This is a genomic window from Rossellomorea sp. DUT-2 (genome assembly GCF_052665285.1).
Genome location: NZ_JBQPEO010000002.1, coordinates 688,251 through 745,921 on the forward strand (window position 1 = coordinate 688,251; position 57,671 = coordinate 745,921).

Annotated in this window: 60 protein-coding genes, 1 other RNA gene and 2 other annotated features (2 of these 63 cut by a window edge); of the genes, 8 read left to right on the forward strand and 53 right to left on the reverse strand. The window is 42.4% G+C overall.

The features are described from left to right. The 6 genes in view from yqeK to ACOSV2_RS09305 are tightly spaced (at most 11 nt apart) and all read right to left on the reverse strand, a layout consistent with a single transcriptional unit that may run on beyond the window. Positions 1-57, reverse strand: the beginning of a protein-coding gene (gene yqeK / locus ACOSV2_RS09280; protein ID WP_428974853.1) for a bis(5'-nucleosyl)-tetraphosphatase (symmetrical) YqeK. 510 nt of this gene lie to the left of the window's left edge; the window shows 57 of its 567 coding nt (coding positions 1-57); it begins with the start codon at positions 55-57; the stop codon falls past the left edge of the window. Continuing rightward, positions 50-619 (reverse strand): nicotinate-nucleotide adenylyltransferase, encoded by a 570-nt coding sequence (locus tag ACOSV2_RS09285; RefSeq protein ID WP_428974854.1) that lies wholly within the window; start codon positions 617-619, stop codon positions 50-52. Before ACOSV2_RS09285 ends, yqeK begins: the two co-directional genes overlap by 8 nt. Positions 620-630: 11 nt before the next feature. After that, positions 631-924 carry a ribosome assembly RNA-binding protein YhbY gene (yhbY, locus tag ACOSV2_RS09290; RefSeq protein ID WP_113970651.1) on the reverse strand — a complete coding sequence of 98 codons (294 nt, stop codon included), beginning with the start codon at positions 922-924 and terminating at the stop codon, positions 631-633. Further along, positions 911-1,756 carry a shikimate dehydrogenase gene (aroE, locus tag ACOSV2_RS09295; protein WP_428974855.1) on the reverse strand — a complete coding sequence of 282 codons (846 nt, stop codon included), beginning with the start codon at positions 1,754-1,756 and terminating at the stop codon, positions 911-913. Before aroE ends, yhbY begins: the two co-directional genes overlap by 14 nt. Positions 1,757-1,766: 10 nt before the next feature. Then, the gene (gene yqeH / locus ACOSV2_RS09300; protein ID WP_113970652.1) at positions 1,767-2,867 is read right to left on the reverse strand and encodes a ribosome biogenesis GTPase YqeH; all 1,101 of its coding nucleotides are present in this window, start codon (positions 2,865-2,867) and stop codon (positions 1,767-1,769) included. After that, positions 2,864-3,406 (reverse strand): YqeG family HAD IIIA-type phosphatase, encoded by a 543-nt coding sequence (locus ACOSV2_RS09305; RefSeq protein WP_397540958.1) that lies wholly within the window; start codon positions 3,404-3,406, stop codon positions 2,864-2,866. The genes yqeH and ACOSV2_RS09305 overlap by 4 nt, the downstream gene beginning before the upstream one ends. Before the next feature lie 439 nt (positions 3,407-3,845). Here ACOSV2_RS09305 and ACOSV2_RS09310 point away from each other — a divergent pair, with 439 nt between their 5' ends. Further along, positions 3,846-3,986 carry a sporulation histidine kinase inhibitor Sda gene (locus tag ACOSV2_RS09310; RefSeq protein ID WP_113970654.1) on the forward strand — a complete coding sequence of 47 codons (141 nt, stop codon included), beginning with the start codon at positions 3,846-3,848 and terminating at the stop codon, positions 3,984-3,986. Between the two features lie 86 nt (positions 3,987-4,072). Here the strand turns inward: ACOSV2_RS09310 and ACOSV2_RS09315 are convergent, their stop codons facing one another. Further along, complete coding sequence (locus ACOSV2_RS09315) at positions 4,073-4,855, reverse strand: phosphatidylserine decarboxylase (RefSeq protein ID WP_428974856.1); 783 nt, start codon at positions 4,853-4,855, stop codon at positions 4,073-4,075. A gap of 227 nt (positions 4,856-5,082) precedes the next feature. Here ACOSV2_RS09315 and pssA point away from each other — a divergent pair, with 227 nt between their 5' ends. Further along, the gene (pssA, locus tag ACOSV2_RS09320) at positions 5,083-5,622 is read left to right on the forward strand and encodes a CDP-diacylglycerol--serine O-phosphatidyltransferase (protein WP_397552126.1); all 540 of its coding nucleotides are present in this window, start codon (positions 5,083-5,085) and stop codon (positions 5,620-5,622) included. A gap of 70 nt (positions 5,623-5,692) precedes the next feature. Here pssA and ACOSV2_RS09325 read toward each other — a convergent pair whose 3' ends face one another. Beyond that, positions 5,693-5,830, reverse strand: coding sequence for a hypothetical protein (locus ACOSV2_RS09325; RefSeq protein WP_172655779.1), 138 nt, complete (start codon positions 5,828-5,830; stop codon positions 5,693-5,695). Between the two features lie 199 nt (positions 5,831-6,029). Here ACOSV2_RS09325 and sigK point away from each other — a divergent pair, with 199 nt between their 5' ends. Next, positions 6,030-6,746, forward strand: a complete 717-nt coding sequence (gene sigK / locus ACOSV2_RS09330) for an RNA polymerase sporulation sigma factor SigK (protein WP_044339577.1) — start codon at positions 6,030-6,032, stop codon at positions 6,744-6,746. Between the two features lie 496 nt (positions 6,747-7,242). On the opposite strand, the gene ACOSV2_RS09335 is transcribed toward sigK, so the two are convergent. The 6 genes from ACOSV2_RS09335 to ACOSV2_RS09360 form a co-directional block, all read right to left on the reverse strand. Further along, positions 7,243-7,383 (reverse strand): YrzI family small protein, encoded by a 141-nt coding sequence (locus ACOSV2_RS09335; protein WP_181778201.1) that lies wholly within the window; start codon positions 7,381-7,383, stop codon positions 7,243-7,245. Between the two features lie 401 nt (positions 7,384-7,784). Further along, the gene (locus tag ACOSV2_RS09340) at positions 7,785-8,024 is read right to left on the reverse strand and encodes a YrhC family protein (RefSeq protein ID WP_428974857.1); all 240 of its coding nucleotides are present in this window, start codon (positions 8,022-8,024) and stop codon (positions 7,785-7,787) included. A gap of 102 nt (positions 8,025-8,126) precedes the next feature. Next, entirely contained in the window at positions 8,127-9,263 is a 1,137-nt protein-coding gene (locus ACOSV2_RS09345; protein WP_428974858.1) for a bifunctional cystathionine gamma-lyase/homocysteine desulfhydrase, read from the reverse strand. A gap of 2 nt (positions 9,264-9,265) precedes the next feature. Next, entirely contained in the window at positions 9,266-10,189 is a 924-nt protein-coding gene (locus ACOSV2_RS09350) for a PLP-dependent cysteine synthase family protein (protein WP_428974859.1), read from the reverse strand. Between the two features lie 124 nt (positions 10,190-10,313). Next, positions 10,314-11,006, reverse strand: a complete 693-nt coding sequence (gene mtnN, locus ACOSV2_RS09355; protein ID WP_397552123.1) for a 5'-methylthioadenosine/S-adenosylhomocysteine nucleosidase — start codon at positions 11,004-11,006, stop codon at positions 10,314-10,316. 15 nt (positions 11,007-11,021) lie between these two features. Beyond that, positions 11,022-11,660, reverse strand: coding sequence for a class I SAM-dependent DNA methyltransferase (locus ACOSV2_RS09360; RefSeq protein ID WP_428974860.1), 639 nt, complete (start codon positions 11,658-11,660; stop codon positions 11,022-11,024). 195 nt (positions 11,661-11,855) lie between these two features. Here ACOSV2_RS09360 and ACOSV2_RS09365 point away from each other — a divergent pair, with 195 nt between their 5' ends. Then, a complete protein-coding gene (locus ACOSV2_RS09365; RefSeq protein WP_428974861.1) occupies positions 11,856-12,062 on the forward strand; it encodes a DUF2536 family protein in 207 nt (68 codons plus the stop codon). A 52-nt stretch (positions 12,063-12,114) separates the two neighbouring features. On the opposite strand, the gene ACOSV2_RS09370 is transcribed toward ACOSV2_RS09365, so the two are convergent. From ACOSV2_RS09370 to cymR, 22 genes are all read right to left on the reverse strand, one after another. Beyond that, complete coding sequence (locus ACOSV2_RS09370) at positions 12,115-12,834, reverse strand: YrrS family protein (RefSeq protein WP_428974862.1); 720 nt, start codon at positions 12,832-12,834, stop codon at positions 12,115-12,117. A 137-nt stretch (positions 12,835-12,971) separates the two neighbouring features. Then, the gene (locus ACOSV2_RS09375; protein ID WP_428974863.1) at positions 12,972-14,729 is read right to left on the reverse strand and encodes a peptidoglycan D,D-transpeptidase FtsI family protein; all 1,758 of its coding nucleotides are present in this window, start codon (positions 14,727-14,729) and stop codon (positions 12,972-12,974) included. Positions 14,730-14,828: 99 nt separating this feature from the next. Beyond that, positions 14,829-15,305 carry a transcription elongation factor GreA gene (gene greA, locus ACOSV2_RS09380; RefSeq protein ID WP_113971300.1) on the reverse strand — a complete coding sequence of 159 codons (477 nt, stop codon included), beginning with the start codon at positions 15,303-15,305 and terminating at the stop codon, positions 14,829-14,831. A 178-nt stretch (positions 15,306-15,483) separates the two neighbouring features. Further along, positions 15,484-16,119, reverse strand: coding sequence for a uridine kinase (gene udk / locus ACOSV2_RS09385; RefSeq protein WP_044339568.1), 636 nt, complete (start codon positions 16,117-16,119; stop codon positions 15,484-15,486). Between the two features lie 5 nt (positions 16,120-16,124). Next, positions 16,125-17,402, reverse strand: coding sequence for a peptidase U32 family protein (locus ACOSV2_RS09390; protein ID WP_428975094.1), 1,278 nt, complete (start codon positions 17,400-17,402; stop codon positions 16,125-16,127). Between the two features lie 37 nt (positions 17,403-17,439). Further along, positions 17,440-18,369, reverse strand: coding sequence for a peptidase U32 family protein (locus tag ACOSV2_RS09395; RefSeq protein WP_428974864.1), 930 nt, complete (start codon positions 18,367-18,369; stop codon positions 17,440-17,442). Next, a complete protein-coding gene (locus ACOSV2_RS09400) occupies positions 18,366-19,013 on the reverse strand; it encodes an O-methyltransferase (protein ID WP_113971297.1) in 648 nt (215 codons plus the stop codon). Before ACOSV2_RS09400 ends, ACOSV2_RS09395 begins: the two co-directional genes overlap by 4 nt. A gap of 200 nt (positions 19,014-19,213) precedes the next feature. After that, positions 19,214-20,353: an endolytic transglycosylase MltG gene (gene mltG, locus ACOSV2_RS09405; protein WP_428975095.1), complete on the reverse strand. Its 1,140-nt coding sequence runs from the start codon at positions 20,351-20,353 to the stop codon at positions 19,214-19,216. Positions 20,354-20,518: 165 nt separating this feature from the next. Continuing rightward, entirely contained in the window at positions 20,519-20,812 is a 294-nt protein-coding gene (locus tag ACOSV2_RS09410; protein ID WP_428974865.1) for a DUF1292 domain-containing protein, read from the reverse strand. Positions 20,813-20,826: 14 nt separating this feature from the next. Beyond that, positions 20,827-21,243, reverse strand: coding sequence for a Holliday junction resolvase RuvX (gene ruvX / locus ACOSV2_RS09415; RefSeq protein WP_428974866.1), 417 nt, complete (start codon positions 21,241-21,243; stop codon positions 20,827-20,829). A 3-nt stretch (positions 21,244-21,246) separates the two neighbouring features. Next, the gene (locus ACOSV2_RS09420; RefSeq protein ID WP_064092452.1) at positions 21,247-21,513 is read right to left on the reverse strand and encodes an IreB family regulatory phosphoprotein; all 267 of its coding nucleotides are present in this window, start codon (positions 21,511-21,513) and stop codon (positions 21,247-21,249) included. Positions 21,514-21,596: 83 nt separating this feature from the next. Next, positions 21,597-24,230: an alanine--tRNA ligase gene (alaS, locus tag ACOSV2_RS09425; RefSeq protein WP_428974867.1), complete on the reverse strand. Its 2,634-nt coding sequence runs from the start codon at positions 24,228-24,230 to the stop codon at positions 21,597-21,599. Positions 24,231-24,296: 66 nt separating this feature from the next. Next, positions 24,297-24,526, reverse strand: a binding site (T-box leader). Between the two features lie 76 nt (positions 24,527-24,602). Beyond that, entirely contained in the window at positions 24,603-25,682 is a 1,080-nt protein-coding gene (locus ACOSV2_RS09430) for an AI-2E family transporter (protein WP_428974868.1), read from the reverse strand. Between the two features lie 104 nt (positions 25,683-25,786). Continuing rightward, the gene (locus ACOSV2_RS09435) at positions 25,787-25,918 is read right to left on the reverse strand and encodes a YrzQ family protein (protein ID WP_082051298.1); all 132 of its coding nucleotides are present in this window, start codon (positions 25,916-25,918) and stop codon (positions 25,787-25,789) included. Between the two features lie 15 nt (positions 25,919-25,933). After that, a complete protein-coding gene (locus tag ACOSV2_RS09440; RefSeq protein ID WP_034757353.1) occupies positions 25,934-26,119 on the reverse strand; it encodes a hypothetical protein in 186 nt (61 codons plus the stop codon). Between the two features lie 203 nt (positions 26,120-26,322). After that, a complete protein-coding gene (gene bioB, locus ACOSV2_RS09445) occupies positions 26,323-27,324 on the reverse strand; it encodes a biotin synthase BioB (protein ID WP_428974869.1) in 1,002 nt (333 codons plus the stop codon). 16 nt (positions 27,325-27,340) lie between these two features. After that, a complete protein-coding gene (locus tag ACOSV2_RS09450) occupies positions 27,341-27,937 on the reverse strand; it encodes a biotin transporter BioY (RefSeq protein ID WP_428974870.1) in 597 nt (198 codons plus the stop codon). A 716-nt stretch (positions 27,938-28,653) separates the two neighbouring features. Beyond that, on the reverse strand, positions 28,654-31,047 hold the full coding sequence (gene recD2, locus ACOSV2_RS09455) for an SF1B family DNA helicase RecD2 (RefSeq protein ID WP_428974871.1): 2,394 nt from the start codon (positions 31,045-31,047) through the stop codon (positions 28,654-28,656). A 17-nt stretch (positions 31,048-31,064) separates the two neighbouring features. Next, positions 31,065-31,736, reverse strand: a complete 672-nt coding sequence (locus ACOSV2_RS09460) for a tetratricopeptide repeat protein (protein WP_428974872.1) — start codon at positions 31,734-31,736, stop codon at positions 31,065-31,067. A 172-nt stretch (positions 31,737-31,908) separates the two neighbouring features. Beyond that, positions 31,909-33,024 carry a tRNA 2-thiouridine(34) synthase MnmA gene (gene mnmA / locus ACOSV2_RS09465; RefSeq protein ID WP_428974873.1) on the reverse strand — a complete coding sequence of 372 codons (1,116 nt, stop codon included), beginning with the start codon at positions 33,022-33,024 and terminating at the stop codon, positions 31,909-31,911. Positions 33,025-33,071: 47 nt separating this feature from the next. After that, positions 33,072-34,214 carry a cysteine desulfurase family protein gene (locus ACOSV2_RS09470; protein WP_428974874.1) on the reverse strand — a complete coding sequence of 381 codons (1,143 nt, stop codon included), beginning with the start codon at positions 34,212-34,214 and terminating at the stop codon, positions 33,072-33,074. Positions 34,215-34,227: 13 nt separating this feature from the next. Beyond that, positions 34,228-34,647: a cysteine metabolism transcriptional regulator CymR gene (gene cymR, locus ACOSV2_RS09475; RefSeq protein WP_044339554.1), complete on the reverse strand. Its 420-nt coding sequence runs from the start codon at positions 34,645-34,647 to the stop codon at positions 34,228-34,230. 211 nt (positions 34,648-34,858) lie between these two features. Here cymR and ACOSV2_RS09480 point away from each other — a divergent pair, with 211 nt between their 5' ends. Beyond that, positions 34,859-36,133: a replication-associated recombination protein A gene (locus ACOSV2_RS09480; protein ID WP_428974875.1), complete on the forward strand. Its 1,275-nt coding sequence runs from the start codon at positions 34,859-34,861 to the stop codon at positions 36,131-36,133. A gap of 147 nt (positions 36,134-36,280) precedes the next feature. Beyond that, positions 36,281-37,000 carry a protein-glutamine gamma-glutamyltransferase gene (locus tag ACOSV2_RS09485; protein ID WP_428974876.1) on the forward strand — a complete coding sequence of 240 codons (720 nt, stop codon included), beginning with the start codon at positions 36,281-36,283 and terminating at the stop codon, positions 36,998-37,000. 168 nt (positions 37,001-37,168) lie between these two features. Here ACOSV2_RS09485 and ACOSV2_RS09490 read toward each other — a convergent pair whose 3' ends face one another. The 10 genes from ACOSV2_RS09490 to ACOSV2_RS09535 all read right to left on the reverse strand — a co-directional run bounded on the left by ACOSV2_RS09490 (position 37,169) and on the right by ACOSV2_RS09535 (position 45,967). After that, a complete protein-coding gene (locus tag ACOSV2_RS09490; protein ID WP_428974877.1) occupies positions 37,169-38,119 on the reverse strand; it encodes an ABC transporter permease in 951 nt (316 codons plus the stop codon). Next, positions 38,112-39,038 carry an ABC transporter ATP-binding protein gene (locus ACOSV2_RS09495; protein WP_428975096.1) on the reverse strand — a complete coding sequence of 309 codons (927 nt, stop codon included), beginning with the start codon at positions 39,036-39,038 and terminating at the stop codon, positions 38,112-38,114. The genes ACOSV2_RS09490 and ACOSV2_RS09495 overlap by 8 nt, the downstream gene beginning before the upstream one ends. After that, a complete protein-coding gene (locus ACOSV2_RS09500) occupies positions 39,038-39,748 on the reverse strand; it encodes an ABC transporter ATP-binding protein (protein WP_428974878.1) in 711 nt (236 codons plus the stop codon). Before ACOSV2_RS09500 ends, ACOSV2_RS09495 begins: the two co-directional genes overlap by 1 nt. Before the next feature lie 2 nt (positions 39,749-39,750). After that, positions 39,751-40,125: a GntR family transcriptional regulator gene (locus ACOSV2_RS09505; RefSeq protein WP_428974879.1), complete on the reverse strand. Its 375-nt coding sequence runs from the start codon at positions 40,123-40,125 to the stop codon at positions 39,751-39,753. Between the two features lie 3 nt (positions 40,126-40,128). Next, the gene (locus ACOSV2_RS09510) at positions 40,129-40,908 is read right to left on the reverse strand and encodes a hypothetical protein (protein ID WP_428974880.1); all 780 of its coding nucleotides are present in this window, start codon (positions 40,906-40,908) and stop codon (positions 40,129-40,131) included. Between the two features lie 208 nt (positions 40,909-41,116). After that, positions 41,117-41,881, reverse strand: coding sequence for a tRNA threonylcarbamoyladenosine dehydratase (locus tag ACOSV2_RS09515; protein ID WP_397552102.1), 765 nt, complete (start codon positions 41,879-41,881; stop codon positions 41,117-41,119). Between the two features lie 200 nt (positions 41,882-42,081). Then, a non-coding RNA gene (ssrS, locus tag ACOSV2_RS09520) (6S RNA) lies at positions 42,082-42,271 on the reverse strand. Positions 42,272-42,341: 70 nt separating this feature from the next. Then, positions 42,342-44,108, reverse strand: coding sequence for an aspartate--tRNA ligase (gene aspS, locus ACOSV2_RS09525; protein ID WP_428975097.1), 1,767 nt, complete (start codon positions 44,106-44,108; stop codon positions 42,342-42,344). A gap of 32 nt (positions 44,109-44,140) precedes the next feature. Beyond that, positions 44,141-45,415 carry a histidine--tRNA ligase gene (gene hisS / locus ACOSV2_RS09530; protein WP_428974881.1) on the reverse strand — a complete coding sequence of 425 codons (1,275 nt, stop codon included), beginning with the start codon at positions 45,413-45,415 and terminating at the stop codon, positions 44,141-44,143. Positions 45,416-45,491: 76 nt separating this feature from the next. Further along, positions 45,492-45,720 (reverse strand) — a binding site (T-box leader). 70 nt (positions 45,721-45,790) lie between these two features. Continuing rightward, complete coding sequence (locus tag ACOSV2_RS09535; RefSeq protein ID WP_428974882.1) at positions 45,791-45,967, reverse strand: RNA polymerase subunit sigma-70; 177 nt, start codon at positions 45,965-45,967, stop codon at positions 45,791-45,793. 201 nt (positions 45,968-46,168) lie between these two features. Between ACOSV2_RS09535 and ACOSV2_RS09540 the strand changes: the two genes are divergently transcribed. Then, on the forward strand, positions 46,169-47,911 hold the full coding sequence (locus tag ACOSV2_RS09540; RefSeq protein ID WP_428974883.1) for an SH3 domain-containing protein: 1,743 nt from the start codon (positions 46,169-46,171) through the stop codon (positions 47,909-47,911). 76 nt (positions 47,912-47,987) lie between these two features. Here the strand turns inward: ACOSV2_RS09540 and dtd are convergent, their stop codons facing one another. The 4 genes from dtd to recJ all read right to left on the reverse strand — a co-directional run bounded on the left by dtd (position 47,988) and on the right by recJ (position 53,788). Beyond that, on the reverse strand, positions 47,988-48,428 hold the full coding sequence (dtd, locus tag ACOSV2_RS09545) for a D-aminoacyl-tRNA deacylase (protein WP_428974884.1): 441 nt from the start codon (positions 48,426-48,428) through the stop codon (positions 47,988-47,990). Between the two features lie 13 nt (positions 48,429-48,441). Then, positions 48,442-50,631, reverse strand: coding sequence for a RelA/SpoT family protein (locus ACOSV2_RS09550; protein WP_428974885.1), 2,190 nt, complete (start codon positions 50,629-50,631; stop codon positions 48,442-48,444). A 290-nt stretch (positions 50,632-50,921) separates the two neighbouring features. After that, positions 50,922-51,434, reverse strand: a complete 513-nt coding sequence (locus ACOSV2_RS09555) for an adenine phosphoribosyltransferase (RefSeq protein WP_113971272.1) — start codon at positions 51,432-51,434, stop codon at positions 50,922-50,924. Continuing rightward, complete coding sequence (recJ, locus tag ACOSV2_RS09560) at positions 51,425-53,788, reverse strand: single-stranded-DNA-specific exonuclease RecJ (protein WP_428974886.1); 2,364 nt, start codon at positions 53,786-53,788, stop codon at positions 51,425-51,427. Before recJ ends, ACOSV2_RS09555 begins: the two co-directional genes overlap by 10 nt. A 65-nt stretch (positions 53,789-53,853) precedes the next feature. Between recJ and ACOSV2_RS09565 the strand changes: the two genes are divergently transcribed. Continuing rightward, entirely contained in the window at positions 53,854-54,054 is a 201-nt protein-coding gene (locus tag ACOSV2_RS09565) for a hypothetical protein (protein WP_428974887.1), read from the forward strand. A gap of 103 nt (positions 54,055-54,157) precedes the next feature. Here ACOSV2_RS09565 and ACOSV2_RS09570 read toward each other — a convergent pair whose 3' ends face one another. From ACOSV2_RS09570 to secDF, 3 genes are all read right to left on the reverse strand, one after another. Beyond that, positions 54,158-54,493, reverse strand: a complete 336-nt coding sequence (locus ACOSV2_RS09570) for a LapA family protein (RefSeq protein ID WP_113971270.1) — start codon at positions 54,491-54,493, stop codon at positions 54,158-54,160. 13 nt (positions 54,494-54,506) lie between these two features. Beyond that, complete coding sequence (locus ACOSV2_RS09575; protein WP_397552206.1) at positions 54,507-55,391, reverse strand: cation diffusion facilitator family transporter; 885 nt, start codon at positions 55,389-55,391, stop codon at positions 54,507-54,509. 145 nt (positions 55,392-55,536) lie between these two features. Further along, positions 55,537-57,671: the 3' portion of a protein translocase subunit SecDF gene (gene secDF, locus ACOSV2_RS09580; protein WP_428974888.1), read on the reverse strand. Its footprint extends 130 nt past the window's final position; 2,135 of the gene's 2,265 nt are visible here — the last part of the coding sequence; its start codon lies off the right edge, out of view — the gene reads right to left on this strand; it ends in the stop codon at positions 55,537-55,539.

A 57,671-nucleotide genomic window follows, 5' to 3' on the forward strand; every position in this document is an offset into this window, starting at 1 on the left:
ATAGCGATGTTCGGTTAAATGGTCTTTCACGATTCTTAAAGCTTTTTCCCTATTCATACAATTTCTCCTCCTTTATGAATCGATACACATTGTCGGGGACTAAGTAGCGTACCGATTGCCCCAGTTTCACTGTGTTGCGAATGTAGGAAGAAGAAATATCAATGGCCGGTACTTCAATCAATTGAATATTAAACGCAGTGTCATGTGAATAGGAAGGACGATTAACGCCAATGAAGTTGACCATTTCCTGAAGTTCCTCTATCCGGTACCACTTCGGGAGATATTCGATCATATCCCCGCCAATGATAAAAGAGAACTCGGTGTCCTCTTCCCTCTCGGTTAATAGCTTGATGGTGTCGTAAGTGTATGAGGCACCCTCTCTTTCAAGTTCAATCCGTTCAATGGAAAAGTGAGGGTTACCCTTTATCGCTTTTTGCAGCATAAAGAGACGCTGTTCGACTGATACACTTTCATCAGCCTGTTTATGAGGAGGAACGTGATTCGGAAGAAATCGGATTTCATCCAAATTCGCCTTCATTAAAACTTGTTCTGCAATAACCAAGTGGCCCATATGAGGAGGATTGAATGTCCCCCCCAGGAGTCCAACCTTTTTCTTCATTTTATCAATCCTTATCGTGGTAGGATTAATTGCTTGTTTTCTTTCGATTCCTTGTATAGGACAATGGTATTTCCAATGATTTGGACAATTTCCGCGCCTACTCCTTTGGATAACTCGTCAGCAATTTCGGACTTATCCATATCACAGTTTTGAAGAATACTGATTTTCATCAATTCTCTTACTTCAATCGCTTCTCCGATTGTTTTGATCATATTTTCATTGACTCCGCCTTTACCTACTTGGAAAACCGGATTTAAATGATGTGCTTCTGAACGTAAATATCTTTTTTGTTTACCTGTTAACATGTTGACCTCCTAGTTGTTGTAAAACGATGTTTTTCATAATCGAATATGGTGGAAAGATTCCCGTCCACTTTTCAAACGAAAGGGCTCCCTGATACACAAACATATCAAGACCATTTTGAGTACGGGCGCCTTTCTGTTTCGCCTGCTTCAATAATGCTGTTTCCAAGGGATTATAGATAATGTCACTAACGATGCATCCCTCTTTCAACTCTTGGATCGTTACTGGACTGACTTCTATATGAGGAAACATTCCGATAGATGTTGTATGGATGATCACATCATATTGGTCCAATGCGTTTTCAGCAGCTTCTAGAGATAGAAACCCTGAGTTCAAATCGAAAGGGCAAGCTTCTATCATCTTTTCAGCTCTCAGTGCCGTCCGGTTGGTCACATCGATTCTCTTCACTCCAAGAGAAGCAAGGGAATAATAAATGGCTCTCGCAGCACCACCGGCACCGATGATCAGCATCGATTTATCTTCAAGTGGTTCATCTGCTATATTTTTCAAGCCTTCCACAAATCCAAGACCGTCTGTATTATAACCGATCAGCTTGCCATTTTCATTGACAATCGTATTCACTGCCCCGATTGCCTCGGCCAATGGATCGATTTCATCTAAAAGAGGCATCACATGTTCCTTATGTGGAACTGTCACATTCACTCCATGTATTCCTAGCGCTTTAATTCCATTAAGTGCCTCGGAAAGCTGCTCTTTTTTAACGTGAAATTTCACATAGGCAGAATCCACACCACATTCTTGGAACGCTGCATTATGCATCTGGGGAGACATAGAGTGAGCAATCGGATCTCCTATAACACCATAAAGAGCCACAGAATCCCTCCTAGATTAATGATTTTCTCAAGAAAACACTAACGCCTTTAGGAACATGGGCAGCAATGGTCGCCCCAGCGTCATTTACGGTAATCCATCCTAAACCGGAGAAGACGATATCCGTTTTTGCTTCTTTAATTCTGAACTCATGCCTCACAAGTGGAGGGAATGTGCCCATATCATCTTTTCTTGGCGGCTGTAATAGCTCACCTGCATGGTTCTTATAGAGATCATCGGCTTTTTCAATCTTTGTGCGATGAATGGACAGCTCATTTGAGAAATAACAGGTAAATGCCTGACGCTCACCAGCCATGAAGTCAAAGCGTGCCAGCCCACCGAAGAACAAGGTTTGTTCTGGATTCAACTGGAAGGTTCTCGGTTTGATCTCTTTCTTGGGAGTAATGATTTTCAAATCCTGCTTATCAACAAAATGTGCCATCTGATGATGATTGATAATTCCCGGCGTATCTATGAGTGACTCTTCGTCATCAAGTGGAATTTGAATCATATCAAGTGTGGTGCCAGGGAAGTGAGACGTCGTAATGACATCTTGTTCTCCTGATACATGCTTGATAATACGGTTTATGAACGTTGATTTCCCTACGTTTGTACACCCTACTACATACACGTCTTTCCCGTTTCGATAATGTTCAATCGCTTCGATCGCTTCAGTAATTCCCTGACCTTTTGCCGCACTCACTAACTGAACATCAATAGGCTTTAACCCTAATTGACTTGCCTCATGCTTCATCCAATGAATGAGCTTGGAGGGTTTCACTGACTTTGGAAGCAGATCCACTTTGTTTCCAATGAGCAGAATCGGGTTAGATCCCACGAAACGATGCAGTCCAGGCAGCCAGCTCCCATTGAAATCGAATATATCGACGATTTTGACTATCAACCCTTCTGAATCACCAAGTTCATTTAAAATTTTCAAGAAGTCATCATCCGTTAAAGGGACATCCTGGACTTCATTATAATGCTTTAATCTAAAGCAACGTTGACAAATAATCTCTTCTTTTTGAAGAGCGGAAGGAGGTGCATACCCCATCCCTTCCTTATTCTCTGTCTGGATTTCAACGCCACATCCTATACATACAACTTGACTCACTTTTTATCCTCCCACTCAAGCATGCCTTTACGCTTGAAAAACTTCATTATTCTTCGTTCTACACGACGATTGAACTTTGTGATGAACCCGTCTGATTGTGCAACGGGAACAACCAGTATCGTATGGAAGCCGTTTCGATTTCCGCCTAAAACATCCGTTAACAGCTGGTCTCCAATGACTACCGACTCTTCCTTCTTCACACCCATTTCCTGGATCGCCCTTTTAAAGGCACGTCCCATTGGCTTACGGGCCTGGAAGATAAACGGAACGCCCAAAGGTTCTGCAAATGCTCCCACCCGGTTTTGGTTATTATTGGACACAATGGTCACAAGGATTCCATGCTCCTGCATTTCTTTGAACCATTGAATTAACTTAGGGGTGGCATTGGGACGATCCCATTCCACTAACGTATTATCTAAATCCGTAATGATCGCTTTAATTCCTTTTTCTTTTAAATACTCCGGTCTGATACTGAAAATATCTTGAACCTGTTCATCGGGTAAAAATTGCTTTATCACTTGCAGCACCTCAAATTTCATTATCATTTATATACTCTAATGTTTACTTTTCTTCTTAGTCGTATAGCTCCACGTCCATTGTTTCTGCGGATACCGATTCTCTCTATAGTATCTTTTAACCTATAACAGATTAATGATAACCAATTTTCCCTGCAGATTCAAAATAAATCACATATATTCCTGGAATTCCATAAATATTCCCAAGGAGAATAAATATTTTTCGACAAATTTCCAGATACTTTCATGGTTGTGGATAACCTTATTCACATTATACAAGACATTAACATCGCTTATTTACCAGTTATATACAAGTTAGTCACAACTTATCCACCGTGAACTGTGGATAACGGAACGCTTGTTCTAAAAAAACAAATTTGGTAAAGTTTAATTACTACTTAAAAACGTACTGACATTATGTTTCGAAATACAAAAAAGATGATGATTATTGGAGGTGGCATTAATGAGGAAATTATCGGACGAACTGTTGATTGATTCTTATTTCAAAGCGTTGGAGTTGAAACTCAATACAGAATTCATTCGCCTCATCGAAATGGAAATTCACCGTCGATCTCTTACTAATAAAATAAAAGCTTCATCGTAGAATACTAACATGAAATGGGACGGATTTGTTTAAAATCCGTCCTCTTTTTTATATAAGGATGTTTTCGTAATCTTTAGAAAGCAGCGTTATTTAATGAAATCACCAATCGTTTCCCCGACCGTCACATTTCTAGGTACTTCTTTATTCTGCGCGAATTGGAACGTACCTTTCTCAAAAAGGAGAACGACGGTGGAGCCGAAGCTGAAGTAGGCGACTTCTTCGCCTTGTGTCCATTCTTTTCTCTCATGGACATAATCAACGCTGTTGACAAACATGGCCCCTACTTTTACCACAGCTACTTTTCCTTTAACATGCTTCAGCTCCGTAATAGAGCGGAAATTTTTTGAAAGGGCTTCTTTTCCGTACATCAATCCCAGCTCGTTGACCGGGTAAGAGTGTTGCCCAAGTGACCACCGGTTTAGAATCGTGCCTGACACAGGGCTGTGAATCCGGTGATAATTCGCAGGGCTTAAATAAAATACCGCGAATTCTCCCCCACTATAATCAGAAGCTTTCCCCTCACTACCAAGCATATCAAGGATGGAGTAGGGCTTTCCTTTCACTTCAATAACAAGATCATCAGAAATGCTGCCGGTTTCGGCCAATAATCCATCCACTGGACTGACCGCTTGTTTCTCGCTATATTTCACAATCCTTGCATCTTCTTTCAGGTTTCTAATAAAGAAATCATGTAGCGTTTTATAGTCAGCTACCTGACCTTCTATTTCATCCACGTTTATTTTATACGTTTTGATAAATGATGAAATAAATGGCCGACTCAAAGGAGACTGGACAAATTTCCTGATCATATAAGAGGACCATCTTTTATTTGTTAGTTCGATAAATAGTCGATAAATTGATTGTTTCATTAATATCCCTCACAAATTTTTAAAAAACGATTAACTTTAACAGTTTAATAAGTATATAATAAAATATTATTATATACTATATTTATAAGAATCTTTTTACACTGTGGAATTTAACATATATTGTTAATGCCGTTCCGCTTGTATCTGCAAACGTATGTAAAGCGCATATGTTAGCCAGAAAACATGTTCAGTAGTGAACAAACTTATTCAAAGGGAGTGAGTGATGATTGTTTCTCTCCGAAGTCGTCGATCAAACATTTAAGAAGCTTAAAAGTCAAACGGCCAACCTCATTACTTTGTCCAACTTATCATTAGGTGGATTTGCTATTATTTCCATACTTCATAACCAATTAAACCTGAGCTTGTTATTGATTTTCATCGCTGCCCTGACAGACCGCTTCGATGGGATGGTTGCAAGGAAAATGCACATTGAATCAGAGTTAGGGAAACAGCTGGATTCCATGAGTGACATCATTTCATTCGGCATTGCCCCTGCTCTCCTCCTGTATATATCCGTTCTTAATCAGTATGACTTTCCCGGGATGTTTTTCACCATATTCTATATAGGGTGTGGCGCTTTTCGGTTAGCCCGCTTCAATATTTCAGAAAACGATGGCTACTTTACGGGATTGCCGATCACCGTAGCCGGATGTTTACTGACCCTGTGCTACCTGGCTATCCCATTTGTTTCAGGGGTGCTGATTTTATGTATGACAATCACTCTGGCTGTATTAATGATAAGCCCTTTTACATTGAAGAAGATGTAAGGAGTATGACAGAGCCCTGTTCACCTTGTGAACAGGGCTCTGTCAGGTTATAAATGTTGTGCTTGTCAGGCTAACAGTTATTGTAGTACCACCATCCACCAAATAGGAAAAGTAAGATTAGTAATACAACGACTAAAGCGAAGTAGAATCCGCCACCACCATAATAACCTGGATAGACTGGTCCATAACAAGGGTATCCATACGGCATTGCAATACCTCCTCACCTACTTTTACTACTAGTATATGTTCATAGGGTAATAGCGTATAGGCAGTTTCCAACTTTATTACCCGAATCCTCCGGAAAGAAAGTTAACGATTTCTTTGATTACTTTCTGAGGGACATGCAAGGACATCCCTTTCGAAACATATGAATGAGTATAGGCTTAAGTCCTCATGGAGGTGTGAATATGTCTGGAGTTCTAACGGCACTGGGGTATTTCTTCAAAGAGTTAATTTTCCTCGTTTCTTACGTAAAGAACAATGCATTCCCTCAACCTCTATCTGCAGCGGATGAACGAAAATATTTAAGGCTGATGGCAGAAGGAGATGAGCATGCTCGAAACATGCTCATTGAACATAACCTGCGATTGGTTGCTCACATCGTCAAGAAATTTGAAAACACAGGCGAAGATCCAGAAGATCTGATTTCCATCGGGACCATCGGATTGATAAAGGCAATTGAAAGTTATTCAGAAGGCAAAGGCACGAAGCTTGCAACCTATGCGGCACGTTGTATCGAGAATGAAATCCTTATGCATCTCCGTGCTCTCAAGAAAACGAAAAAAGATGTCTCCCTTCACGATCCTATCGGTCAAGATAAAGAAGGAAACGAAATCAGCCTAATTGATATCTTAAAGTCCGAGAGTGATGATGTCATCGATACGATTCAATTAAGTATGGAGCTTGAAAAGGTAAGAAAATACATTTGTGTGTTGGACGAGAGAGAAAAAGAAGTGATTGTCGGGCGATTCGGACTAGACTTGAAAGAGGAAAAAACCCAACGGGAAATTGCCAAGGAATTAGGAATCTCAAGAAGCTATGTATCACGAATCGAGAAAAGGGCACTCATGAAGATGTTTCATGAATTTTATCGCGAGGAAAAAGAAAAACGGAATAAATCATGAAAAAAGCGATCCAGGCTCGGATCGCTTTTTTTCTATTCTACACTGACTTCAGCGGCAATAATCAGACCAATCACAGATGTTACGACCAGACCCATTATCATTGAAAACATCGTAATCTCACTCCCTCTTTAGCAGTCATGACTCCCTGCTCTTCTTACTATTAATGTATCACGAAAACCTGCATATTCCCCTCTCATTCGTGAACAACTTATTACTAAAGATTGACAGAACTGTGTCTTTCTTAGCCCTCGTAACCTCAATAAAATAAAGGAGGACACCCGGCAAAAAAGGGTATCCTCCACATTCATTCTATTTCATATCCTGCTTCTTCTTTTTACGGAAGAAAGCCGACCAAAAAACAATATTTAAAAACATCGTTCCACCCACCTTTTGTTTCGTTAGGCAGTATCCTTCTCTACCCATAGCGCATTAAGCATTTTCTCCTGTACATAAATCATATTTCATTCTCCTCTCCATCTTTTAAATATCATTGGAATTAAAACATTTGCGACATGTATTGGTTCTTGGTTTTCGTTTCTTCATAGGATTTTGAAACCGTTTCATTGTGCGTCGCTTCTTCAAACGTTTCTTGTTTCTTATTGAACGTTACCGTTATAAATAAAAGATTAAGTGTCATACGTATCACCCCTTTCAAAGTGCCTGCAAAGCTGCAAGGCATACTAAAAAGCCACAAAGAGACCGATCCTTGTGGCACAAAAAAGCCACAGGAACCTACATTCTCCCTGTGGCTATCATTTAATGGATTTAAAATTAAGCGTAAAACATCCCACAAGTGGTCGAATGATGAAAACAATATGAAGTTGTGTCTTTTTTTCCAATAAGCACGAACATGTTCTTCGACCTCCCTCTTGTGATTTTTTTCTTACATTGGTTAGTATATCCAATTTCCACAGTAAAGTAAACCACTTTCCCCATTATTTTTTCTACAAATTTCCACATAAACATCTAAGTCGGTTTTAAAGCAGTGTTGAACCAAACGAAAAAGCGGGTCCTCAATGAGAACCCGCTTTACATGATCTATTCATCTATAGATTGCATATCTTTTTTGTATTTGATCGCTTTTGTAAAAAATATAAGAGACAATCCGAGTAAAACCACGGTCCCTGTCATGAGGGTGATCGTTTTACTTGGTGTGACGGTTTCGGTTGGAATAATAACCCCTAAATACATAAAGACACTAAGTGCAAGTAACGTAAAACCAAATCGCTTGAAGTCGTTCATTTTTTGTTTAATGGTTCTCATTTTTGCGTTCTTCATGTGCATTCACCTACTTTAGAACTAGTAAACTCTCATTCTATGGTAACATATAATCTCATGCCAGCTACCATGTAATTGATACCAGTTCTGCCAATAGACGAATTACTTCGAGAGGGCATTTTCAATATCTTCAATCAGGTCCTCTACGTCTTCAAGACCGACAGAGATACGTATCAAACCATCTGTGATCCCTAGCTCATTTCGGCGATCTGCCGGAATGGATGCGTGAGTCATGCGGGCAGGTACTGAGATTAAACTTTCTACAGCACCAAGACTTTCAGCTAATGTGAAGTATTTGGTGTTCGTGAGCAGACGATCGGCATTTTCTTCACTGCCTACATCAAAGGAAACCATTCCCCCGAATCCGGATGCCTGTTTCTTTGCAATGTCATGATTCGGATGGGTTTCTAGTCCCGGATAGTAAACCTTTGATATTTTCGGGTGTGATGTAAGGTACTCGACTATTTTCTTCGTGTTTTCTTCATGTTCTTCCATTCTCAGCCCTAAGGTTTTAATGCCTCGAATCAGTAACCATGAATCCTGTGGTCCAAGAACCCCGCCTGTTGAATTCTGTACAAAGAATAACTCTTCAGCAAGCTCTTCGGAATTCACAACGACCAGTCCTGCCACAACGTCACTGTGTCCGCCGATATATTTCGTTGCACTGTGAAGAACGATGTCTGCTCCCAGGCTGATTGGATTTTGCCAATAAGGAGTGCTGAATGTATTATCCACAATCGTCAATAGATTGTGCTTCTTGGCTAAGGAAGCTGCAGCCTCGATATCGGTAATTTTCAATAATGGATTTGTAGGTGTTTCAATGTATACAGCCTTTGTATTCGGCTGAATAGCACGTTCAATATTGCCGATATCACTTGAATCAACAAAAGTGGATTCAATGCCGATACGATTTAAGACCTTGGTCATGACACGATACGTTCCGCCATACACATCATCTGTCATGACTATATGATCTCCGCTATTGAACATCATCATAACTGCCGTAATAGCTGCCATTCCAGATCCGAATGCAAAGCCTTTTTCTCCGCCTTCCAGATCTTTAATCAACTCTTCAAGTGCGTGCCTTGTCGGGTTTCCTGAACGTGAATATTCAAAGCCTTTATGCTTTCCTACTTCATCCTGCTTATACGTACTCACCTGATAGATGGGAGTGGATACAGCACCTGTTTGAGGATCTGTAGGGATACCGCCGTGAATTAGTTGTGTTTTCTTTTTCATGATTAGAGTCCTCCTTCATATATTTTCTTACTTAAATAGCGCTCACTCGAGTCCGGGAAAATCGTGACGATATGGCTTCCCGGCTCTGCTTCTTCCGCTTCCTTTAATGCAGCATGCAGCACTGCACCAGAAGAACTTCCGACCAGTAAGCCTTCCATCAGCGCAAGCTCTTTTACTCGTTTAAAAGCATTGTCGTCCGTCACGGTATGGATGCTATTAAAATAGCTTGAATCCATATAGTGAGGTAAGAATTCCATGCCGATTCCCTCTGTTTTATGAGGCCCTGATGGTCCACCGTTCAAGATGGAGCCTTCAGGTTCAACAATGACTGTTTTGATGTTCTTATTTCTTTCCTTCAGGTACTGAGCAGTCCCCATGAAGGTACCCCCTGTCCCTGCTCCTGCAACAAAAGTTTGAATGTTGCCATCCATCTGATTCCATAGTTCAGGTCCCAACGTTTTGTAATACGTCTCCGGATTGGCCGCATTCCCGAATTGCTGTGGAGAATAAGAGTTCGGAATTTCCTTTACCAGTTCATTTGCTTTTGCAATGGCCCCCTTCATTCCTTCCTCGGTTGGGGTATGAATGATTTTGGCGCCTAATGCTTTCATAAGCTCCTGCTTTTCTATGCTGAATTTTTCAGGTACGCAGAACATGACATTGTATCCCGAATTCACAGCTGCAAGAGCCAGGCCGATTCCCGTGTTCCCTGCAGTCGGTTCAATGAAAGTGCCTCCCGGTTCTATTTTACCGTTACGGATGGCATTTTCTAATAATTCCCTGCCCAGACGATCCTTCACACTACCTCCAGGATTGAAAAATTCCAGCTTAGCAAAGAGGCGGACTCCTTTTTTTAATGGGAAGTTTGTAAGCTCGACAATCGGTGTATTCCCAATCAGGTCATGTACGCTGTTATACACGTCCATGTACTCAATCCCCCTTCATAAAAAAAGCTGACTCCATCCACCTCCCCTGTCCTCAAATACATATGATTAGACCGTATGTTTTGATGAGAAAGTAGGTACCCGGGTCAGCCGTATTTTCCTTGTATTAAACAGACTTCACAATGCTCATAACCATTTTGGCAGAGTGGAGGGCCGCCTTTTCTAAATATTGTTCGAAGGAAACATCTGATTCCTTGCCGGCAATATCAGAAAGAGAGCGGATGATGACAAATGGTACGTTAAATTGATGAGCCACTTGCGCAATGGCTGCCGCTTCCATTTCCACTGCCTGTAAATCAGTGAATTTGTCACGGATCGCTTCTACACGCTTAGGATCATTCATAAATGAATCGCCCGTGGCGATCAATCCTGACACCACTTGTGCATTTCCAAGCTCCTTCACGCTATCAATGGCTGTCTGCATTAATTTCCCGTCTGCTGTAAATGCGGCCGGAAGCTGTGGTACCTGACCGTATTCATATCCAAAAGCCGTCACATCCACATCGTGATGCCTTACTTCTGTTGAGATGACAACATCCCCAACATTTAGCGAAGGATCGAATCCTCCGGCTGACCCTGTATTGATGATGCAGTCCGGTTTAAAATGCTGCAGAAGAACGGCTGTTGACATCGCTGCATTCACCTTGCCGATTCCTGAGCGAAGTAAAATCACTTCTTTGTCTTCCATCGTTCCACTTGTATATTCACACCCTGCGATTGTTTCCACTGTCGGGTTTGAAATATTTTCTCTAAGTAAGGCTACTTCTTCTTCCATTGCTCCAATGATGGCGATTTTCATTACTAAAACCTCTTTCTACTGTTTAGTCGCCTCCATAATCCACACAAAGGTATTTACTTGCTTAAAAGTGACTGAAAACCCATTCTGGTACAATAATTCCCTTAGAACATCCAAGGTTGTGTAATATTCCCGTTTTAAATCTTCAGCAAGGTTGTAATACTCTTTTTTGATTGCTTGGGATATGGCGGCTTGATAGTGCTGATCCGTTTCAAACATCGTATCGGCAAATACTATTTTACCACCATGTGCCAGTAGCTTTCCATATATGCGAAAAGCTTTTCCCTTTTCTTCATCTGTTAAGTGATGGAATGCATAGGAGCTCACGATCGAATCTGCCCCTCCTTCTAAAGAGAAGTCGAGGAAATCTCCATCCGTGAACGTTACCTCTTTTCCAAGCTTCTGCATTCCAATGGCTCTCATCTCAGGGGAAGGTTCAAAAGGAACCACTTCAAGCCCTGCATCCAGTAATTTCCTGGTCATATTCCCTGTCCCCGGGCCAAATTCAACGACTCTTCCCTTTGACCGGGAAACGACTTCGTCAAGAATGGATTCATAGTGCTCGAAAACCGCTTGATATTCAACGTCTTTCCCCGTTACTGTATCGTCATAAGAATCTGCCCAATCCTGGAACAAATCCAAAAATTCTCTACCCATGATTCAGCACCTCAGCTATATTAAGTTTATAATTCCTATAAACATACTATGGATTAAAATTAAAACTGTTATTAAATTATCATATTCTTTGAATGAATTCAACAAATATTAATTGTAAAAAACGTTTTCCGCCTCTAAAATAAGGGGGACAACCTGTCTGTAAGAAGATCATAAGTAATAGAGGAGGATAAACATATGAATATTTCATTTGACTTAATAGAAGATAAAGTAGAGTTTTTTGAAGCAGATAGCTTACGAATGTTGGAAAAGAAAGTGGATGAACAAATCCAGCATAATAAAGCGATCATGCTGAGCGTCCATCATGTAAATCATGCCGTTTCCATTGATGAGAATGGAAGAAGATTGTATAGCGCGGCGGTTCACTTTAAAGTAAAAAAATGATTCAAAAAAGGCTCTTCCTAATTAGGAAAAGCCTTTTTCATTTCATCACATATTAATCTTTATCATTTTCCACTAATTCCTGTACTTTGGTGGGCTGCCACCCTTTGCCGTCCACCCATTGCAGATACACTCTGTATGGTTTTTTTGTATCTTTGGCTGTTACGGTAGCCATGGACTTCTGAGGTCCGCCATTTCCTTCGATATACCAAACCGTCATGTTGTCTTCGGGGATGCCCGTTGCATACGAGATGGTCTTCACCTTTTCCTGCCAATCGACAGAGCCCGGTTCATATGACGAAACATGTTCACCGGTTTGCTCAGTACCAATCGGCTTCCATTTAGGATGCACCATGGTTTTCTTCACATTGGGTTCGTCACTATCTTCCACTTTTAATTCGCTTTGTTCTTCACCTTCTAATTTTACAGTGTCCTCTTCATCAGAAGCTTCGTCTTTTTGTTTTTCTTCATCGCTTTTCTTTTCTTCGTCTTTTTTATCTTCATTTTCTTTTTCCTCAGATTTCTTATCCTCATCTAAAGAAACAGATTTATCGTCTTTTTCAGCATTCTTATTGCTTTTGTCTGAATCTTTTGTTTCTGTATCTTTTGTTTCTGTATCAGCAACGTTAGATGATGCCTTCTCATCGCCGCCTCCCATCACTATTGTCGCTCCGACAACGACAATCAATAAAAGTACGACTGCGATCATTATGTTCAAAATTTTATTTGAATTCTTCTTGGATCGTTTATCTAATCGAGATTGGTATTTCGCCATTACGTTCCCTCCCTATTATCCTAAACATTTTAACATGACTAGAGGAAAAGAATAAAGCGAAACATTATCCAGATCAGCTGCTTTTAGTTACTTTCACAAGAAAGGGAAAAAGGTCGCAGGACCATTGTACATATTGGTTAATCATTCTCTAGATTATAAATGGCATCCACGCTATCTTTGAAAATCGGATAAATGCCGCCTTCATTTATTTTCACGTCCATGTTGACGGCAACGAGGGAGTATTTAGGATTTTCAAAAGGAAAATATCCTGCGAACCATTTATTGTACAATTCATTTTCCTTCGCTTGTTCTCCACGATAATTACCTGTCTGGGCCGTTCCCGTTTTACCGGCAATGGTGTAGGCAGCTGTTTGCAAGTATGGGGCTGTTCCCTCTGGGGAGTTCACCACTCCTCTTAAATACTGCTGAAGCTTCATGGCCGTATAAGGAGTGATGGTCTCACCCTCCTGCTCCTGTTTAGGGAAGGAAAACATCTTCGTTCCATTTTGATACTCGACTGCGGATACGGCACTTACCTGATATTTTCCCCCTCCCCTCGCGATGGTGGCCATCATATTGGCCATGCCAAGGGGGGTGACTCGAACTTCTTTTTGTCCGATACCTGTTAAGGAAACGAGATTCGGATCCTCTCTGTCTGTCTCTGAGGTAAAGATTCTTCCAGCGCTCACTTGAAGCTGAGGAAAACTTTCATAATGAAAGACGTTTCCATTCCAGGCTATATCCCCGAGCAGCCCGATCTTTTCAGCATATTCATCCAGGAGATGATCATCCTTTTCCGTTAGTTCATTCGCCAAATCCGCAAACGTTCGGTTACAGCTGACAGCAAGACTCGTCTTAATATTGATATTACCGTGTGGCTTTTCGGCTGGAGCCCCCCTGATGCCTTCGTCACATGCAAACAGCCTGCTTTCATCCACCATTCCTTCGTCCATGGCTGCAGCGGCAACCACGGTCTTAAACACGGATCCGGGGATCAACGCTTTCAGCATGTAATTCGTTGCCCCTCCACTAAACGGGTCACGGCTTTTCATGGAAGGTCTTGATACACTGGCAACGATTTCACTCTTTTCAATATCAAGGAGCAGTAATCCTCCCTTTTGAATGTTATACGTATCGGCGACTTCTTCCAATGCTTTCTGCATCCTGGCATCGATTGTCGTTTTCACATTAAGGGGATAGAAGGGATTGGCAGGGGCCAGATACTTCACGTCTACACCGAATAGCGGACCACCGATGGCATCCACATGATAGATCAGCTTTGCTTCTTCCTCTGCGACCAGCCACTCGTCAAAGCTTTCTTGAAGGCCGGACACGCCAATTTTCTGATTCGCTCCTTTTACTTTATCCGGATACCGCTTATGAAAGACCTCTGTATTTTCTCCTGTTACTCCGATCAGTTGTGAAGCAGGAACTTGAGTACTTTTGAACTTTTTTGTCAGCGCAAATACTCCCTGGATTTCAAGGCCATTAATGTCACTCATTTGGCTTTCCGTCAGCTGTAACGGCTCTTTCCCGCCAAAGATGATGGGTCCTTTCGCTTCCGCAAGTTTAGATAGGATGGTTTGAGGTGGCACATGGAGTATATCTGCCACTTTTTCTGCAGGCCAGTCCATTTTCTTCAGGAAAGGAAAAAGAACAAGAACATTTTTCTCCGTATACGTAAGTGGTTCCCCGTTCCGATCGAGAAACTCTCCCCGGCCTTCATCGATCACCAATTGTTGCGTTCGTTGAGAGACACTTTCTTCGAGAAGATTGATTTGATGTTTCGAATAGGATTCTGTTTGAAATAATTGCAATTGCATCAGTCTACCTGCCAGCGCAAAAAGGGCAAGTAATAAAAAGATACTGAGTAACCTGATTCGTTTTCGTTTCATTTTGTCACCTCGTCCCCATTGTTGACGAGTTTTATGTGAAATAATCTTATTCGCAGCATAAAAAAAGAAGAGACTCGATAATGAGTCTCTTCTACATGATCAGCTTACTTCTACAATCTTCACACTCATTTCTCCACCTGGAGTTTGAACGCTTACTTTCGCGCCTACTTTATGTCCCAGAAGGCTTTTCGCGATTGGTGAATCATTTGAAATTTTCCCTTCAAATGGATCCGCTTCTGCACTACCGACGATTGTGTATGTTTCTTTATCTCCGTCCGGCAGTTCAACAAACGTTACTTTTTTCCCTAATTGTACTGTATCTGAGTTCATATCATCTTCTTGAATGATTTTCGCATTGCGAATCATGTTTTCTAAAGTAGAAATACGACCTTCAACAAATGCTTGTTCATCTTTCGCTGCGTCATACTCTGAGTTCTCGGATAAATCTCCAAAGCTTCGGGCGATTTTAATACGCTCAACGACTTCTTTACGTTTAACCGTTTTCAAATTCTCCAGTTCTTTTTCTAACTTCTCTTTACCTTCTGCTGTCATCGGAAATACTTTATCTGTACTCATGACCCTCTTCACTCCTTCTTCTATCTAAGAGTTCCCCATACTCTTTATGTAAATGTTCCTTTGTTAACTATGTAAAGGTAGGGAATGGAGAGAGAATTCATTCTCTCTCCATTCCCTGCTTCTTTACAATGTGGGAAAATGTAAAATCTACCTATATGTCTTTATCTATGCTATCGTATTACAAAAATGACTTTTGTTCAAGAATAGTTTGAATTTTTGTTACCATTAAATCGATTGCCACGTGATTATGACCACCTTCAGGAATGATCACGTCAGCATATCGCTTCGTCGGTTCGATAAATTGATTATGCATAGGACGAACAACTGTAATGTATTGATCAATGACGGAATCAATGGAACGACCCCGCTCTTTAATATCGCGAAGCATTCTTCTGATGATGCGAAGATCGGCATCTGTATCTACATATAGCTTAATATCCATTAAGTTACGCAATCTTTCATCTTCTAATACTAAAATTCCTTCTAAAATAATAACATCTTTCGGTTCAACTAGAATCGTATCGTCTGAACGGGTGTGCATTTTATAATCATATACCGGCTTATTTACGGGTTGATGATCTAAAAGACCGTGAAGATGTTGAATCAATAGATCATTATCAAAGGCCAATGGATGATCATAATTCGTTTTCAGACGTTCCTCAAAAGGTAGATTCGATTGATCTTTATAATAATAATCCTGCTGCAGCATTAAAATCGAATGACCTTGAAATTGCTCATAAATGGCTTTGGTAACACTTGTTTTACCTGAGCCGGATCCTCCTGCTACACCAATCACAACGGGTTTATGCTTCATAAGTATTAGGTGTTCTCCTTTCGCATCATGTTATCAGGATATACTCTCTGATGAACCTTGAATTTCACAATTTGTAATGGGTGACGTGCAACATCAAGCTCATTTCCTTTTTCATCCCACATCTTCTCGACAACTTGCGTAAAGTTTGAGATTTCAGGACCGAAAAATTCTACTTCTTGTCCTGTTATAAAATGGTTTCTCTGTTGCAGGGTGACGATTTGCGTTTCTTCGTCGTAATCTAACACAAGTCCGACAAATTCATAATTTGTGTTTTTCTTATTATGAACACCAAACATTTGCTCCTTGAAGCCTGGAACTCCCTCAAAAAATGCTGGAGCTGTATCACGGTTCGCACATTTATCGAGTTCTTCCAGCCATTGTTGCTGAATCGTAAAATTATCGGGATCTTTACAGTATTCGTCAATCACTTTACGGTATACGCTTACGACAGTGGCTACGTAGTGAATGGACTTCATACGTCCCTCGATTTTCAGGCTGTCAATGCCCAATTCAATCATTCTCGGAATCGATTCAACCAGCTTTAAATCTTTCGGACTCATGGCAAAAGGAGCATCACCGTTTTCGTAAAGAGGATTCTCATTCCCTCCGTCCGCTTCATATAAGTCGTAATCCCAACGGCATGATTGACAGCACCCGCCACGATTTGAGTCACGGGCGGTCATATGGTTACTTAATGTGCAGCGGCCGGAGTAGGCAATGCACATTGCCCCATGGATAAAGGTCTCGATTTCAATATCTACCTTTTCTTTCATTTCACGGATTTCGTCGCCGCTTGCTTCACGTGCCAATACCACTCGATCGAGTCCTTCTTCCTTCCAGAACTGAACCGCTTTCCAGTTTGAAAGGGACTGCTGGGTACTTAAATGCACCTCCACTTTTGGTGCGACCCTCCTGCATGTTTCAATGATAAGTGGGTCAGCGACAATAATTCCCGCAACTCCCGCCTCCTGAAGTCCACGCAGGTAGTCTTCGAGACCATCCATATTCTCATTATGGGCATAGATGTTGGTAGTTACATAAATTTTGGCGCCATAACCTCTCGCAAACTCTACGCCCTCTTTCATTTGTTCGAGGGTGAAATTCCCGGCGTTTGAGCGCAGGCCGTATTCCTGTCCGCCAATATAGACTGCATCTGCACCGTAATGGACAGCGATCTTCAATTTCTCCAGATTACCGGCAGGAGCCAGTAACTCAGGTTTCTTCACAATGACACGTCTTCCATCTACTATCTTGGATATGGGTTTTTTCACAACCGTGGTCATCGTAACTCCTCCGTTCTGATCAATCTTCATTTCGTTCTTAATACACCGTTTCTTTAAAGAAAAATCCAGTATCCAATGGACGATTTTCAGGTTGCAGGCTCTTCGCTTCTTCCAAAAATCCGTCTTTTTTTTCGTCATATTGATCTTCGTCTTCTATATATAGATCAATGGCTTTACGATATAGTTTCGTTACTTCCAATATATATTCTGAAGATTTCCGGACCCCATCGATTTTGAAGGAATCAATGCCGGCTTCGATCATTTCACCCAGTTCATCGACGATGCACATATCATTCGGACTCATAATATGGGTGCCGTTCTCATCTTCATAGATTGGGTATTTATTATGACGTTCATCATCGTGCAAGAACATATTACCTTGTTCTTTACGGTTTTCAATCTCCATCGCCTTGCCTCTATACTCAAAATAATTACCTAGTAATGAGCGTTTTGATTGGAACATGCAGGTCATTCCGTGGACCTGGACCTCGATTTCAACTTCTGCATTTTCTTTCATCTCCACGATGGTATCCATGCTTAGTTCCCGGGCCAGAACAGCGCGTTTCGCCCCTTTTCTGCCCCAATAATTACATGTATACCAATTGGTGGCGGTCGTTTCCGTGTTCCAATGAAGAGGCATATCCGGTGCCACTTCACGGGCAGCCATTAACACAGCAGGGTCACCGAACACGATCGCATCCGCACCGGCGTCTTTTAGAAAGGCAATATAGTCGTCAAGTTCAGAAATTTTATCATTATGGAAAAGGGCGTTCATGGCGACATACACTTTTTTACCAAGTTTGTGGGCCGCTTTGATCGCTTCGGCTACATCTTCTCTTGAAAACTCTCCTGCAAGCCTTAAGCCATACCTTTGTTCACCAACCATAAACGCATCCGCTCCCGCCAATGCCAACGGTTCAATATCAGAAACAGAGACAGGGGTCACGAGTAATTCTGGTTTTTTCATGAGCGATCACCTCTTTTTTTACTGATGGCAATACCGTCTCCAACGGGTAAAATACTCGTATCAAATTGCCCATGATTCATGAGCCATTCATTATAATTCTTTAATTTTTTTACCATGTTCCGAATTCTTTTCTGTTCTACTTCTTCTTGGGCGACAAGTCCCTTAAACAAGACATTATCCGAGTAGACGACCCCTTCTTCTGACAGCATTTCAGAGTAGAGTTCAAAGAATTTAAGGTATTGTCCCTTGGCAGCATCGATAAATATCGCATCAAAAGGGCCGTGCTTTTCTACTTCTTCGCCGAGCTCCAAGGCATCACCGAATAAAGTTACGATCCTCTTACGGTCCTCTGAACGAGACAGAAAGCTCTGAGCTGCGTCGAACCTTTCTTCGTCCCGTTCAAGAGTGACGATTGTCGAGTGGGGAAGAGCCTCCGCCATCCTGAGAGCGGAATAGCCAATGGCAGTCCCAATTTCCAAGATGCGTTTCGGTTGTTGTATACGTAACATCCCCAGCAATGCTTCAATCCCTACCAGCTCCATAATCGGAACGTTATGAGCTTCTGCATATTGCTCCATCTCAGCAAGTAAAGGGGGACGTTCTTTCACGATTGATTCTATATAGTGAATAACCTGTTCGTTCATAAATAAGCCTCACGATCATGTTCAAAAGTGGTCTAGGGTAACGATCCATTCTTTAGACAACATGAAAAGAAGAAAGCTACAATGAGCTTTCTACTTCACACACATCTTCATAAAGATATCGCCCGTATATAAAAATAACTTGTACTATTTTATCACATAGAGAAGAGGAAAGCGAATATTTCTTTCCTCTTCTCACCAGGCTATTCTTCTTTGTTTGTAATATACTTCGCCTTTTTCTCGTTATGTTCTTCTAATGTTTCAGAATAATAAACGGAACCATTGGAAGAAGCCAGGAAATAGTAATATTCTGTATCCTCTGGTTCTAAAGCCGCTTCAATCGAAGAGACACCGGCATTCGCAATCGGTCCGGGTGGTAACCCCTTCACTTGATATGTGTTATAAGGTGAATCCACTTCCAGATCTTTGTAGACGGTTCTTTTTTTATGTTTACCTAGTGCATAAAGCACCGTAGGATCGGTTTGAAGAGGCATACCTTCTTCGATACGATTATAGAAAACACTTGAGATTTTCCCTCTGTCTGCTTTTTCTGTTGCTTCTTCTTCAATGAGGGAAGATAACGTAAGAAGCTCATGAGCCGTGTATTCCCTATCTGCCATCGCTCCCTCATATTGAGCGAGGACTTCATTCGTTTGGGCAATCATCTTCGTTAAGATGGCTTCTAAAGAAGGCTTTTTTTCATAGAAAGGGTACGTCGCAGGATAGAGGTATCCTTCCAACGGACGTTTAATACCCTCCTTTAATATTTCATCAGTTATCAATGCCGGATATTCCTTTTTTAATTGCTCGAGCCATTTCTTATCTTTTAATTTTTCTTCAATTTCGTCTTTTTTGTATGGGGACTTATCAGCAATAAGCTCAGCGATTTGGTCTAATTGCAGTCCCTCGGGTATGGTAATCTTGAATTCTGCTTTTCTCATTACCTTCCCTGTTTTTAAGCTATTCACAATTTCATTTAATGTCATGGAAGGTGTCAAGTCATAAGAACCTGCCTGAAAGCCGGATTCATTGTTGAATTTGACATAGTATTTAAAAATCGTAGAATTCTTAACGATTCCTTCTTCCTCGAGAATGTTCCCGATGGATGTCACTCCAGAGCCTATGGGTATTTCGACTTTTACTGGTTTCGTATTGTCCGGATCGACGGGTTTTAATGCTGAATTCACATAAAGGTATCCACCAATGGCCGTTCCTCCAATAATAATGACAAGACAAAGAATGACAAGTCCTACTATTTTTCTAATGACCTTTGCCTCCTCTTGTCTTTCCAGCAGTTTTTTCATAAGTGTTTCTTTTATGTTTTTCTTTTTATCCAAAGCTATATTTCCCCCTTTCGAGCAAAAAAGCGGGATATCCGTCAAACGTAATTCGACATCATCTCCACTATTATACAATATTTTGCACAAAGTGAAACAGGGACCTGCAAAAAGGTGAATTTTTTGTCCCTTTTTGCGGTCCCTGTTCTGTATGAAACTATAGCTTACTACTTATTCTCCGTCTTCTTCTTCTTCGTCTAAGAAAGTGTTTAACATTTCTTCGATCATGTCCCACTCTTCTTCCGTTTCAATCGGCTTTAATTCGCCTTCTTGTCCTTCGTCTCCCGGAAGGAAAGCAGAAGCGTGAATTTCGATTTCTTCTTCGTCGTTCTCATCTGCTCCCAGTGGATAGTATAGGACATATGATTTATTGAATTTATCTGATTCAAACGTGAAAAGAACCTCGCATAATTGTTCATTTCCTTGTTCGTCAACTACTGTAATTTGTTTTTCTCCGTGTTCCATGAACATTCACCTCATTATTTTTGGCTATCAAGATATCCTTGAAGGATCATCATCGCAGCCATTTTATCGATTACTTTCTTACGTTTCTTCCTACTTACATCGGCTTCTAAAAGGACTCGTTCCGCAGCCATCGTACTCAGTCGTTCATCCCAGTATTTAACGGGAACGGATAACTCTTGCTGAATTAAATCTCCATAAGCTTTAGATGCTTCTCCCCGGGGACCAATTGAGTTGTTCATGTTTTTAGGCAATCCGACTACAACTGTATCCACCTGGTACTCTTCGGCAAGTTCCTTTAATCTGTCGATCCGGAACACACCTTGATCTTCATCAATCTTAATCGTTTCAATTCCTTGAGCGGTCCAACCAAGCTCATCGCTAATTGCGACTCCCACTGTTTTAGAGCCGACGTCTAAACCCATTACACGCATGTATTATCCCTCTTTGTGCTGTTTCAAATACGATTTGACTAATTCTTCGATGATCTCATCACGTTCTAAACGGCGGATGATATTTCTGGCGTCTTGATGTCTGGGAATGTAAGCAGGATCTCCAGATAATAAGTACCCTACGATTTGATTGATCGGGTTGTACCCTTTTTCTTGAAGAGCATCATGAACCTGCAGGAGAACTTCCCTCACGTCATGTTCGAACGGCTCCTCTGAAAAATCAAACCGCATCGTTTTGTCAAAAGAACTCATTTTTAGCACCTCTCTTTAGGCTTGTCTTTTTGACAACCGAATTGTTAATCGTTACCTACATTGTACACCACTTTCACAAGGAGTTAAATGGATTTGACCCATTCTTCTACAATTTGCAGTGCTTCTTCAACTTTTTCCGGGTGTTTACCACCAGCTTGAGCCATGTCCGGACGGCCACCGCCTCCTCCACCACAGCGTGAAGCTACTTCTTTAACAAGTTTTCCAGCATGATATCCTTTTTCGACTAAGTCCTTCGTAACTCCTGCAATGATCGTAACTTTATCGTCCCCAGTTGTTGCCAATACAATAACCCCGGAGCCCAATTTCAGTTTAAGATCATCCATCATGGTACGCAATCCATTGCTATCTCCAGCAGCCACTTTCGCGGATAGAACATTCACCCCGTCAATGACTTTGACTTGATCCGTTAAGCTACCTGCTTCTATGTTAGACAACTTTGCGGATAATGATTCATTTTCTCTTTGAAGCTCTTTCATTTCTACTAATAAAGAGTCAACGCGGTTGACGACTTCTTTAGGATTCGCTTTAAGTTTGCCTGCTACTTCCTTCAGTTGAGAAACCTGTTCATTCAGCACTTTATAAGCATTCTCTGCTGTAACAGCTTCAATCCTTCTCGTGCCCGCTCCAATCCCGCTTTCAGACAGAATCTTAAATAACCCGATTTCAGACGTGTTCGATACATGACAACCACCACATAGCTCTAAGCTATATTCTCCAATCGATACGACGCGAACTTCTTCGCCGTATTTTTCACCGAATAAAGCCATAGCCCCCATCGCTTTAGCCTCTGATAAGGATTTAAGGGCTGTGTTCACTGAAATAGCCTTCCAAACCTTCTCATTGACGATGGTTTCGATTCGCTCAATCTCTTCCTGGGAAACAGAACCGAAATGAGAGAAGTCGAATCGCAGACGATCTGGTTCCACTAAAGAACCTGCCTGGTTTACATGATCTCCGAGAACATCTTTCAATGCCTGATGAAGGATGTGAGTAGCTGTGTGATTTTTCTCCACTCTTGTTCTGGCTTCACGGGACACTTTAGCCAGCACCTGTGCATGCTGCTCTAACGTACCCTCTTCAACGATGGCAGAGTGAAGGTTTTGCCCATTAGGCGCTTTCTTGACGTTTGTCACCAACACTTTCACACCCATGGCTTCAATGTACCCTTTATCGCCGATTTGTCCGCCGCTCTCTGCGTAGAAAGGTGTCTGGTCCAGAATGAATTGACATTCCTGTCCTTTCTCTACTTTAGGCTGACGCTCATTGTCAACCAGCAGTTCAAGAATAGTAGCAGTCGTTTCTAGAGTGTCATACCCTACGAAGCGACTTTCTACCGTGATGTCACTAAGGACTCCGCCCTGCACCTGCATGCTTCCTACATCCTGGCGAGCCGATCTCGCTCTTTCACGCTGGGCTTCCATCTCTTTTTCAAAACCTTCATGATCCACTGTTAATCCTTCTTCTTCTGCATATTCTTCCGTTAACTCAACCGGGAAGCCGTACGTATCATACAAACGGAAGACATCCTCACCTGGAACGATCTTATTACCTGCAGATTTTTGTACCTTGATGATGGAAGAAAGAATTGCAAGCCCTTCGTTCAATGTTTCGTGGAAGCGATCTTCTTCATTTTTCACTACTTTTTGGATGAATTCCGCTTTTTGTTTCACTTCCGGATAGAAATCCACCATGATTTCAGAAACAACCGGGACCAATTCATACATGAATGGACGGTTGATTTCAATTTGTTTCGCAAATCGAACCGCACGGCGAAGCAGTCTTCTTAATACATAGCCGCGGCCTTCATTGGATGGAAGAGCTCCGTCACCGATGGCAAAGGAAACCGTTCTGATATGATCGGCGATGACCTTGAACGCTACGTCGATGTCACTGTCTATTCCGTAAGACTTACCGGAAATTTCTTCTGTCGCCTTTATAATTGGAATGAATAAATCGGTATCAAAGTTTGTCGGTACTTCTTGTACGACACATGCCATACGTTCAAGTCCCATACCGGTATCGATATTCTTCTTAGGGAGCGGAGTGTACGTTCCATCAGGGTTATGATTGAATTGTGAGAACACAAGATTCCATACCTCAAGGTAACGATCATTCTCTCCACCCGGATATAATTCAGGGTCTTCAGGATTGTCCCCATATTCCGGCCCACGATCGTAGAAGATTTCTGTATTCGGGCCACTTGGACCTTCCCCGATATCCCAGAAGTTCCCTTCGATGCGAATGATTCGTTCAGCTGGTACGCCAACTTTTTTGTTCCAGATGTCAAATGCTTCGTGATCTTCGGGATGAATGGTAACAGATAGGTATTCAGGATCAAAGCCGACCCACTTTTTATCCGTTAAGAACTCCCAAGCCCATTCAATCGCTTCTACTTTAAAATATTCTCCGATCGAGAAGTTTCCAAGCATTTCGAAAAACGTGTGATGGCGTGCAGTTTTCCCTACGTTTTCAATATCATTTGTACGAATCGACTTTTGGGCATTCACGATCCTAGGATTTTGAGGGATGACACGTCCATCGAAATATTTCTTTAATGTCGCTACCCCACTATTGATCCATAAAAGGGACGGATCCTCATGTGGAACTAATGGTGCACTTGGTTCCACCCCATGTCCTTTTTCCTGAAAGAAATCTAAAAACTTCTGACGAATTTCTGCGCCTGTTAATTTGTTCACTTGAAACTTCCTCCTTTAATGAGTATGTATAGTTAAAAAAGAATACAAAAAAGCCCTCATCCCTAAAACAGGGACGAGAGCTGTTTCTCGCGGTACCACCCTGGTTATGAATAAAGGAAAGCCCTTCCGCTTTTCTTATATTCATCCCTCAAAACACCTTAACGCGGATAGACGGCAGGCTTTACCTGCACTCAGGATTAGCATTCGGTTATCCTTCATCTAGAATCCCTTACAGCCTGGGGGATTCCTCTCTGGTAGATGGACTATAACGTACTGAGGTCCTTCATAGCTTTCATTTTATTCGAATACTTGTATATGTTGGATTATAGAAATATTCACTGTATTTGTCAATGTTGATTGTTATTTTTTCAGTTAATCTTCCCCTGCTGTATGAATGAAATGGGTTCGTCCATGTAAAATCGCTACTTTTACCACAGCTAAAAAAGGTACTGCCACAATCATGCCGATCACACCCCCTACTTCACCGCCAATGATAAGGGCAGCCATAATAAACAGTGGATGCATATGGAGGCTTTTTCCGACAATGAGGGGTGATAAGATATTCCCCTCCAGAAATTGAAGAATGACGACCATGATGACGACATATATCATCATATTGACGGAAATCGTACTTGCCACGATGGCTGCTGGAACGGCTCCGATAATCGGTCCGAAATAGGGTATTACATTGGTTACCCCAATGATTAATCCGAGTATCAAGGGATACTTCATACCAATCAACCAGAGCGTCAATGCTGAAAGTCCCCCAATGATCAAACAAACTAAAAGCTGTCCCCGGATATAGCCTCCCAGCGATTCATCCACGTCCTTTGAGAATGAAACAGCGCTGTTCCTCCATTTTTTTGGAGTAAGCTGCCACAGAAATTTTTTCACTTTCGTAATATCCTTTAATAAATAAAAGGATACGAAGGGAATGATCGCAACAAGCAGCAGGCTGTTCATAAACTTCATGACAGTAGCCAGAACGACTGCAACAAGCCCCGTCAACCAGGCTTCGATCCCGTCAATTCTTTCCTCTAATTGAGATTGTATCCCATCTGGCCAAGTGGAGGTCTCACTTTGCACATAATCCAGCCACCTCTGGTATTGCTTTGTAAATAGTGGCGCATTCTCTGATAAATCTTTCAGCTGATGTATGATGATCGGAGTTCCCTTGTAGACTGAGTATCCTAATCCTCCGAAGAATAGGATGTAGATGAGCATGATGGCTATTCCTCTATGAATGCCCGCCTCATGGATTTTTTCTACTATAGGATGAAGCAAGTAGGCAATGAAGCCCCCTATCAAAAAAGGCAGGAGCGAAAAGAACAATACTTCCAGGACCGGATGCCATACAGGCTTTAATAAATAGAGAATATATAGGAATAAAGCAAGAATAAGGGCAATTGAAAGTCGGTACAACCATTTGGCATAAGGTCTCTTTTCCATCATCAACACCTCCTTCTCTTCTCTATTGTTCGAAGATAGAAGGGTGTTTTATTCATTTAGGTGTAAACATAAAAAAAGACTGACCCGAAAGTCAGCCTTTTTAGCTGTTAAAAAAGTTTCTTTACTTGTTTACGAATTCGTTTCATTTGTCTTTGGTTCATCATGTTGGATCTTTGTGAATAGATGGAAGCCGCAATTCCTGCTCCAAAACCAACGATGGATGCAAATGTTTTGTTCAAGAAAGACACCTCTTCCTAGCTTAGTCGGCGTTCTTCCTCATCAAACAAGTCGTCTAAGGAGCTCAGTGATCCATCCTCTTCCACTTGATGAGTATGAATGACTCCCTTTGACAAGGAAAGCTCTATATAGCAACCCCAACAATAATATTGGTTGATGCCGATCTTTCCGATATCTTTGCTCTGACAATTTGGACACTTCATCGGTAAGGTTCACCTCTATTACACCAAAACCTGGTGTGTATTCCCTACCATCATGACCAATCCGGGCTTGTTTTATACTTGTTCAATGAGAATATCCGGCCAAACGATGTTTAATCACCGTTCTTATATAGTGTGGGATATTTTCTTGATTTCATAAGGAGTAACCTTTTCCAAAGCACCCACCAAATTTATTTATTCACTTTTCATGATGTTGCCTGCTCCCTTACTTCCTTCACATAATCAACTTCAAACCCCAGATCTTCAAGCATTTGGTGATCGGCTGTCCCTTCCTGACCGGCTGTCGTTAAATAATCACCAATAAAGATCGAGTTGGCCGGATAAAGTCCCAGCGGCTGTAAACTGCGCAGATTCACTTCCCGTCCCCCTGATATCCGGATCTCTTTTGTCGGGTTGATGAAGCGCATTAAACAAAGGACCTTTAAACAATATCTCGGATCGAGGTCGTTTGTTCCTTCAAGAGGTGTACCATCTATTGCATGTAAAAAGTTCACTGGAATAGAGTCGGCATCCAGCACCTTTAAGCTGCGGGACATATCGACCACATCCTGTAATGTCTCTTTCATGCCGACAATGATACCGGAACAGGGAGAAATCCCCTGTGCTTTCGCTTGTTCAATGGTATTCACCCTGTCTTCATATGTATGGGAAGTGGTGATGTTTTCATGATGGTTCTCTGAAGTATTGATGTTATGGTTATAACGGTCCACCCCTGCTTCTTTTAACCGTTTCGCCTGATCGTCTTTTAGTAAGCCTAAACATGCACATACTTTTAAATTATATTGCTCTTTGATTTCCTTTACTGCTGAAACCACATGATCGACTTCCCGATTGCTCGGGCCCCTTCCACTCGCCACAATACAATATGTTCCCACATTTAGCTGATGAGCATTTTCAGCTCCTTTTAGGATTGTCTCTTTATCCACCATACGATATTTCTCGATCGGAGCATTTGAAACAATGGACTGTGAACAATAGCCGCAGTTTTCAGGGCATAACCCTGATTTCGTATTGATGATCATATTTAATTTCACTTTGTTCCCATAATAATGCTTACGAATCAGGTAAGCGCTATGCAATAATTCCAGAAGCTCGTCATCCGGACTTTGTAAAATCGATAAAGCTTCTTCATTTGTGATTTCTTCTCCCTCGATCACTCCAAGGGCCAGTTCCTTCCACGTTTTCATATGAAATTCCTCCCTTTTAAGCAGCTCTTTTTGTATTCTTAAATGTACTCTTCGATAAGACCGATTTCTCCAGGCGATGAGCCATCATTCCAGCACACACGGCTAAGATGATATCCTTCGGTAAAGGAACCACCATCCAGGCCCATGCAAGGTTATATGTAAATCCTTCAGGAGCTGCAGCCCAAAGCTTGTAAGCGGCATACATCCAGTTCGTCCCGACCACGTAATTGACCGCCATCCCGACTAGTGCCGCGAAAATGTATACCTTGACTCCTTTATGTTTTTCTACGATTTTACCTGTAATGTAAGCTGTGAAAATAAATGATACGATGAATCCGAATGTCGGACTCACAATAGAAGATAACCCTGCTCCAAATCGTGCAAATACAGGAACCCCCACGAGTCCCACCAGTGCGTACACTGTCATGGAAATCGCCCCGACCCTGCTGCCAAGGATCGCTCCTGCTAAAATGGCGAAGAACGTTTGTAACGTAATGGGAACACCGCCCACTACCATAAAAGGTACGAATGTCGTGATGTTGGCACCAATCGCCATAAGTGCAACAAACATCCCTGCCAGTGTAAGATCGATTGTCCTTAATTTTCTATTCATCTGTCTTCCCCCATCTGTCTTTTTTCTACAAGATAAGGATATCGCTTTCAATAAATATATGTCAACTTTAATTTATTTTAAGTTAACATTAATCATTATCAATAGGTTCACCTCGCAAAGATTGTTGATTTTTTTTAACAGACAATCTGCTTGGGCTCTGTCCATTAGTGTGTGCTAGATGGTGTGGGGAACTGCTCAGCTTTCCGCGGAGCAAAAAAGATTCTCTACAGAAAAGAGTGTTTTTCGAACCTGTTTTTTTGTCATTCAAGGAAAAGATCTAGCTAATCATGCAGTTAACATTTGGTATCAAATTTAGACCAAAATGAATTGTCTGACCCATTTGAAAGTTAGTTCAATGCTCTTCCTAATTATGAGTTAACACACACCTTTCGTAGATAATTTGTTTATCTATACATATAAGCAGAAACAAGGTAGTAGCACAGAGTGGATTGTAGCGGAAGGCACTTGACTCCTGCGGGAATAGCGGGACAGGTGAGACCCCGCAGGCGAAGCCGAGGAGGCTCACCGCCCGCCCCGCGGAAAGCAAGTGCCTGGAGTGAAAAGGAACGGTCTATATTTTGATTTACACTAATTCAAAAGATAAATTTACTTCTTTTGACGACTCAGCATATTTAGTGGAAAAGACCCCAAATAAGTGTATAGAAAAAGGTCAACGAATGAATGGTTTCTACATGAGAAATATTCATTCGTTGACCTTATGCTTTCATGAAATCATAGGGGCTGATGCCTTCCATTCCAATCATTGGATCCTCATTCAGCAGGATTTCTTCAATGGGTAAGCCTTCTTCAGGAGAGACTGCCGTGTTCTCTTCAGCAGCGGTTAAACCTTTCAGTTTTTCGCTTAGGGTGGTTTTGCGGAGAAAATCATCTTCTCTCTCTACTCCAAGGGTAAAAGCATCAAGCTCTCCACAAAGAATGAGGAATTGCTTGCTCCTGGTGATGGCAGTGTATAAAAGATTTCTTCTCAGCATGCGATAATAGCTTTTCACGACAGGTAAAATCACAATGGGAAACTCACTTCCTTGTGACTTATGGATCGAGCAGCAATATGCATGGGTAATTTGCATGAGATCCTGCCTCGTATAGGTGACCTCATTTCCTTCATATGACACAATGATCATATCTTGCTTCTCGGTGTTTTCCTTTGCATAAAAGATTGAGACGATTTCACCGATATCCCCGTTGAAAACATTGCTTTCAGGCTGATTGACCAGCTGAAGCACCTTATCCCCAATACGATATTTCACATCTCCAAAGGCAATTTCTTTCCGGGTACCGTCATTGCTATTGAAGATTTCCTGAAGGAGTTCATTCAATCGATCGATACCTGCAGGGCCTCGATACATGGGAGCAAGGACCTGGATATCCTTTGGGGAGTACCCTTTTTTCTTCGCGTTCTCAACAATTTTTTGAACGACTTCGGATATTTGATTGGTTCTGCACGGGAAGAAGGATCGGTCCTTCTGCTGTTTGGTCAGATCTTTAGGAACCTGTCCCCTTTTCATATAGTGAGCAAGCTCAATAATGGAAGAGCCCTCTTCCTGTCTATAAATATCCGTTAATCTGACTGTTGGCACCACTTCCGACTTCAATAGGTCCTTTAGTACCTGGCCGGGACCGACAGACGGTAATTGATCTTCATCCCCGACAAATATCACTTGAATATCCTCAGGCAGGGCCTTCAATAATTGATGCGCAAGCCATGTGTCAACCATGGACACTTCATCCACAATTAGCAACTTTCCTTCAATCGCCCGTTCTTCATCACTCTGAAATCCTTCTTGACCGTTCCAGCCTAAAAGACGGTGAATCGTCATGGCAGGGAGGCCCGTGGATTCTGTCATTCGCTTTGCCGCTCGACCAGTCGGGGCTGTCAGTAAGACAGGAAAGGGTTCATCTTTGTAATCCTTGGGATCCAAGGAGCAGCCATGAAGATCAGCAAACAGCTCGACAATCCCCTGAATGACGGTCGTCTTACCGGTACCGGGTCCTCCGGTCAACAGGAGCATGGGGGACATTAATGCTGTTTCGATGGCTTCTTTTTGGGAAGGTGCGTATTGAACCCCCAGTCGGTCCTCGAGTGCTCCAAGTGACAGAAGAAATTCGGATTGAGGGAATTGGTCTTTATATTGGGTTTGAGACATAATTTTTTCAATGTTTGTCACAATCCCTTTTTCAGAGAAGTAAAGAGAAGGAACATACACTTTTGTGCCTTCTCCAATGACTTTACCCTCTTCCTCCAACGAAACCAGTTGACTGGATATTTCAGTGTAATCGACCTTTTCGGGCTGACTTTTCTCAAGGAGCTCCTTCACCGTTACTATGAGCTCTTCTGCTTCGAGATACACATGTCCCTGCTTCACACATGTTTGCTCAAGGGTGTATAAACAGCCTGCTTTGATCCGATCAGGATGACTGCCTGTCAAACCGATCTTAGACCCGATCTCATCGGCCCGGGTAAAGCCGATTCCTTCAATATCTTCCACGAGCTTATAGGGATTACTCTGAATGATTTCAAGTGCCTGCTCTTTATAGGCTTGATAGACCTTCATGGAAATTTGGGGTCCAAACCCCAGATCATTCAGCATGATCATGACCCGCTCCAAGCCTTGATGCTCGGAAAGCGTATCATAAATACTTTTCGCCTTTTCCTTTGGAAGCTTTGGAATTTCATCCAGGAGGCTTGGATTTTCGAGTATTTTGGTGATGGCATTTTCCCCGATGTGCTCCACTATCTTCTCAGCTGTTTTCTTCCCGATTCCTTTAAATAAATCACTTGATAAATAATGGACGACACCTTGTGTGGTTTGTGGGATTTCTTTCTTGAAATGCTTCGCATGAAACTGCATGCCAAACTTTGGGTGCTCCTGAAACCTCCCGTAAAACACATAGGTCTCATCTTCATGTATCTTTGGAAAATTCCCGGTTACGACCGCTTCTTTGTCTTCATAAGAATCATTCGTTTCGTCGACCCGGATCCGGACCACGGTATAAAGATTTTCCTCATTATGAAAAATGGTGACAAGGTGCCTTCCTTTTATATAGATTTCTTCCTCACCAAACAGCTTTAAAGAATCTTGCTGGCTCAAATCAGTGAACCCCCTAACTATTCACTTTGTTCATTTTTTAGCTTTTCGATCATCTTGATGCCATAGCCCGCCAGCATATGATCTGGTTGAACTTCGATTGCTTTGTTGAAATACATCAGTGCCGTATCTGCATCATCCTTATGGCCTGCATAGGCAACCCCTAAGTTGTAGTATGCATCTGCATGAGTTGGATCTGCTTCCACTACTTGAGATAAATGCGCAATGGCTTCTTCGTATGCTTCGACCTTCGCTAAGCATAGACCTAACTGGAAGCGCGCCTCTATGTCCTCTTCATTCAGTTCGACACTTCGTTGTAAGTAAGGAAGAGAGAGTTTAGGCTGCTCTAATTGGAACAAACTGACTCCAAGCATAAAATAAACGTCGGCATTTTCCATTCCTTTCGAAACAGCTTTTTCAAATTGATCCTTTGCTTCATCAAAATTATTTTCATTAAAGTACAGGTTCCCCAGGGAATAGTATGCTGCCCCTGCATTCTCGTCGATCGAGATTGCCCGTTCGAAGAACTTCTTCGCCTTTTCGTTGTCTCCAACCGACATTAATACGTTCCCGAAATTAATATATCCGACAGGATCCTTAGGGTTTTCTTCAATGGCTTCTGTAAAAAGCTTCACAGCCTCTTCTACTTTTCCTTCTTGCAATAACTCAATTCCTTTTAAATTCTTATCCAATTCAAACACCTCTATATTGTTATGATTTATGTATGCCAGTTGAGTATTGATATTTATCGTTTCTAGTATAACATAAGGTACTCTCGATATTGATATACATCAATGATGAAAAAAGGACTGAGAGAAGAGAGGTGGTGCATCTCTTCTTCTCAGTCCTTTTTTGTGTTCAGCCTTAACCTACATACGTAAGTTTCTTTTCGTCTTTATAAATGGTATCAATCGTTCCTCCACCCAGACACTCATCCCCATTGTAGAAAACAACCGCTTGTCCTGGTGTGACAGCACGGATAGGTTCATCAAAAATGACTTTCACCTTACCATCTTCTAATGGAATAACCGTTACGTTGTTATCATCCTGACGGTAACGGAACTTTGCGGTACAGGCGAATTCAGCTGTTTTCTCTCCATTTGAGGTCCAGTGGACATCTGTAGCGAGAATGGAATCTGAATAAAGGGCAGGATGCTCAAAGCTTTGACCTACATAGAGCACATTTCTTTCAAGGTCCTTACCGATGGCAAACCAAGGATCACCGGCTCCACCTATACCCAGTCCATGACGTTGCCCGATCGTATAGTACATCAACCCATCGTGTTTCCCCATCACTTTACCGTCTAATGTTTCCATCGTTCCCGGTTGGGCAGGTAAGTAATTGCTTAAGAAATCTTTGAAGTTGCGTTCACCTATGAAGCAAATCCCCGTACTGTCTTTCTTGGTAGCAGTCGCAAGGCCCGCTTCCTTCGCAATTTCCCTCACCTTTTTCTTATCGATGCCTCCTAGGGGGAACATCACTTTTTCAAGTTGCTCCTGACCTAATTGATTGAGGAAGTACGTTTGATCCTTATTGTTGTCGACACCGCGGAGCATCTTATATTCTCCATCACGATATTCCACCTGTGCATAGTGGCCGGTTGCCAGATAATCTGCACCAAGTTTCAGTGCATGATCAAGGAATGCTTTGAACTTAATTTCTTTATTACACATCACATCCGGGTTTGGTGTTCTTCCCGCTTTATATTCATCCAGGAAATACGTAAACACTTTATCCCAGTATTGTTTTTCAAAATTCACAGCGTAGTAAGGAATACCAATTTGGTTACATACCCGAATCACATCGTTGTAATCTTCTGTTGCGGTACAAACCCCATTTTCATCGGTATCATCCCAGTTTTTCATGAAAATCCCGATGACTTCATAGCCCTGCTGTTTCAATAATAATGCGGCTACAGAAGAGTCCACTCCACCGGACATCCCAACGACCACTCTCGTATCTTTTGGTTCTTTTTTCACTAACGCCACCTCCTTATTCGTTCATTCGTCCGTTTCAGACGACTTTCTTAATTTGTTAATCGCTTCACGATTTTTACGACTTCATGGGCAGTCCAGACAATCTGCTCCTCCGTGTTCCCCTGACCAAAGCTGAAGCGGATGGAGTTCCTTGAATTCCCTGACTGTTTGCCAAACATCGCGACCAATACATGTGAAGGCTCTATAGATCCAGCCGTACAAGCAGAACCGCTTGATACAGCAATACCTGACATATCCAAATTCACCAGCATGGACTCTACATCCGTGCCAGGAAAACTTAAGTTTAGCACATGGGGCAATCCATACTCAAGAGATCCGTTCTCCTCAAATTCAATGCCGGCTCCGGCTAACGTTTCTTTCAGTAAAACCTTGAAACGGGTGTACTGTGAATTCTTCTCTTCGATGGATTTCCCGGAAATTTCCACAGCCTTCCCAAGACCCACAATGGCCGGGACGTTTTCTGTTCCTGCGCGACGCTTTCTTTCCTGTTCTCCCCCATATAATCCAGGCTGAACATCCACGTTTTTGTGTGAATAAAGAAACCCAATTCCTTTAGGACCATTTATTTTATGACCCGAAACCGAAAGCAAATCGATTCCAAGCTCCTTCACGTCAATGTGTGTTAAGCCAAACGCTTGTACAGCATCAGTATGAAAATAAGCTTGATGATTTTGTAGAAGCTTTCCGATCTCTTTAATCGGCTGGATCGTTCCTACCTCATTATTACCAAACATAATCGTAACAAGTATGGTATCCTCCCGAAGTTCCCTTTGCAGTTCCTCCACCGATATCCTGCCCGTACGGTCCACTGACAGATAAGTCACCTCAAACCCTTTGGATTCAAGAAATTTACACGCATGTAGAACAGCATGATGCTCTGTTTGTGTGGTAATGATATGATTTCCTTTTCCTTTATTCGCCTCGGCAGAACCGATAATAGCTAAATTATCCGCTTCCGTTCCACCGCTTGTAAAAATGATGTCATTGTAATCTGCATGAATACTTTGAGCGATGATGGTACGTGCACGGTCGACAAGATGACGTGATGCACGCCCAAAAGAATGAATGCTCGATGGATTACCAAAGGACTCCTTCATCACTGAAGTCATTTCTTCAATTACTTCAGGATGCATGGGAGACGTTGCAGCATGATCCAGGTACACTCTTTCCATTTTTCGTTACCTCCTAGATATAGAACATGTACGCATCGGATTCACCGTCATCTGAATGACTGGCTAAATCTTCGATCGTTGTGTTATCGAGTACTTCTTTAACGGCATCCCGAATGCGGATCCATAGCTCACGCTTTGCCGGTTCCTCGTCTTCAATTCCTTCTACAGGGCTAATGGGCCCTTCAAGGATCCGGATAATATCTCCCGCTGTAATTTCAGATGGTTCATGTCCCAACACATAACCACCGTAGGCCCCCCGGATACTTCTAACAAGACCGCCATTACGCAGCGGGGCGACCAGTTGCTCCAGATAATGTTCCGACAGCTCATGCTGCTGTGCGATCGTTTTCAGTGAAGTCGGCCCTTCACCATGGCGTTTTGCTAACTCAATCATAATCGTTAAACCGTATCGGCCTTTAGTTGATATCTTCATGTCCAGCACCTCTACTATATTTAATAACGTCACGTTCAGACGTATTTTCTTCTGTATTGACTTTTGTTATTATAGCATATCCGTCCTATCACTGTGAAAGGGGCGGCTTCATTCACTTTTCCCACCCTTTCCTAAAGCCACAATATTTCCTTATGAGAACCTCCTATGATAAAGTGAATTTAACTAGAACGTCAGTTTGGAGAGATGTTTCATGTCGATTAAACCACTTGCCTTTAAGATGAGACCGAGGACCATTGATGAGATCATCGGGCAGCAGCATTTAGTTGGAGAAGGAAAAATCATAGACAGGATGGTAAAAGCAAAGCAGCTGTCATCCATGATATTATACGGTCCACCGGGTATTGGAAAAACGTCCATCGCGAGCGCCATTGCCGGAAGTACGAAATACCGGTTTAAAACTCTGAATGCCGTAACCAATAATAAAAAAGATATTCAAATCGTAGCCGAAGAAGCCAAAATGTCCGGGAAAGTGATCCTTCTTTTAGATGAGGTGCATCGCCTGGATAAAGGAAAGCAGGATTTTCTCCTTCCTTATTTGGAGAACGGGATGATCACATTGATCGGGGCAACGACGAGCAACCCCTACCACGCCATTAACCCAGCGATCAGAAGCAGATGCCAAATTTTTGAGCTAAAGCCACTTACGATCGATGAAATGAAAATCGCCTTGCATCGAGCCATAAAGGATGAAGAGCGTGGATTAGGTGGATATTCACTCGATGTAACCTCTGATGCCATTGAACATTTTGCAAGCAGCAGCTTTGGAGATGTGAGGAGTTCGTTGAATGCATTGGAACTGGCTGTCTTGTCCACTTCACCGAATGAGGACGGTGTGATTTCTATTGATGTCAATATCGCAGAAGAGTGCCTGCAAAAGAAAAGCTTTTCTCACGATAAAGACGGTGACGCCCATTATGATGTCGTAAGTGCGTTTCAGAAATCAATCCGGGGAAGTGATGTGAATGCGGCTCTACATTATTTAGGCAGACTCGTTGAAGCCGGGGATCTACCGAGCATCGCCCGCAGACTATTGGTGATTGCCTATGAAGATATCGGCCTTGCCAACCCCCAAGCGGGACCAAGAACATTGGCAGCAGTCGAAACAGCCGAGAAAATCGGGTTCCCAGAAGCGAGAATTCCGTTAGCCAATGCGATCATCGAGCTTTGTCTCTCACCTAAATCGAACTCAGCAATCACGGCCATTGACCTGGCACTCGGTGATATCCGCAAAGGAAAAAGCGGCGAGGTTCCGGATCACCTGAAGGATGCTCATTATCAAGGAGCCAAGGAACTGGGAAGAGGAATCGAATACAAGTACCCACACAGCTACGAATCGGGATGGGTACCACAAACCTATTTACCAGATAAACTTAAGAATGCTCAATACTATACCCCTAAATCGACAGGGAAATTCGAACAGGCGATTGCTCAGGTGTATGAAAAGATTAATAAACAGATGAAATAAATGAACTGTCACAAAATACTAACCTGCCGGAAAGGGATTCTGACTTTTTGGCAGGTTTATTTTAGGGATAGGCACTTTTTTTATCTTGTCAATGCCATTTCACTCCACCCCATCATACATTAGTAAAAAGGACTGGAGGTGTATGGATTGATTATCATTGAAGACGGATTGTCTAGTATTGGGTTAACAAATCTGTCACCTGTAGAAGAAAGCATCGTTAAAGCGCTGGAAAGCAGTCCTACGGAGTATCGTTACCGTAACTTAAGTGAGCTCCGATTTGAGTTGAAGATGCGGGAACGATTCATTGTCAATGCAAGGAGCATGGATGAAGGTGACGCCAAATTCGCTGCTTTTGAACACTCTTATTTCAACTCTGCTTATTGGATCAAGACCCCATACGGATATAGACTTCGCGACTCGAAGCTTCCATCAGAGGCCATTGAAGATATTTTCACAAATAGCTCTGCCTATAGCTTCGAATGCGTCACCAGCATTGTCCTCATATACTATAAATCCATCCTTGATATGATCAGGACTTCTTATTTCAATCAGCTGTTCTCCCCCCTTTTAGTGTGGGGTCACAATTATGACGATGATATGAGCATGGTCACCTATGAAGGAGTGGACTATATTCCAGGGGATGTATACTACTTCTCTAATCCAGACTATGACGATCCTATATGGATGGGGGAAAATTCAGTGTTTTTAGAAGAGGATCAGTATTTTGGTCACGGAGTCGGAATCATGACTCATGATGAAATGATAGAAGCTTTAAATACTCTTCGAAAAAAAAATGCCACCGAACCAGCCTTTCTCCTTCAACAAGTCACACGTTTGAAGTTCGCAGATTTATACCGGTATGCATAAAAGTGACGAACTCTGATGAGTCCGTCACTTTTTGTTTTCTATTTAGTTGTCCAGCTACGGCGGCTAGGCCCTCGAGGTCATAAGTCTAACCTCCCATAAAGGCAAAGGACGCCTTTCCGGGAGGGTTGCCTTATGCTTGTCGGGCCTGACCAAGCCGCCTCCGCTTTTCTATGCCGCCACATCTCTCTTATTAAAGACGATGAATGCAAGAAGCTGGAAGATGATGAAGTAGATGATGAGCATGGTGATGGAGAAGCCCATGGTCATGCCGTCCACTAGCGGTGGTGTGAAACCTGTGTATTGAGTAAGATCTGTGTTTGCGAACAGACTGAATTTTGCCCAGTCGAATCGAAGAGCGAGCAGGCTTGTTGCATTCGCCCCCACAAACAGTAGAAACAGGGAGATCCCGATAGCCAGTGAGCTGCTTCTGAACACAGTTGAAATCATGAAGGCCATTGTAGCCATCATCACGACATCAATGGTTTTCAATAAGTAGGTTTTGATCAAGTACCCGACAATGTTCTGCTCGACTACCTTTCCATCCACATACGCCAGGTGGGTGGACTGATCTGTTCCTCCAAATAATAGAAGGCCGATCAAGAACGATACGACGAATAGTATAAGCAGCATGCTCATTCCGTATAAGATGACGGTGAAATACTTCGATAGAAGGATCTTGGTTCTTGAAATGGGACGAATGAGCAAAAGCTTGATTGTACCCCAGCTGAACTCACTTGCGACAATTCCTGCTGCCACAATGATGGCAAACAGACCGACTACAAGTACGGAAAAGGCATTCGTTTCAACAAATGTCCAAACCGTTTCTTTCACTTTCGGCTGAATGTCATTTTCAATACGATATTCATTTAATGCAATTCTTCGTTCAGTGTCCTTCTCTATGAATTTGTTCATATTTGGATTTTCAGACAACATTTGTTTATCCGCTTCCACTTGCGCTGAGAGTTCCTGCTTCCAGTTTTCCGATTCCTTTGCTTTCCCGTCATCATACTTCGTGAAAGCAGCCGTAACACCAATAATCAGAATAAGCAATCCGAGCATGACATATGTTCCGACCCGTTTAAATATTTTTGTCCATTCATTTCTAATGAGACTAAGCATGCACGACCTCTCCTTTTTCATTCGTGATTTCTAAGAACCTGTCTTCCAGTGTCTTGGCAATTGGCATGACACTAAAGATTTGAACATCCGCATCCACTAGTGCCCGAATGACATTCGGTACTTGTTCCTTCGTTAAAGCGACCTGTACTTCCGAACCCTTCGTTTCATATTTGATTCCCGGATCGAATGCCATGAGTACTGCTTTGATCTTTTCTACATCATTCACCTCAAAATGGTAGACCTGTTCGGAACCTTCAACGAAATCACGTACCTGCTGTACATCCACAAGCTTTCCGGATTGGATGATCCCGATTCGATCGCACATCATTTCCATTTCAGATAATAAGTGACTTGATACGATGACCGCCATACCCTCTTCCTGGGCAAGCTTTCTGATATACGCACGAATTTCGCGGATACCGGCAGGATCCAAACCATTTGTAGGTTCATCGAGAATGAGGAGCTTCGGTTTATGGAGCAGGCATTGCGCCAGACCCAAGCGCTGTCTCATCCCAAGGGAGTAGGTTTTCACTTTATCATTGATGCGGTCTGTTAATCCGACCAGTTCGATGACTTCCTTCATTCTTTCTTCGGTGATTCCACTTTGCATGCGGGCAAAATGCTTTAAGTTCTGATACCCGGACATGAATTTATAGAGCTCGGGGTTTTCAACGATGGCACCGACATCCTTTATGGCACCTTCGAAATCTTTTTTGATGCTTTTCCCAGAAATCAGGACGTCTCCTTTTGAAATATTCATAAGTCCTACTATCATTCGGATCGTCGTTGTTTTTCCTGCTCCATTCGGTCCAAGAAAACCGAATACTTCCCCTTCATACACGTCAAAGGATAAATTATCGATAATGGTCTTGCCTTTAATGACTTTTGAGACATCCTGTAATTGCACAACCGTCTTCATCACTTCATCTTCCCTTCTTTTTTCGTTGTTTGTTTCAACCACTGCAGGACAGACAATCCTTCTATTTCTCTAAGCTCCTCTACCTGACAGTGCCCTTTGATTTCACCATCATGGATGATATAAGCTTCATCCAGAATCCCTTCAATTTCATCGATTTCATGGGTTGCAATGATCACGGTTTGATTTCCGAAATCGATATAGGATAAAAGACCTTTTACAATGGAGTCCCTTACCATGGGATCCAATCCTGAAAATGGTTCATCCAGGAGCAGGACCTCTGTATTTCGGGACAGGGCAAGAACAAGCTTCAGTCTGCCGCGATTCCCTTTTGATAAATGCTTGATTTTTTTCTTACTGTCCAGTTCCATGAATCCCACTAGCTCATGTGCCCGCTGTATATCAAAGTCGGCGAACTGAGAGGCGTAAAACCGGATCATCCCATCCACGGTAAAAGCTTCATAAAACATATCCAGCTCTGTTAAATAAGCCACTTCACTGGCTCGTTTCCGGGTGATCGGCTTACCGTTCATGGTCACTGTACCTGCATTCGGAAGAACTAATCCCGCGATCATCTTTAAAGTGGTGGATTTCCCACTGCCATTTGGACCGAGCAGACCATAAATCTTCCCCTTTTCGAAGTGAAATGACGTATTCTTCAAGGCCAATTCATTTCCGTATTTTTTGGTCACAGCTTCAAATTTAACAACCACTCCTATTCCCCCCCTCTTTGGGCAAGATATCTCTCGACGCCTTTTAACATTTCATCTTTTGTTAACCCCAGTTCCTTCATGTTTTTAATGAACAACTCGATTACTTCCTCTTGAACCTTTTCATTCAAAACGGAAAGTACCTCTTCCTTTTCCGTGACAAATGTTCCTTGCCCTCTCCTCGTCTCCACAATGTCCATCCTCTCTAATTCGCTATACGTACGCTGAATGGTATTTGGATTCACTCCGGATTGAACGGCCATTTCCCGTACAGAAGGCAGTTTGTCCCCCGGAGATAATTCTGTTCTTACAATCCCCCGTATGATTCGATCAGCTATTTGGAGGTATATCGGCTTGGAAGCTGTATATTCTTCTGTCATGGCCTACACCTCAACCTTACGATCTAATAACCAGCAGGAAATGATAAATACGATCATCATGATCATTCCTTCAAATACAAACGGCAACATGGGAAGTGGAATCATTTCAGGGTCAAAACCGGCAGTCGCCTCATTAGAACCAACCGAGAAAAAGATGCCCGAACTCACTTCAACTGTAAAAGTATCGAAGAGTAATCTTTCCACCCATTCAATGCTCATAAGAAAGGCGACAACACTTTGATACACAATGATAAAACCAGCTACAAAGATCCATCGTATACTCTTGATGGATGGATACTTTGAAAGTGAGTGGTAGAAAGTCCATAAGAAAATCGTCCATCCGGAAAAATATAGACCTACTACTGTTACTCCTAAATTAAATAGGATCCCTTCTTTGATTGGCCAATAGGAAAAAATAGAGTCTTCCGGGAAGACTGCCATGGTAATCACACCTAAAAGATCCACTAATAAAAGGGAGACCGTAGAGTATATAAAGGCAATGATCAGTTTCGGCAACAAAAGCATAAATCCACTATACGGACTATGGAGCCAAAGCTGCGTCTTTCCTTCTAATCGAAGCATGGAGAAGACGATACCCGGCAGAAACGCAAAGTGAAACACACCGATCATGATAATAAATATTTGAACGATTATTGGCTCGTTGACGAAGTTCCCGATCACCATTCCGATGATGTATATCAGAAAAATAATGGCAATCCAGCCATAGAACCAAACCTTGGAGGTTTTGAAGTCTTTCCAAAGAAGACCTTTAAAAGCGTTCATACTTGCACTCCTTCATAACGTGTTTTAGTGTTCTAGTTAGATAGTACACTATGACACATTATACCGTCAATACCTTTTTTACCTAATTAATGGAATTAGTTTTCATGAATATGTACAGAGAGTTGGATAGAGTATTCAACATGCTGTATAGAGCATAGAAAAAGGACTGAATCCGAAAGAGGATTCAGTCCTTACCATTGGACGGCCTTTATTTGTCTTTTACTCTTTTGATTTCAATATGCTTTAACAGCTCATTCATCACATGACTGGCTGCAACAAGACCTGCAACCGATGGGACAAATGCGTTTGAAGATGGAGGAAGCTGCGCTTTACGAATCTTCGCATCATCGTTCCCTACTTCTTTTCTGATTTCTTCCCGGATGACGATGGGACTCTCATCAGAGAAAACAACAGTCACTCCTTTTTTAATGCCTTCTTTTTTCAGGCGTGTCCGGATCACCTTTGCGATTGGATCCGTATGAGTCTTGCTGATATCTGCAATTTTGAAACGTGTCGGATCGGTTTTATTCGCCGCTCCCATGCTAGCGATCAATGGAATATCGCGTTTTAGACATTCTTTCATTAAATGTATTTTGTACGAGATCGTATCAGAAGCATCTATGACGTAATCCAATCCTTGATTGAAGAATTCTTCGTAGGTTTCTTCCGTGTAGAACATCTTTAAGGCAATGACTTCGCAGTCCGGATTAATATCCTTGATGCGGTCCCTCATCAGATCGACTTTCGGCTGACCTACTGTAGAAAGCAATGCATGAACTTGACGATTCACGTTTGTAATATCCACATCATCTTTATCCACTAACACAAGACGGCCTACACCTGATCTGGCTAAAGCTTCGGCTGCAAAGGATCCCACTCCCCCGATTCCAAGTACTGCCACCGTACTATTCTTAAGGGTTTGAAGACCTTCCTTACCGATCGCTAGTTCATTTCGTGAAAACTGGTGTAGCAAAATAATCAACTCCATTATAAGTATTCAACTAGGTTTATACTGAATTAGAATAAAGGATACAGGAACGAAAATCAATATGAAATGTTGCCCTTCCACTTCGTATACCCTATTAAGAGAAGGTTTAGCCTCAACAAAAAAAGCCAGGCCATATTCAGCCTGACTCTTCATTCTATGGGATCTTCATTATAAATCATGTTTGGACGAGTCCCAATTGTGCCGTCGCCATCATTTCCTTCGTTTTGAACCCGCTCTCGGCAGGTGGGTGCTTTATTCCACTATTTGTTAGTCCTCGGCATGAGGCATGAACGCCTAGTAGAAACGTCAAGCTCCCGAAGTTTGAAGTGTTCGGTCAAAACTGTTAGGTAAAAACGTCGCACACATCAGGACTCGTTTGTGATTGTTTAAATAATATCATATCACCTTGATGATTTCAACGAATGACCCCCGGAACTTATTTACATTATTCTACATCCAGCGACAAGGATAACTCTTTTAATTGAGCTTCACTCACTTCACCAGGAGCATCCGTCAAGACACAGCTTGCACTTGCCGTTTTAGGGAACGCAATGGTATCACGGAGATTCGTGCGTCCTGCAAGGAGCATCACTAAACGGTCCAGACCAAGGGCGATTCCGCCATGTGGAGGTGTTCCATATTCAAAGGCTTCCAATAGGAACCCAAACTGCTTTTCTGCTTCTTCTTTTGAGAAACCAAGTACTTTAAACATCTTTTCTTGAATATCACGCTCATAAATTCGAAGGGATCCCCCTCCAAGCTCGTATCCATTCAATACAAGGTCATAGGCTTCGGCACGGACCGAGGAAGGATCTGTCTCGAAACGTTCCAGGTCTTCTCTCACCGGCATCGTGAATGGATGGTGGGCAGCATAATAACGGTTCTCCCCTTCATCAAACTCAAGCAACGGCCAGTCGGTCACCCATAGGAAATTGAATTTTGTTTCATCAATCAGCTTTAATTCTTTTCCTAATTTCAGACGAAGGGCACCAAGTGCATCTGCCACTACTGATTTTTTATCCGCCACGAAGAGCAAAAGGTCTCCCGCTTCTGCATTAGCTGAAGCAGAGATTTGCGCAGCGTCTTCTTCTGTCACAAATTTGGAAATAGGTCCTTTTAAGCCCTCTTCTTCTACCTTTAACCAGGCAAGTCCTTTTGCACCGTATCGGGAAACAAACTCTGTTAACCCATCGATGTCTTTACGGGAATACTGGGAAGCCCCGCCTTTTACGTTGATCAGTTTCACCTGACCGCCGCTTGTTACTGCGCCTGCGAATACTTTAAATCCGGATTCCTTCACGATTTCCGATACATCGATCAGTTCCATTCCAAAACGAGTATCCGGTTTGTCAGAGCCGTATCGACTCATGGCATCATCATACGTCATTCTTTGGAATGGTAATTGAACATTGTGATCCTTCACATCGCTCATCAGTTTCTTCATCATATCTTCTACAAGGGTAATGATTTGTTCTGTATCCATGAAACTCATTTCCATATCAATCTGAGTGAATTCCGGCTGACGATCTGCTCGAAGATCTTCGTCACGGAAACAGCGGGCAATTTGGTAATAGCGGTCGAACCCTGATACCATCAGCAATTGCTTGAAGATTTGCGGTGATTGTGGAAGCGCGTAGAATTCACCTTGGTGAACACGGCTCGCCACTAAATAGTCACGGGCACCTTCAGGCGTACTCTTTGTTAGAATCGGTGTTTCCACATCCAGGAATCCATTTTCGTTTAAGAAGGTACGGAAAGATGTCGTCACATTATGACGCATTCTCAACGTTTCCATCATCGCTGGTCGGCGAAGATCTATATAACGGTACTTCAAGCGGACATCATCCGACACTTCCATTTGATCATCAATCATGAAAGGAGGGGTCTTCGCTTCATTAATGATTTGAACCTCTTCTACATGAATTTCCACTTTCCCCGTTTTCAGGTTCGGGTTGACCGTTCCTTCTCCTCTTGCTACGACAGTACCCGTGACACTTAGTACATACTCATTACGGATTTTTTCCGCAAGGGCGAGGGCTTCTCCCGATAAATCAGGATTAAAGACGACTTGTACGATTCCCTCTCTGTCTCGAAGGTCGATGAAGATTAATCCACCCAGGTCCCTTCTCTTTTGTACCCAGCCTTTAATCGTAATTTTTTCACCGATGTATGATTCTGTGATATCTCCGCAATACGCTGTTCTTTTTGTCATCATGTTCTCCTCCTTGTCAAAATCAACGGGTTCTATTTACCAAGTTTGCCTTTCACATTCTCTACAAAACGATCAAGACTTACTTCTTCCTGCTCACCAGTAGACATATCTTTCAGGTTGATTTTATTTTCCTGTAATTCGTTGTCGCCAATGACGGCTACATATTTCGCTTCATAACGGTCCGCTGCTTTAAATTGACCTTTCACCTTTCGATCCAGGTAATCCTTTTCTGAAGAAATTCCCACCTGTCTTAAATCGTGAAGAAGCTTAACCGCATAATCTTTTGCCTCTTCTCCCAATGAAACGATAAAGCAATCGACGCCCCGCTCGATTGGAAGTTCAACGTTTTCAGCTTCCAGTGCCGAAAGTAACCTTTCGATACTGAAGGCAAAACCGATTCCTGGAGTTTCCGGACCACCGATCATCTCCACCAATCCATTGTAGCGTCCACCGCCACAAAGGGTCGTGATGGCTCCAAAACCTTCTGCGTCACTCATGATTTCAAAGGCTGTGTGATTATAATAATCAAGGCCGCGAACAAGAGTCGGATCGACTACGAATTCAACATCCATCCCGGTTAAGTGGGATTGGACTTTTTCAAAATAGGCTTTCGATTCATCATTTAAATAATCGAGAATCGATGGCGCCGTAGACATCAATTCATGGTCACGGTCTTTTTTACAATCGAGAATACGCAATGGATTCTTCTCTAAACGATTCTGACAATCTCCGCAAAATTCATCGATTCTTGTTTTAAAGTGATTGATCAGCGCTTCTCTGTGGGCGTTTCGACTGCCCGTATCACCAAGACTATTAATGACTAACTTTAATTGAGTAAGTCCCAGTTTCTTGTAAATCCCCATCGCGAGTGAAATCACTTCTGCATCAATCGCCGGATCTTCACTTCCCAATGCCTCAACCCCGAACTGAACAAATTGGCGGTAGCGGCCGGCTTGTGGTCTCTCGTACCTGAACATTGGACCGGAGTAAAAGAGCTTTGTCGGCTGATTTGGATACCCGAACATCTTATTTCCTACAAAGGAACGAACAACAGAAGCGGTTCCTTCAGGGCGGAGCGCCAAGCTTCTGCCCCCGCGATCTTCAAACATATACATTTCTTTTTGAACGATATCCGTCGTATCCCCTACGCCTCTGGTAAACAACTCGCTCGCCTCAAATATAGGTGTGCGGATTTCTTTATACTGATAGGCGTGGCAAAGATTCTTCGCCACTTCCTCTACATACTGCCATTTTTCTACTTCACCTGGTAGAATGTCCTGTGTACCTCTTGGAATCTGAATGGACAAGTTGATTTCCTCCTTTTATAAAAGCAAATTGATATTTATGTAAATAAAAAAAAGCCCTCAGTCCCTTGTATATCATACAAGGGACGAGAGCTGTTATTCCCGTGGTGCCACCCTAATTGAAGTCTATAAGACCTCCACTTAGCCAGTTAACGCCTGGTACGTTCATCTCCTACTAAAGAAACTTTTTCAGAGAGAAACCTCCTGAGTGTTCATTCACTAAGTCACATTGTAGAAATGCTCTCAGCCAAGGCATTTCCTCTCTTTACACGTGGGTGTCAGCTACTATGCTCGATCAACGGTTTTTGTAAATGTTATTTTATTTCTATAATGATACGGATGCCGTCAGTTCATGTCAAGAGGTTAAAGAAAATTTTGTTACGATCTTTCCATTTTCTTTTTCAGTAGCTTAACTTCTTTCAACGATAACCCGAACTCGGAAGCAAGTTCCACATTTAAAGCATCTTTCTCACGTTCTAAAAACTGGTGAAAATCCACACCGAACAGATGGTTATCACCGTTTGCATTCATAAACCCTTTTTCACTTGACCTCAATTCCATCATCCTTTCCAAAACAATCCTTAACTCTATCATTTCCAATTACCTATTTTTATTTCGTTTTAGAGGAATTTAATTTTTTTTATCGTATTAAACCCATAAGGGATTTTTTTGATAAATCGTCGAAATCTTGATCAATATCTAAGTGAAAAGATCCGATATTACTATGGGTGTTTGTATTTTAAACAGGAGGTGAAGATGATTAAGAAGATAATAGCATCTATACTGATTGTGCTCATGATCATTCCTTTTCAGCCACTCGAAGCTGATTATGCCCATGCAGAAGCCGGCATGGCCACGATCAGTGTTTCGACTCTGAATGTTCGTACGGGGCCAGGACTGAGCTACCCGGTTCTGACGAAGGTACATAGAGGGGAAGAGTACAGTATAGTAGACACACAAAATGATTGGTATAAGGTCAGGACCGATAGCGGAGAGGGCTGGGTAGCCGAATGGTTAGTCTCAGTGGAATCTGCTGCTTCCGATGTTTCTCCTAAACAGGAAGGACGGGTGAATACCGATGGGTTACGCGTCAGAAAAGGGCCCGGCACCTCTGAAGAAGTGGTGAAGGTTTTAAACACCGGGGATAGAGTATCCGTTTCAGACGAAGAGGCTGACTGGCTGTTCATCGAATGGGGAAATGGCAGCGGCTGGGTTCATGGGGACTACGTGTCGGAAAACAACACCACTTCTTCCCCATCGAAAAAGAGGGAGAATGAAGAAGGGATCATCACCGACAACTCCCTAAATGTTCGAACCTCTCCCTCTCTTCAAAGTTCCGTCCTGGGAGTATTAAATAAGGGAGATCACGTAGAGGTAACAGGAAGTGTCAGCGGGTGGTATGAGATTCAATTTGGCAGCGACAAGGCGTGGGTGAATGATGCATATGTAGAATTCTCTTCGAGGGCCAATGACGATGAGCCTGCCTCCTCGTCCACAGATCTTGTAGGAATCATTACGGTTCACGGTTTAAATGTCCGTGACGAAACCTCTTTAAACGGGAACGTCGTTGGAAAGGTTTCAAAAGGGGAGAAATATTCCTTATTAAAAGAGAAAAACAATTGGTATCAAATTAAGCTCTCAAATGGAAAAAAAGGGTGGATTGCCGGTTGGTATGTCCAAAAAACCGTCACTGCCTCCGCCTATGAGAGTGAACCCACTTCAGAAAATGAAAACGTCACAGTCCTTTACAATGGTACCAATATCAGAAGTGAAGCAAACGCCCGGGCAAGCGTCATCGAAAGAGGCTCAAGTGGTGACACCTTCCCCGTTATCAGCAAAAACGGAGATTGGTATGAAATTGAATTAGAAGACGGCAGTGCAGGTTTTGTTGCCGGATGGGTGGTGTCCATCCGATCCAGTTCCGGGGAAAACACCACTCCTTCACGAAAGCGGAGCGGCGGCTTACAAGATAAAGTCGTGGTGATTGATCCCGGACACGGAGGCAGAGACAGTGGAACGACCGGAGCAAGCGGGACATTGGAAAAGCTCCTTACCATGAGAACCGGGGAACTCCTTGCCGAAAAGCTAAAGAGCGCTGGAGCCAAAGTGGTCTTAACAAGGAAAAACGATGAATATCTTTCATTACCATCCAGGGTATCATTATCTCATTATTATCAGGCTGATGCCTTTATCAGCCTACATTTTGACAGCATTCTTGATTCCTCTATCGTCGGCCATACTACCTACTATTATCAAGGTCACCAGAAAGAACTGGCCGATGAAATCCATGGAAGCCTGGCAGATCGTTTACCTACGAAAGACCGCGGTGTACGAGTAGGAGATTATCACGTTGTCCGTGAAAACAATCAGCCGGCTGTCCTGTTGGAACTGGGATTCTTAAGTAATCCGGCAGAGGAAGCCAATGTCAATACACAGTATTTTCAAGACCTGGCGGCAACTGCTATCTATCATGGATTAGGGGATTATTTTTCCGACTGATGCTGCCGAGAAAACCATATACGATATTAACAAAATAAGAAAAGCTGATCCTAAAAGTTGCAGGATCAGCTTTTCTTTATTTGCTTTCTATAATTAACGTAACAGGGCCATCATTTGTTAAATTCACGTCCATCATGGCTCCAAATACGCCCGTTTCCACTTTGATACCTTTTTCTTTTAATACCTTATTAAAGTAGTCGTAAACAGACTCTGCGTGATCGGGCTTAGCTGCACTCATGAAGTTTGGCCTTCTTCCCTTACGGCAGTCCCCGTAAAGAGTGAATTGAGAGATGGAGAGAATTTCCCCTTCTACATCCAGTAAAGAATGATTCATCTTCCCCTCTTCGTCTTCAAAAATACGCAGGTTCACTACTTTGTCCGCAACATAACGAGCGTCTTCTTCCGAATCTTCATGGGTAATCCCAACAAGCAATACAGCACCTGAACGAATGGCTCCCTTTACTTCTCCATCAACAGTGACGGAGGCTTCTTTACTTCTTTGCAGTACAACCCTCATAAAGAAATCTCCTTTAGTTCATGATTCTTCTTACAGCATAAATATCTGAAATTTGTTTAATTCTTTCCACGACTTTGTGTAAGTGGGATATATTTTGAATCGAAATGGACATATTGATGGTTGCTACTTTATTTCGATCGGATTTTCCGCTTACAGCCGATATATTCGTCTTCGTCTCGTTTACCGCCTGAAGCACTTCATTCAAAAGGCCTCTGCGATCGTAACCGGAGATTTCAATATCCACATTGTATTCTTTACGGTCATTTCTATCACTTTCCCATGACACTGGAATGAGACGCTGCTCTACTTCATCGGCCATTACGTTTGTACAGTCGGCACGATGCACAGAAACCCCTCGGCCTTTCGTAATAAACCCTACGATTTCATCCCCGGGAACAGGGCTGCAGCAACGGGATAAACGGATAAGAAGATTGTCAATGCCCTCTACCTGGACACCGGCGTCTTTTTTACGCTTGACTGGTTGGGAATTCAATTCCTTCATCGTTTCTTCCAGGTTGTCTTCCTGTTCACGTTTCTTCCGGTCTTTCTCCGTTAAGCGATTGGCGATTTGAGCCGCCGTAATCCCGTTATAGCCAACGGCTGCATACATATCTTCTTCGTTTGAGAAGTTGAATTTCTCAGATACACGTTTAATATTTTCAGGATTCAGGATCTCTTTCACATCGAAATCTTGATTCTTGATTTCTTTTTCTACTAAATCCCGGCCTTTTTCAATATTTTCTTCTCTTCGCTGCTTTTTGAAGAATTGCTTGATCTTATTCTTCGCTTGAGACGTTTGCGCAAGCTTCAGCCAATCCTGACTGGGACCGTAAGAATGCTTGGACGTGAGAATTTCAATGATATCCCCCGTTTTCAACTTATAGTCAAGAGTGACCATCTTACCATTTACCTTGGCACCGATCGTTTTGTTACCGATTTCTGAGTGTATACGATAAGAAAAGTCAATCGGAACAGATCCCGACGGCAGTTCCAGTACATCCCCTTTAGGTGTGAACACAAAGACCATATCAGAGAAGAGATCAATCTTAAGAGACTCCATGAACTCTTCCGCATTGGCAGATTCGTTCTGGAACTCTAATATTTCCCTGAACCAGGAAAGCTTCTTCTCGAAGGAAACCGTTTCGTTCGCTTCTTTTCCTTCTTTATATGCCCAGTGTGCCGCTACACCGTACTCAGCGATTTGGTGCATTTCAAGCGTTCTGATCTGCACTTCAAGAGGATCCCCTTTAGGACCGATGACCGTTGTATGAAGAGATTGATACATATTCGGCTTCGGCATGGCGATATAATCCTTGAACCTGCCGGGCATTGGCTTCCAACACGTGTGGACGATTCCCAATACGGCATAGCAATCCTTGATGCTATCTACTACTACACGCACTGCCAATAGGTCATATATTTCATTAAACTGCTTGTTTTGAAGAGCCATCTTACGATAAATGCTGTAAATATGCTTAGGACGGCCGGAGATTTCCGCTGTGATTTTCACGTCGCCTAGCTTATCCTTAACCTCATTGACAACGTCATCTAAATACTCTTCACGCTCGGCACGCTTTTTCTTCATCAAGTTGACAATACGATAATACTGTTGAGGATTTAAATATCGAAGAGACGTATCCTCTAATTCCCACTTAATCTTCGAAATCCCTAAACGATGTGCCAAAGGAGCAAAGATTTCCAGTGTTTCGTTTGCAATTCTTCGCTGCTTCTCCTGTGGCAAATGTTTTAGCGTTCTCATATTATGCAGTCGGTCTGCCAATTTAATCAGAATGACACGGATATCCTGAGCCATCGCCACAAACATTTTTCGGTGATTTTCAGCCTGCTGCTCTTCCTGTGACTTGTATTTAATCTTTCCAAGCTTTGTGACCCCATCTACAAGCATGGCCACTTCGGCATTGAATGCTTCCTCAATTTCCACAAGAGAAACGCCCGTATCCTCCACTACATCATGAAGAAAACCGGCAGCGACGGTTGCCGGATCCATTTCCAGATCCGCTAGTATTCCTGCTACCTGGATGGGATGAATGATATAGGGTTCACCAGACTTACGGTACTGCTCACTATGGGCATCTCTTGCATACTCATAGGCTTTCTGGACCATCCCTACATGCTCATCGTTTAAGTATTCTCTTGTTTTATCAAAAACCTGTTCCGGGGTTAGTACTTGATCTTTAGCCATGATCAAAATCACCTTTGTATTTTAATATATTTCACTAGTATTCGATTTTAATGATTGTTACTATTATCAAAAAAAAATAGGGTTATGTAAAGGGGTTAGAGTAAAATTCTCAGATTCCATCTATTTTCGTCGATAATTGTCGATTAGAAAAAATCCGCATGATCCACATCTACCCTCGATTTGACCCTTCCAAATAAAAAATAAGGGCTGACATTCAAAACCAGATGTCAGTCCCTTAAGTTAACAGTATATCACATAGTATATACGAATATGAGAATGGATAAACAATTTTAGTATTGCATTAATGTAAGAATATCATAGTTGTCAAGCTTGTCGCGGCCATCCAGGTACGTTAATTCGATTAAGAATGCTGTACCAGCGACAACCCCACCCAATTCTTCTACAAGCTTGATTGTTGCTTCGATCGTTCCACCGGTAGCAAGTAAGTCGTCTGTGATCAATACACGTTGACCAGGCTTAATCGCATCTTTATGGATCGTTAGAGAATCTTTGCCATACTCCAAACCATATTCCTTCTGGATCGTTTCACGCGGTAATTTACCAGGTTTACGAACAGGCGCAAAGCCTACACCCAATGCATAAGCGACTGGGCAGCCGATGATGAATCCACGTGCTTCCGGTCCCACAACCAGGTCGATTTGCTTCTCTTTAGCATATTCGACGATTTGGTCTGTAGCATATCTATAAGCATCACCATTATCCATTAATGTTGTGATGTCTTTAAACTTAATTCCTTCTTTAGGCCAATCCTCAACGATCGTAACATATTGTTTTAAGTCCATGCTTTTACTTCCTCCTCAATTGTAACAGACTCTTCTATCCTTTCATTAAACCAAGTCCTCAACTCTTGATAGGAAGAATATAACAATTCGTTTTCAAGTTCGTATTGTTGTTGTTTCTTCTGATATGTTAGAGATTCAGAAAGATCTTTCTTGGTTTTCTCAGGATTGAGAGAAATAAATCCATTCACTATTGTAACAAACTTCAAATCAAAAAACACCTGTGACATGAAATCTATTGTTTCTTTTGACCAGCCTTTGTATTTCGCCAGGTCATCACCATGTTTATTTAAATCAAATGATCCACGCTTTGTTAAAAATCCATAGTACCATTTGAAATGCTCACGTGTTGGCATCGTACTGAAAAAATGATCTTCATCCTGGAAGAAATGGGCATAGATCCGGTGAGGTTGACCTTTCTTCAAGAGCTCTTCAAGTAATGGTTTGGAAGTGGGCATATCCAGAAGCACGAGGCTTACCTTATCGGTGGAAAATCCTTCAAGTGAAGAACCATCCTCAAGTAGCATCACTTCGTCTTTTTCCAGATTCAGCTTTTCTAAAGTAGCCGGATTAAAACATATGACTACTTTATTTTCTTCCGGGATAAGCCCATTCCATTTATGGACTTGTTTAATCCCCCGAACATCAAATAATTGCCAATGTTCAATTTTCACATCATGTAAAAACACCTGAGGCTTCTTGCGATTATTCCACTCGTTAATGGATAATTCACCAATAACAGAGGCATTCGAAAATGGGGTCATATGATCGGCCAGTTCTCCCAATCCAAAACCGACACCATCCACTTGTACGCCCTTATCTTCTAAGACCAGCTTCAAATGATTTTGTGCAGATCCGATTTTTTTATAGTGTCCGATGCTTACATTGTCCAAGATCCACTTCGGTTTAGGATTATGCATCCCAAAAGGTGCCAGAAGCTGAAGCTTTTCAATCGACTCTACGGAGATTTCGTCCACTGTAACAGAAGCATCGAGCTGTGTGACTGGTACAAAGTCCTCTTCCGTTAATTCAGTCTGAGCCAACTCATTTAATCGGTTTCTGAACTGGGCTACATCGCCTAACTGTAAAGTCATACCTGCAGCCATCGGATGTCCTCCGAAATGCGGAAGGATATCACGGCAGGTTGATAAATTCTTGAACAAATCGAAACCTGCGATACTTCTTGCCGATCCCTTTGCCGTTCCTTTCTCGGAATCGAAACTAAGCACGATGGTTGGACGATAATACTTATCCACTAAGCGTGAAGCTACAATTCCCACTACTCCAGGGTTCCAGCCTTCTTTTCCAATGACAAGGACAGAGTTATCGTTCAGGGGAAATTCATTCTCCACCATCTCTACCGCTTCTTCTGTCATTTGCGATACGATCGCCTGTCTTTCTTTATTCAAACTGTCAATTTCTTCAGCCAGTGCATTTGCTTCCTCATCATCTTCTGTGAGCATAAGATCGACGGCAGGGTCTGCGTCCCCTAACCGACCGACAGCATTTATACGGGGAGCAATCATGAACCCAATGGATTCTTCCGTAATTTCCTGTTGTTGGGCATTGGCAATCCTGCATAATGCTTTTATTCCCAATCGGTTTGAAACCCGAAGCTGGGCAATCCCACGCTTGGCCAGAAGGCGATTTTCACCTCTTAATGGTACTAAATCGGCGATGGTCCCAATCGCAGCAAGATCAAGCAAATGGACAGGCAGCTCACCATAAAGGGCATGAGCCAGTTTAAATGCCACTCCTACTCCTGCCAGCTCTCCAAATGGATAAGTGGTCCCTTCGATCTTTGGATGAATCAAGGCAAAAGCCGGAGGCAATTCCGGTCCAGGTTCATGGTGATCCGTAATGATCAAATCGATTTCCAATTCTTTTGCCAATTTTGCTTCATTCACAGCTGATATTCCCGTATCTACTGTAATGATGAGCGTGAATTCCTCTTCCTTAGCCCAGCGAAAGGCATCTTCATTCGGTCCGTATCCTTCGCTGAACCGGTTTGGAATATAGAATTCCACCTCTGCACCCAGGTCCCTTAGCACTGTCATCAATACCGACGTACTGCTGACTCCATCGGCATCATAGTCACCATAAACAAGAATCCTCTCGCCATTTTCAATGGCTTTATGGATTCTTTCGGTTGCTTTTTTCATATCTTCAAAGAGAAATGGATCGTGAAATGAATCGCCTGTATCAAATAAAAAATTCCGGGCTTCTTCTACATCGTCCAAGTCCCGGTTGATTAATAGTTTCGCCACAAGCGAAGGTACTTTTAATTCATTTGCCAGTTCTGATATTTTATGTTGATCTGATTCTGTCATCAACCAACGTGTTTTTGAGTTTAACATACGTTCACCCCTCAGCCTTACTCATTATACAAAAAGGAAGGGTTGGTTTCAATCTTAATAGAAGGGTGATACAAAAGAATAGGCTGCTTGGGAATCCGAACCCACTCCTGAATACTCGTGAAGAAAATCCAGCCGATTTCGTTCATCAACCGGCTGAGATTGGGGAGAATCCGGCCGATATTGGTGATAATCCAGCCGTTTTTCGGGATAATCCAGCCGTTTTGGTTGAAAATCCAGCCGAAATTCGAAAAAATCCGGCCGTTTAACAATTTCTACCAAACGACCCTGACGATCGGAATGTATGCCACTCCCACCAGAGTGATTCTTCTCAATAAAAAAAACAGCCTGGTGGCAAAACCACCAAGCTGTTTACTCCCCTGTTTCCCCTACTGAGCCGGGAGCACTCTTTTTCAAAGGGACTTTTTCTGCCTTTTCTTTATGCATACCTTCAGCCTGTTCTCTTAACAGTAAATTTTCTTTCTCTAGAGCCTTTACTTTTCGTTGGACGACGAATAATCGAAACAGTCCAACCGACCCTATAATGATTCCCCCCATAAATACAGATCCAAGTATGACTAAAATAAGAGGCCAATCAGCTTCACCAAAGAAATAATTGACGGTGACAGGATCTACATTGATGACAGCGAAAACGGAAACCACCAATGCAAAGAAAATACCTAATAATAATGTCCACTGAAATTTCATGGGATTCCCCTCCTTATGATAAGTCTATTTGTTCATCCCTTTCTTCAGAATCCGGATTGTACGGATTAATATGAATGAACACATCATTCACATTGGATTCTTCGAGAAGTTTCTTCTTGACCTGCTTCCCGACTCGATGACCATCCTCGACTGTCATATGCGGATCTACGCTGATTTTCAAATCAATGATAACGTAATGCCCATGTTCCCTGGCATGGAGTTCATTGATTTCCTTCACTTCAGGTACAGAGTCCACTATTTTACGAAAGGGTACGATATCCTCCTCGTGCATGACGTGATCCAGCGTATTATGTATGGATTCAGCTCCCAAGTGCCAGGCCATCCTGAGGACAAGGAGTGAAACAAAGATACCGGCTACCGGATCTGCATATACAAGAAAGTCAATATCGAATTTCCCTCCGAGGATGGATGCGGAAATCCCGACAAGTGCGGCAATGGATGAAAAGACGTCTGAACGATGCTCATATGCATTGACGATCAAAGCATCACTCTTTATTCTTTTACCCAATCGATATTTATATTGAAACATTGCTTCCTTCACAATAATGGAAAAGATGACGGCATAGATGGCAATCGCTGTTGGAGGTGTTAAAGGATGAAAGAAAGATTCTATGGACGATTTTCCAATCTCAATCCCTACTAAAAACAATAAGACGGCCACAATGATTGCTGCTATGGACTCTGCCTTCCCGTGCCCATATGGATGATCCTGATCAGGAGGCTGCTTAGCTGCACGTAATCCGATAAAGACGGCGAGAGACCCTGCAACATCCGAGGCAGAGTGAACGGCATCTGCAATCAGCGCTCTACTATTCCCTAATGTACCGGCCCCCCACTTAATAACCGCCAGTACAATATTCCCTACAACCCCAATCATTGCAGCTATTTCAGCTTTTCTAAAACGGTCTTCATGATTCAAGCGGTTCCGCCTCCTTTCAACTATTAGTATTGTAACCCAATACCGTAAAAAAACAAAAAAAGACAGGTCCGGGGAGAAGCTCTCCCCGGACCCATTCATACTCTTATACTTGTGGTTCGTCTGACCACGTCTTCTTTTCTTTTACGGTTTTGATTGTACCATTTTTCTTCAGTTCTTTCTTCTTCAACACAAGCCATACTTGAGAGGCAATGAATACGGAAGAATACGTACCTGAAATCAACCCGACCAATAAGGCAATGGAGAAGTTACGAATGGACTCACTACCAAAGATCATGAGAGCCAGAACCGTAAACACCACCGTTAATACGGTATTCACCGAACGCCCCATCGTTTGTCTGATACTTTGGTTCACGACATCTTCTATATCTTTATCCGTTTTCAGTCGACGCTTCTTATGAAGGTTTTCCCTCAGACGGTCAAAGGTAACGATCGTATCATTTATCGAGTAACCGACAATGGTTAAGACGGCTGCGATAAATGTAAGATCTACCTCGAGTCTTGTTAAACTGAAGAAGGCAATGATAAAGAATGCATCATGAAGGAGTGCAAGAATCGCACCGGCTGCCATTCTCCATTCAAAGCGGAATGTCACATAGATGACAATCCCGATCGATGCGATCGCAATAGCGATCATCGCATTTTTTGCTAGCTCTTTCCCGATAACAGGTGAAACGGTGCTGATGCTTGGTTCCGCTCCGTACAGTTCGTTAAATCGGTCCTTTAATGCGGCGATCTCATCTTTGTTTAAATCTTCCGTATAGCGAACAACGGCAATATTCCCATCGTCCCCTGAAATCACTACATCTTCAGAAGGCAAATCAAGCTCTTTTAATTCCTCTTGAATTTCTTCTGTCTTTAAGCTTTGATCGGCAAGGATTTCCATACGTGAACCACTCACGAAGTCGATCCCCAGATTCAATCTGAATATAGCCAGGATGATGATTCCCGCCGTAATCAGGATAGCTGATAATCCGAAGAATTTTTTGCGCTGGGCAGCAAAATCAAAGCGATCGAAGCGAGTTGGCAGATCCAGCGTATCGTAATTTTCCGCCAGGTCTTTGATTTCGTTTTTGTTCACGCCGAACCAGCCTGGTTTTTTATTAAAGAATCGGCTGTTCACCCACAGGCCAAGTAATAAACGTGAACCCCATACCGCTGTAACGAAGCTTGTCAGGATACTGACAATCAGCATCGTTGCAAATCCTTTTACAGAGCTTGTTCCATATATGAATAGTACCGTTGCTGCAAGGATCGTTGTTACGTTAGCATCCAATATCGTTAAGAACGAAGATTTATTACCCGCTTGGAAGGCTGAACGAATCGGCTTTCCAACGCGCATTTCTTCTTTGATCCGTTCATAGGTGATGATATTGGCATCGACGGCCATACCGACCCCAAGGATGAGGGCTGCAATTCCAGGGAGTGTCAGAACCCCATTCATTAAATCGAAAATCAATAGAATCAAGTAAATATAAACTGAAAGTGTAATCGTAGCAATAAGGCCCGGGAAACGGTAATACGCAATCATGAATAAGAAGATGATCGCAATCCCGATGATACCGGCAGTGACTGTTTTATCAAGAGCCTGTTGACCGAACTTCGCCCCGACAGAAGTTGAATATTTTTCATCCAGCTTTACAGGGAGTGCTCCTGCATTTAATAGTGAAGCAAGATTCTGAGCACGCTCAACGGTGAAATTCCCTTCAATGATGACTTCATCAGAGTTGATCGGCTGTCTTACAGCGGGATCCGACAAGAATTTCGGATCTTCTTTCCCTACTTCAGCTTGATAAGAATCTTTTCCTTCCTCGAAATCCAGCCAGATCACCAGCTGATTTTGAGGAGCCATTGCAGATATTTCTTTTGTCAATTCATAGAATTTTTCACGATCTTTCAATTTCAAGGAAACGATTGGATTGTTCTTGTCATCAAAGGTTTGCTTTGCAGACCCGGATGCAAGATCGGAACCATCCAACCGGACTTTATCATTTACGTCGCGGAACGACAGGTTGGCTTGAGTGGACAAGATTTCTCTTGCTTCGTTTTGATCTTCCACTCCCGCTAATTGAACACGGATCCGGTTTCCATCTTCAATTTGAATATTAGGCTCACTGACACCCAATACGTTAATACGCTTGTCCAACGCATCGGCTGTATTGGCAACCGTTTCTTTCGTAATTTCCTGACCCTTTTTGATCGGTTGAACTTCGTAAAGAA

What these genes read in the sequence shown, in the direction of transcription:
- ACOSV2_RS09345 (WP_428974858.1), bottom strand. Translation starts at nt 9,263, where the DNA reads ATGAAAAAGAAAACACAACTAATTCACGGCGGTATCCCTACAGATCCT.
- yhbY (WP_113970651.1), bottom strand. Translation starts at nt 924, where the DNA reads ATGTTAACAGGTAAACAAAAAAGATATTTACGTTCAGAAGCACATCAT.
- ACOSV2_RS09390 (WP_428975094.1), bottom strand. Translation starts at nt 17,402, where the DNA reads ATGACCACGGTTGTGAAAAAACCCATATCCAAGATAGTAGATGGAAGA.
- ACOSV2_RS09575 (WP_397552206.1), bottom strand. Translation starts at nt 55,391, where the DNA reads ATGATTGGGGTTGTAGGGAATATTGTACTGGCGGTTATTAAGTGGGGG.
- ACOSV2_RS09370 (WP_428974862.1), bottom strand. Translation starts at nt 12,834, where the DNA reads ATGGCGAAATACCAATCTCGATTAGATAAACGATCCAAGAAGAATTCA.
- ACOSV2_RS09340 (WP_428974857.1), bottom strand. Translation starts at nt 8,024, where the DNA reads ATGAAGAACGCAAAAATGAGAACCATTAAACAAAAAATGAACGACTTC.
- ACOSV2_RS09410 (WP_428974865.1), bottom strand. Translation starts at nt 20,812, where the DNA reads ATGGAACACGGAGAAAAACAAATTACAGTAGTTGACGAACAAGGAAAT.
- ACOSV2_RS09495 (WP_428975096.1), bottom strand. Translation starts at nt 39,038, where the DNA reads ATGAAGACGGTTGTGCAATTACAGGATGTCTCAAAAGTCATTAAAGGC.
- ACOSV2_RS09315 (WP_428974856.1), bottom strand. Translation starts at nt 4,855, where the DNA reads ATGAAACAATCAATTTATCGACTATTTATCGAACTAACAAATAAAAGA.
- ACOSV2_RS09375 (WP_428974863.1), bottom strand. Translation starts at nt 14,729, where the DNA reads ATGAAACGAAAACGAATCAGGTTACTCAGTATCTTTTTATTACTTGCC.
- ACOSV2_RS09510 (WP_428974880.1), bottom strand. Translation starts at nt 40,908, where the DNA reads ATGAACGCTTTTAAAGGTCTTCTTTGGAAAGACTTCAAAACCTCCAAG.
- aspS (WP_428975097.1), bottom strand. Translation starts at nt 44,108, where the DNA reads ATGACAAAAAGAACAGCGTATTGCGGAGATATCACAGAATCATACATC.
- ACOSV2_RS09350 (WP_428974859.1), bottom strand. Translation starts at nt 10,189, where the DNA reads ATGGACGTGTATAACAGCGTACATGACCTGATTGGGAATACACCGATT.
- ACOSV2_RS09440 (WP_034757353.1), bottom strand. Translation starts at nt 26,119, where the DNA reads ATGAAGTGTCCAAATTGTCAGAGCAAAGATATCGGAAAGATCGGCATC.
- recJ (WP_428974886.1), bottom strand. Translation starts at nt 53,788, where the DNA reads ATGTTAAACTCAAAAACACGTTGGTTGATGACAGAATCAGATCAACAT.
- ACOSV2_RS09505 (WP_428974879.1), bottom strand. Translation starts at nt 40,125, where the DNA reads ATGACAGAAGAATATACAGCTTCCAAGCCGATATACCTCCAAATAGCT.
- dtd (WP_428974884.1), bottom strand. Translation starts at nt 48,428, where the DNA reads ATGAGGGTTGTACTGCAAAGAAGTAAAGAAGCCTCCGTCACTGTTGAT.
- ACOSV2_RS09395 (WP_428974864.1), bottom strand. Translation starts at nt 18,369, where the DNA reads ATGAAAAAACCAGAATTACTCGTGACCCCTGTCTCTGTTTCTGATATT.
- udk (WP_044339568.1), bottom strand. Translation starts at nt 16,119, where the DNA reads ATGAAGCATAAACCCGTTGTGATTGGTGTAGCAGGAGGATCCGGCTCA.
- ACOSV2_RS09470 (WP_428974874.1), bottom strand. Translation starts at nt 34,214, where the DNA reads ATGGAAAGAGTGTACCTGGATCATGCTGCAACGTCTCCCATGCATCCT.
- ACOSV2_RS09365 (WP_428974861.1), top strand. Translation starts at nt 11,856, where the DNA reads ATGAATATTTCATTTGACTTAATAGAAGATAAAGTAGAGTTTTTTGAA.
- sigK (WP_044339577.1), top strand. Translation starts at nt 6,030, where the DNA reads ATGTCTGGAGTTCTAACGGCACTGGGGTATTTCTTCAAAGAGTTAATT.
- ACOSV2_RS09285 (WP_428974854.1), bottom strand. Translation starts at nt 619, where the DNA reads ATGAAGAAAAAGGTTGGACTCCTGGGGGGGACATTCAATCCTCCTCAT.
- ACOSV2_RS09400 (WP_113971297.1), bottom strand. Translation starts at nt 19,013, where the DNA reads ATGAACGAACAGGTTATTCACTATATAGAATCAATCGTGAAAGAACGT.
- ACOSV2_RS09480 (WP_428974875.1), top strand. Translation starts at nt 34,859, where the DNA reads ATGTCGATTAAACCACTTGCCTTTAAGATGAGACCGAGGACCATTGAT.
- ACOSV2_RS09490 (WP_428974877.1), bottom strand. Translation starts at nt 38,119, where the DNA reads ATGCTTAGTCTCATTAGAAATGAATGGACAAAAATATTTAAACGGGTC.
- bioB (WP_428974869.1), bottom strand. Translation starts at nt 27,324, where the DNA reads ATGAAAACGTGGAAGGAACTGGCCCTTGGAGTGATCGAGGGAGAAGAA.
- ACOSV2_RS09420 (WP_064092452.1), bottom strand. Translation starts at nt 21,513, where the DNA reads ATGAGTTCTTTTGACAAAACGATGCGGTTTGATTTTTCAGAGGAGCCG.
- ACOSV2_RS09335 (WP_181778201.1), bottom strand. Translation starts at nt 7,383, where the DNA reads ATGACACTTAATCTTTTATTTATAACGGTAACGTTCAATAAGAAACAA.
- mtnN (WP_397552123.1), bottom strand. Translation starts at nt 11,006, where the DNA reads ATGAAAATCGCCATCATTGGAGCAATGGAAGAAGAAGTAGCCTTACTT.
- ACOSV2_RS09325 (WP_172655779.1), bottom strand. Translation starts at nt 5,830, where the DNA reads ATGCCGTATGGATACCCTTGTTATGGACCAGTCTATCCAGGTTATTAT.
- ACOSV2_RS09450 (WP_428974870.1), bottom strand. Translation starts at nt 27,937, where the DNA reads ATGAATAGAAAATTAAGGACAATCGATCTTACACTGGCAGGGATGTTT.
- greA (WP_113971300.1), bottom strand. Translation starts at nt 15,305, where the DNA reads ATGAGTACAGATAAAGTATTTCCGATGACAGCAGAAGGTAAAGAGAAG.
- cymR (WP_044339554.1), bottom strand. Translation starts at nt 34,647, where the DNA reads ATGAAGATATCAACTAAAGGCCGATACGGTTTAACGATTATGATTGAG.
- ACOSV2_RS09550 (WP_428974885.1), bottom strand. Translation starts at nt 50,631, where the DNA reads ATGGCTAAAGATCAAGTACTAACCCCGGAACAGGTTTTTGATAAAACA.
- ACOSV2_RS09540 (WP_428974883.1), top strand. Translation starts at nt 46,169, where the DNA reads ATGATTAAGAAGATAATAGCATCTATACTGATTGTGCTCATGATCATT.
- ACOSV2_RS09555 (WP_113971272.1), bottom strand. Translation starts at nt 51,434, where the DNA reads ATGGACTTAAAACAATATGTTACGATCGTTGAGGATTGGCCTAAAGAA.
- ACOSV2_RS09570 (WP_113971270.1), bottom strand. Translation starts at nt 54,493, where the DNA reads ATGAAATTTCAGTGGACATTATTATTAGGTATTTTCTTTGCATTGGTG.
- ACOSV2_RS09360 (WP_428974860.1), bottom strand. Translation starts at nt 11,660, where the DNA reads ATGGGTAGAGAATTTTTGGATTTGTTCCAGGATTGGGCAGATTCTTAT.
- ACOSV2_RS09305 (WP_397540958.1), bottom strand. Translation starts at nt 3,406, where the DNA reads ATGAAATTTGAGGTGCTGCAAGTGATAAAGCAATTTTTACCCGATGAA.
- ACOSV2_RS09310 (WP_113970654.1), top strand. Translation starts at nt 3,846, where the DNA reads ATGAGGAAATTATCGGACGAACTGTTGATTGATTCTTATTTCAAAGCG.
- ruvX (WP_428974866.1), bottom strand. Translation starts at nt 21,243, where the DNA reads ATGCGTGTAATGGGTTTAGACGTCGGCTCTAAAACAGTGGGAGTCGCA.
- ACOSV2_RS09430 (WP_428974868.1), bottom strand. Translation starts at nt 25,682, where the DNA reads ATGATGGAAAAGAGACCTTATGCCAAATGGTTGTACCGACTTTCAATT.